Here is a 57,671-nt window from a genome sequence, read left to right as displayed (position 1 = left end):
GGCTGGGTCTGAAGGAAAGCCTCAGCCGCCCGCAGGGTCCGTGGGTAATCGAATGCCAGGGTCAGGGCTTCGCCCCCCTTGACGGTAAAGTCCACCACCAGGGGTTCACCGGCAATCAGATCGGTGTCGCCGGCACTCTTGTAGCTGTTCTCAAAACGCACCACCAACTGGTGCCGACCGGGGGCCAGTGGTAGCTGACGGGCTTCACTGAGCAGTTGTTTCTTCAGTGGCGCGCCATCAAACAGATAAACGACGTAAGGGCGGGGCAAGGTAAAATGAGCCTCTGCGGCTCCCACGCAAAAACAGGCGAACCACCCCAGAATTGGCAGGAGCAGCTTGGTAGATAGACGCATGAAAAATCCTCTTATAGTGGATAAGGCCCCCGAAGGACCGGGGCTATTTTTACAGCTTTATGGCAGGTCAGCAACGACCCTGGCCCCTTAATTCAGGGCTCAATGTGCCGGCGAAAGGGTGGCAGGGCAGCCAGCAGGCCTGGGCCATAGCTTTTGGTCAGCAAGCGTCTGTCCAGCAATACCACCCGTCCGGCATCCTGTTCCTTGCGTATTAGACGGCCACAGGCCTGGATCAGCTTGCGGGATGCCTCGGGAACCGTGATCTGTAAGAAGGGGTTGCCACCACGGGCACTGATCCACTCGGCCAGTGCCGCCTCCACCGGGGAGGTGGGTACGGCAAAGGGCAGCTTGGTGATGATGAGGTTGGTGAGATAGTGTCCTGGCAAGTCCAGTCCTTCGGAAAAACTGCCGGTACCAAACAGTATGCTGGGGGTTTGGTGATCGCAGCGGGTCTGGTGCAGGTGAAGCAGGGCCTCGCGGGAAGCCTCTCCTTGTACCAGCAGGCTGAGGCCATGTTGGGCTCGGAGTCCATCAGCCACCGTTTGCATCTGTTGATAGGAGGAGAACAGCACCAAGCTGGCTTGTTGTTCTTTTAACAAGTCGGGCAATTTTTCGATCAAGGCAGCGGTAAAGTCGGGGCTGCCGGGTTCACAGGGCATGCTGGGCAGATACAATTCCGCCCGTTGGTAATCAAAGGGGGATTGCAGGCGCAAGAATCGTACGCCGGCCTCATCAAACAGCCCGGCCTGATGGCGGAAATAATCGAATTTGCCCAGTGCGGTGAGGGTGGCGGATACCAGAATGGCGCCGGCGCAGCGCGACCAGAGCTGACGTTCGAGCCAAGCGCCCATCTCCAGCGGTGACGCGTGCAGGCTGTGATCCTTTTCCTTTATATGCTGTGCGACCCAGCGTGCCAGTGGCTGGGCTTGACTGGCAGACTTGAACAAGGTCCAAAGTTGAATGGCCTGTTCGACCCGCTGCGAGGCATGGCTGATCTCCACCAATAGCGGCTCCGCACCATGTTGGCGCAACTGCCCATCCTTGAGGCCCTCTGCCGTGATGTTTTTCAGTTTTTCCAGGCTGCGACGGAGTTTTTGACTACTGGCGAGCAGTTCTTCTGATAAATGCACCAGGTGATCCGGCAAGGGACCCAATTCAAAGCGATGAAGCGGGTCATCAGCAAACCAGTTGGCTTGTTGCTGTAACCAGGTCGAGAGCTGCAGTAAGCCCTGCTGCTGGGATTGCACCTCGTCATTAAGCTGCTGACAGAGGCCGATCAGGCTGTCACGTTTGAGTTGCTGGGACACCTTTTCCCCCAAGGTGGGCAGCCGTGCCAACCAACTACGGGTCTGGCGAACCATCAGCTGCGCCGCGCCCTGATCTCGGGCTATGTTGGGCAAGTGATGGGCCTCATCAAAGACATAAAAGCAGTTCTCTGGTTCCGGCAGTATCACGCCGCCGCCCAGGGCCAGATCTGCCAGTAACAGTGCATGATTGACCACCAGGACCTGGCACTGATCCAGCTCGGCCCGAGCCCGCTGAAACGGGCAGAGCCTATGATGAGCGAACATGGGATTACAGCTGTGGCGGTCGGCGGCTATGGCCGCCCAGGCCTCTGGCCGCACTGTTTCCGGCCAACTATCCAGGTCACCTGCCCACTGTCCCCCTGTGTAGGCTTGCCACATGGCTTGGTAGCACTGCTTATCTTGTTGATCCGGCTTGAAGTCCAATAACTCGCCAAAGCTCAGCGTCTGCTGTGCACCGGCGGCCGCCAATTGCTCTAGACGATGTTCGCAGCAGTAGCGCTGGCGGCCCTTGACCAGGGTGTAGCGAAACTGAGATCCCGCATGCTTGGCATAAAACGGTAGATCCTTGTTGATCAGTTGCTCTTGCAGGGAGAGGGTGGCGGTGGAGATCACCAGCGTCTTATTGAGTCCCAGCGCACTGGGTACAGCTGCTTGCAGGTAGGCCAAAGATTTACCAATGCCGGTGCCGGCTTCGGCCACCAGAACACGCCGCGAGGAGTGGTAGTGACCACAGAGCACCTTGGTGATTTCGGCCACCAGATAGTTTTGTTCTTTTCTTGGTACGAAGTTTGCTAGCTCTTGGCTTAGCTGACGGTAGCCACGTTGCACGGCTTCCTTTATTGCGTTTGGCACCATGTTTCTGGCCTGCATAACCGGGGTGGCAACATGATGCCAAAGCAGGGCTGAAATGTCAGAGCTGAAGTGCGGGCTGACCCACAAAAGCGACGTTTTGCATTCGGCTGGCTGAGCGTCAGTAGACGGGATTTTCCACCGTATCTCGTTGAATTTTATTTAGATAAAGCGGCGACAACAGGGGTGGGGAAAAGTTCATTTTTTTCTGTTGCTCGCCTCACATTTTGTGTGATAGGCTCACCGCCATAGTGATGAAAAGTCACTAGACACAGGGAAAAACAAGGACTTAGTGTTTAATTACAGTAGGCATACCAATATGAAAAAGACGATTCTTGCAGTTGTTATTCCGGCTCTGTTTGCCGTTTCCGCCAACGCCGCCGTAGTGTACGACAAGGATGGCACTCAGGCTGAAGTTTACGGCCGCGCCCAATTCGACGTGGCTGATGATGGCGAAGATACCAACGGTGTTGGTTCCGCTCGTCTGGGCGTGAAAGGCAAGGTTGCCATCGCCGATGGCGTGAGCGGTATCGCTCGTGGCGAATGGCAAGTGGCTGCCGAAAACTCTGACAGCAGCAAGTTTAAGGCTCGTCACGTCTACGCCGGTTTCGACTACGCTGACTACGGCACCCTGGTATTCGGTCAAACCGACACCGCCTTCTACCAAGCTGTGGCTGCCACCGATATCTTCAACACCTACGGTTACGAAACTGCCAACATCATCGAAAGCGGTCGTCAAGAAGGCCAGGTAGTATATGCCGGTCAGTTTGGTGGCTTCTATGTGGGCGCTTCCTACGAATTCCGTGACCCCAACTACACCTACACCGTAGGTGGTGCTGATGGTACCGAAGACATTGCCACCGGCGCCTCCTTGGATAACGGCTATGCCGCTACCCTGGGCTACTCCTTCGATTTCGGTCTGTCTGTCTACGGCGGCTTCAACAAGGAAGACGTGCTGAATGGCAACGACAAGAAGAACTACGCCGTTTCCGCTACCTACAGCCTGGACAGCCTGTACCTGGGCGCCCTGTACGCCGAAGCCAAGATGGGCGACGCCAAGCTGAAGGGTTATGACTTTGTTGCCTCCTACGGTGTAACCGATGCCGTTACCCTGTACACCGGCTACGCCACTCAGGAACTGTCTGGTACTGCTTCCAGCGACGGCGATACCGCTGATGCCCTGAAGCTGGGTGCCCAGTACAAGTTCACCAGCAACTTCATGACCTGGGGTGAATACCTGGTTGACGGTATCGACGGTCACGACGACCAGTGGACCGTTGCTCTGCAATACAACTTCTAAGATTGTTGTAGCATGCAACTCAAAGGCGACCTTAGGGTCGCCTTTCGCATTTAGTCACTTACCTTCCTCATGCAGCCGGTATCACGAATACCCCTCTGGTCTTGTCTTTGTCGTTACGCTCATCGAAACATCACATCTGGAGCTGAGTCTTGCACGGTTGCGATGCCATGTTGCTGAATACTCGCAGTCTCTGTCTGATCACGACACCTAACATTGATGTGCACTCCACATTCGCCAGACAGGGTGATAAGTAGTAAAAAACCACCTGCATAGCAGGTGGCTTTGATTTGCCCGCTAGAAGGGGGCTGTTTCACTCAGGCGTAGGTTTATTAGACCTGAGGTATCAACCGACTCTCGCTGTTTGATGCTGATTTGTCCCTGCCGCCTTTCTCCACTATCGCGCTCTTTCTGCCCCCTGCTTGGCGGTGGCGAGCCAAGGGGGACCTTGCTGTCCCCCTTGGCAATCCCTACCCGCTGGCCCTGCGGGTTCCCTCTATCGGGCCGGCTATTCGGTCGTTATCGACGTGTTCCCAACACGGCGATAACTGGCTCGGCATCCCTGCCTCGCACCCGGCCGTCCCGCTCTCCTCGCCAGCGACAAGGGATAGGAACCGCTTAGCCAGCAAGATGAAACCACTGCGACAGCTGGTTTATTCAACATGCCTTTGTTGATGAGAAACACCTGGGCATGGGCGCTCTACGGGCATAGCCCCGATCGAACGTTCACCACCGCCATAGGAGGTGGTTTTAGGATGACAATAAAAAAGAGGAGCCGTTGGCTCCTCTTTTTCTTAGTTAAAACAGGACTGAGAGATTAAACCTTCAGTGCCTCATTGTGCACGTCCATGACGGCGCGACCGGACGGGTCAGCCATCTCCTTGAACTTGGCATCCCATTCCAGCGCAGCCGGGGTGGAGCAGGCCACTGACTTGCCATAGGGCACACAGCGGGCGGCAGACTCCAGCGGGAAGTGATCCTCGAAGATTTCCCGGTAGAAGTAGGCTTCCTTGGTCAGGGGCGTGTTAATGGGGAAGCGGAACTCGGCCGCGGCCATCATCTGGTCGGTGACTTCCTTCTCCACATAGGCCTTGAGGCTGTCGATCCAGGAGTAGCCAACGCCATCGGAGAACTGTTCCTTCTGGCGCCAGGCCACGGCATGCGGCAGGTAGTGCTCGAAGGCTTCTCGGACGATGTGCTTCTCGATCTTGCCGTTGCCGCACATCTTGTCCTGGGGATTGAGGCGCATGGCCACATCCATGAACTCCTTGTCCAGGAAGGGAACGCGACCCTCGATACCCCAGGCGGCCATGGACTTGTTGGCCCGCAGGCAGTCGTACATGTGCAGCTGACTGAGCTTGCGCACGGTTTCCTCATGGAATTCCTTGGCATTGGGGGCCTTGTGGAAATAGAGGTAACCGCCAAACAGCTCGTCGGAGCCTTCGCCGGAGAGCACCATCTTGATGCCCATGGCCTTGATGAAGCGGGCCATCAGATACATGGGGGTGGAGGCACGCACCGTGGTGACGTCATAGGTCTCCAGGTGATAGATGACATCCCGCAGGGCATCCAGACCTTCCTGCACGGTGAAATGGATCTCGTGGTGGATGGTACCCAGATGATCTGCCACCTTCTGAGCCGCTGCCAGATCCGGGGAACCCTGCAGACCCACGGCGAAGGAGTGCAGCTGCGGCCACCAGGCTTCGGATTGATCGTCGTCTTCCACCCGACGGGCGGCAAACTTCTTGGTGATGGCGGAGATCACGGAGGAGTCGAGGCCACCGGAGAGCAAGACGCCATAGGGCACGTCACACATCAGCTGGCGCTTGACCGCCGCTTCCATGGCTTCCCGCAGCTCGTCTACGGAGCTGACGTTGTGCTCGACGGCGGCGTATTCCATCCAGTCACGTTGGTAATACTTGGTCAGCTGACCATCCTTGCTCCACAGGTAGTGCCCGGGGGGGAACTCCTGCACGCTCTTGCACACGGGCACCAGGGCCTTCATCTCGGATGCCACGTAGAAGTTGCCGTGCTCGTCGAAGCCGGTGTAGAGGGGGATGATGCCCATGTGGTCGCGACCAATCAGGTAGGCATCCTGCTCGGCATCGTACAAGATGAAGGCGAAGATGCCGTTCAGGTCATCCAGAAAGGCGGCGCCCTTCTCCTTGTATTTGGCCAGTATGATTTCGCAGTCAGACTTGGTCTGGAACTGGAAGTCCACGGTCAGTTGCTTTTCCAGATCCTTGTGGTTGTAAATCTCGCCGTTGACGGCCAGCACATGGGTTCGCTCGGGATTGTAGAGGGGTTGCGCGCCTGTGCTGGGATCCACGATGGCCAGTCGCTCGTGCACCAGGATGGCGCGCTCGCTACTGTAGATACCGGACCAGTCCGGACCGCGGTGACGCAGGCGCTTGGACATCTCCAGGGCGCTCTTACGCAGCGCCACTGCATCGGACTTGATGTCCAAAATACCAAAAATAGAACACATACTTCCTTTTCCTCGAATCAGCTGGGCCCCACGTTAAGCCCAAATTGTTCTTATCATTCCTCGTCCCCCAATCTGCCAGAGCGGGCAGGGGGCTTCAAGTTTAAATCCTTAAAATTGCCCCTTTGCTACCAATCTTGGGGCAAAAGGGCCAAAGCTGGGCATCAGGGCGTTAAACCAGTTCGATGTCGGCCACCGATTGGTAGATGTGATTGGGGCGAAACGGCACCGTATCGATGTCGCTCATTCGACTGACGCCGGAGAGCACCAGTATGGTTTCAAGACCAGCCTGGAAGCCCGCCAGAATATCGGTCTTGAGGTTGTCACCTATGATCAGGGTGTTATCGGAGTGACTGTTCATGCGGTTTAGCGCCGCCCGTATGATCCAGGCGCTGGGCTTGCCAACATAGAAGGGTTGCCGCCCGGTCATGCGTTCTATGGGGGCACAGAGGGCGCCACAGGCAGGATACATGTTGGGGCCATGGGTGTCGGGGTTGGTGGCGATGAAGCGCGCCCCCTGATCCACAAAACGGGCTGCCTGCTGGATCATGTTCCAGTTGTAATTGCGGGTTTCGCCCACCACCACGATTTCGGGATCCACATCTGTGATGGTGAAGCCGGCCATATAAAGCTCGTGGGTGAGGGCCCCTTCGCCGATGACAAACACCTCCGGCCATCCTGGCGCTTGAGAAAATCCGCGGTCGCCATGGCGGAGGTATAGAAGCAATCCTCCGGTACATGGATGCCGGCTCCCAGAAAGCGATTCTGTAAGTCTTTGGGGGTTTGCCCAGGGTAGTTGGTCAGGAATAACAGACGACGGTTGGCTTCCAGAAGCTGGTGTACAAATTGATCGGCACCGGGCACCAGATGGTTATTATGCAAAATAACCCCATCGATATCGCAGATGATATTTTTCTTCTTCATGACTGTCCTATGTGTGCACCCTAGCCAGTTCTGCCTGGGATAAATGGCTGCCTTAGGCAAAGATGCTATAAAGGTGCTTTGCTGTCAGCTAACTTAATTGGCATCATGGCCCAGAGCGCAACGTATTGAAAGAGAAGCCTATGAAGCAGTTTATTGCCGCACTTCCCAAGGTGGAGTTGCATCTCCACATCGAAGGTACCCTGGAGCCCGAGCTGATGTTTGCCCTGGCCGAACGAAATGGTATCAAACTGCCCTATGCCGATGTGGCCGCCTTGCGTGCCGCCTACGACTTTCACAATCTGCAATCTTTCCTCGACCTCTATTACCAAGGGGCCGCCGTGCTGCAGACGGAGCAGGATTTCTTCGATTTGACCTGGGCCTACCTCAGTCGCTGCCAGGCCCAGCATGTGGTGCACACGGAGCTGTTTTTTGACCCGCAGACCCACCTGTCCCGCGGTATCGAGATGGGTACTGTGATCCGTGGCATCAGCCGTGCCTTGGATCAGGCTCAGACCCAATGGGGGATCAGCAGCTGCCTGATCCTCTGCTTCCTGCGGCATCTTAGCCAGGAGGATGCCCTGGCGACACTGGAAGCGGCCCTGCCTTATCTGGATAAGATCCAGGGGGTCGGCCTGGACTCTTCCGAGCTGGGCAACCCGCCCAGCAAGTTTAGCGAGGTGTTTGCCCGGGCCAGCGCGCTGGGGCTGAAGGCGGTGGCCCATGCGGGCGAGGAGGGGCCGGCCAGCTATATCTGGGAGGCGCTGGATCAACTCAAGGTGTGCCGGATTGATCATGGAGTGCGCTCGGTCGACGATCCGCGCCTGATAGCCCGGTTGGCGGAGGAGCAGATCCCCCTGACGGTCTGCCCCCTGTCCAACACCCGCCTGAAGGTGTTCGACAAGATGGCGGATCACAACCTGTTGCAATTGCTGGATCAGGACGTGTGCGTCACGGTGAACTCGGATGACCCGGCCTATTTCGGTGGCTACCTGCAGGAGAACTTTGAGGCGCTGGCCAGGGATCTCAAGGCCAGTCGGGAGCAGTTGCGCCAGCTGGCTCTCAATGGGGTACAAGCCAGCTGGCTGCCGGTGTCCCGGAAGAAGACCCTGATTGCGGAGATCCTGATGCTGCCCTGAGCGGTGAACGCCGCTCGGGTGATCTTGGGCCGTCTTTTCATTATGATGACGGCCCGTTGTCTTGTTGGGGAGTGTTATGACTCGTTCCGATCCCGTCTTTGACCACAGTTTTCAGTCCCGCTATCTGCATCCCAGGTTTTGGTTGACTTGGTTAAGCCTGGGACTCTTATGCCTGCTGGCCTGGTTGCCGGTACGCTGGCGTGATCGGCTCGCCGCCGCCTTTGCCCCTTTGGTGCTGCGTTTTTCCAAGAAGCAGTGCTACATCGCCCGCACCAATTTGGAATTATGCTTCCCGCAACTCAGCCCGCAGGCTCGTGAAGTCATCTTGCTGGACTCCATCCGGGTTGGATTGCAGTGCTTTTTTGCCTTTGCCGAGCCCAGCTGTTTTTCCGCGCAACGCCTGCTCAAGCGCTATGCGCCCCATGGCTGGGATAAGGTGAAAGCCGCGATGGAAGATGGCGGTCGGCCGGTCATCTTCCTGATCCCCCACGCCTGGGCCATTGATGCCGGCGGCATGTTCTTGGCGGCGCAGGGTTACCCCATGTGCACCATGATGCACAGTGCCAAGAATGCGCTGTATGACTGGTTTATCAACCGCCAGCGTGCGCGCTATGGTGGGCGTGTCTATGAACGCAGTGCCGGTCTCAAGTCGGTGATCAAGAGCATGGGTGAAGGCTGCCACTTCTTTTACCTGCCGGATCAGGACCATGGCGCCGACGCCAGCCTGTTTGTGCCGTTCTTTGGCGTGCCCAAGGCCACCCTGCCGGCCCTGCCCAGGCTCGTCAAACTCACGGGTGCCCGAGTCGTGCCCTTGCTCTCTTGCTACAACGCCGGCACCGGCCAGTATGATTTGCTGTTCGGTGACATCATGACGGAGTACCCGACCGGCGACTTGCTGGCAGATACCGCACGCATGAACCAGGAGATAGAAGCGCTGCTGGCCCCCCGGCCTGAGCAGTACATGTGGTTTCTTAAATATTTCCAGACCCGTCCAGAGGGTGGACGTGAGGGCTTCTATGAGGCCGGAATTCGCCGGGTTCGTGGCCGATAATCTTTGTTATCAATAAGTTATTATTTATTGCTGTGTCTCGAACCACTCAGCCCATTTCGGCTGTGGTGTGATGTGGGTCACGCGCCTGCTGTCTGAAAAGCCTGCCAGGTTTGCAGTTTTATCCGGCTGGAGCGACAACCTGTGACAGATTTTTTGCCGTCCTGCCAACTCATGAGGAGTTGAATATGTCAGCCTCCGCCGGCCCCTTGCAGTCCTGGGTCTATCTGGATACCGAATCTACCCGCCGTCTGGTGCAACTGCCTGTCAGCGCCGAGCAAACTGCTGTGTGGCTGGGTCAGCTACAGCAGTTGCGCCGCCAGGGGGTGGATGCCCTGGTGGTGCCGATCCACTGGCGCTGGATAGCGCCCTTTGCCCCTGAGCAGGCCAATGACATCGGCAGTTGGGCGGGGTATCAACGACTGTTCACCCAGATCCAGAGTCAGGGGCTCAAGATAGTGGCGGAGGTGGCCTTTGTCGCCACAGGGCTCAACCAGCCTAGTGCCCTCACCCTGCTGCCGGATTGGTTATGGGGTCGGTTGCAGCAGGCCCTGCCGGCCCATTTTCCCATCGATAGCCTCAAGTATCTGGATCAGTACGGCCGCGACACCATAGCCGCCTTGTCCCTGTGGGCCAAGGAGGTGACGCTGCCGTTTTACCGCCAGTTTCTGCAAGGCATGGCACTGCACCTGTCATCCCAGGCCGGGGCGGTGCAACAACTGGTGTTCGGCTTGGGGCCTGATGGGGAGTGGCGCTATCCCTGGCTGGGGCGCTACGAGGTGGCGGAGCCGGCGCGGGTGCTGCCCTGCTACAGCGAGCTGGCCCTGGCGGATCTGCATCGCAGCCAGTTGCTGCGGCACGGCAGCGAGCAGGCCTGGTGTCAGCACTGGGGCTATGCGGCGCCCGAGGGCTTAAGCAGCGTCATGGCGCGTCGCCAGTTGCTATTGTGGTTGCAGGAGCAGGGCGACTGCCCGGCCTGGCAGGAGTTCTTCGCCTGGTATCAAGGCTCCCTGCAGGAGTATGGCTGTCAAGTCCTCGCCCTGGCGCGGGAAACCTTCACCCAGCCCTGGCGGGTCAAACTTGGCCTGCGGTTGTGCGGCAATCTGCCCCGGCTCAGTGATGAGGTGCCTCTGCCGCCCGGTCTCATAGCCGGCTTGCAGGGGCCGGGCGGTGCGGCCGATCCGGCCCCCCTGCTGGCCGCCCTCAAGGACAGGTTAGGCGCGGCGGAATTGACCCTGCTGCTCCCTGGCGTGGCGACACCCCATGGCGAGGTGGCGAGCCCCCTGGTGCAACAGTGGATCGCCGCAGCCGATGCCCAGGGGATTGGCCTGATGGCCGAATGCCGGCGGGCCGATGTGTTGCAGGATCATCCGCAATGGGATCGCCTGATCCAGTCGGTGCTGCGTCAAGGACCGTTTCGCGGCTGGCTGCTGGGGGATCTGCCCTGTTTGCTGGCCAGTGCCGAGCAAGGGCAGTCGCGGCTGCGGCAGCTGGCGCGCCTCAAACATGCCCAGGGGCAACTGCCGCAAATGGCTAGCAAACAGTTTCGGGTCATGGGCCCCCTGCACCTGAAAGTGGCCAATCAGCGGCAGATGGTGGAGGAGGAGGATTGGCGAGCCTTTGCCGAGCAACTGCGCCAGTTGCGTCGCCTCGGCGTGACGGCGGTCTCCACGGATCTGTGGTGGGGCCTGGTGGAAGGTCGGCAGCCTGGCCAGTTTGACTGGAGTTATTACGACCGCCTGGTGGCCGTGCTGGCAGAGCAGGAGATGCACTGGGTGCCCATCCTCTCCTTCCACCAGGCCGGCGGCAACGTCAACGACGACTACATGCAGACCATTCCCTTGTGGCTGTGGGGCATTTTGCTGCAGCGCCATCCCGAGCTGGAGTCGGTGCGGGATCTGCAGTATGTGAGCGAAACCGGCGATGCCTCCATGGAGTATGTCTCCTTGTGGGCGGATCCCTATGTCATCCCGTTTTACCTCAACTTCATGACGGCGTTTGCGGCGCACTATGCCGAGCGGGCCGCCATGATAGACGAGATCAATGTCAGCCTGGGGCCGGCGGGTGAGCTGCGCTTTCCCAGCTACAACGCCCACGATTGGGGTAACTATCCCAATCGGGGCACCCTGCAGTGCTATAGCCCGCTGGCCCAGCGGGATTGGCAGGACTATTTGCACCGTAAGTTCGGCAATGTCGCCGCCCTCAACTATGCCTTCGGCAGCCAGTACAAGAGCCTGGACGCGATCCCCATGCCGTCGGCGGATAGCCTGTTCGACAACAAGCAGTATGTCTATTCCGCCTGGGGGAGGGAGTTCCTCAGCTGGTATCAGGGCTCCCTGATCCGCCACGGCCGCCAGATCCTCGACGGCGCCCTGTCCCTGTTTGGTGATTCGGCACTGCGGGCCGTGCCCATCGGCATCAAGATCCCCGGCATTCATTGGGAGATCAGTGATCCCGCCTGCCCGCGGGTGGCGGAGATCACCGCCGGACTCATAGCGCCCCATCCGGCGCTGGGGCCCCATAATCAGCGGGAGTATGTGCGCCTGCTGGAGGGGTTGATCGCCCCCGAGCACCGTGCCCGAGTGGTGGTGCATTTCACCTGCCTTGAGATGATCAACAAGGACTACGAAGGCTATTCACGGGCGGCGGATCTGGTGAGTTGGTTTGCCGATGCCGCCCATGAGGTGGGGGTGTCCCTGATGGGGGAAAATGCCTTGGCGGGGGAACTGTACGGGGAGCAGGGCTGGCAGCAGATCGCCGCCGCATTGGGGCGCAACCCCGGCTACGATGGCATTACGTTTCTGCGCATGCAGAACTTCTTCGATGACAACCGGCTGCCGCGGGAGCGCCTGGCTTGGCTCATCAACCAGTTCCAGTAGATCCCGTCTTTGATGAAGTTGAAAGCGGCGCCCAGGGCGCCGTTTTCATTCACTCGATTGCCGGCCACGCCGGGTCCTGTTGAACCTAAGATTTAACGTAATGTTTGCGGTGGTGCATCAGGAGCGCCGCTTCACTTCCGTTATTTGCAGTTGCAGCAGGGGGTGTGTTTGCCCGGGGGGCAGCGTCAACCAATCGGTGGTAAAGGGCTTCTTGTCGCCTTGACGCAGGTAGGTGTCCGGCATTTGGTAGATGGACTGCCACAGCCGCAGTGGCAGCGCTTGCAATTGTTCGCCCTGCTCGGAGTAGAAGACCACCTGTCCTTCGACCTGTACCACACTGCCGGCCTGCTGATTGTGCACCTGCAGTTCGAGCCTCATGCGATCGCCCTCCTGGATCCGATCCGTCAGGGCTACCGTGACCCCCTGAGCCGTGCTTTGGCTCAGCAAGGCCGGTTCCGCCATGGCCTGTTGGCTCAGGCGCGGTGCCACACCGCTCTGTGCCGGCGTGGTGAGCAGATAGTGCCAGGTAAAGTCATCCTCCAGCACCACCTCACGGCCATCCGGCAGGGTCAGTTGGGTGGCGGCCAGGGCCGGCAGACTCAGGGCAAGCAGACTGGGTAGAAGCAGACGCATGGAAACTCTCTTATGGTCTAGTGGCATGCAGGCAGGGGTGGAGCGAACGCGAGGACGGGTCAGCGCAGATCAGGCGGCGAGACTGAGCTGGGCTGACCATTCCCCGGTCTTGTGCTTGGCGTGGCGGCGATAGCTGCCCTTGCCTTTGCGGTTTTGTTCGATGCGGTTACGAAACAGGGGATCGGTCACCAGAGCGGCCAGGGCGTTATCGGCTATCTCACCGCGCTGATGTTGATGGGGCAGGGGTTGTTTACTCATGCTGGGCTCCTTATTGCCTAAGCGATGCCGGATAAGCCGACATCAGGCCCCTAGGGTAGCCCAGGGGCCCGTTGGCAACAAGTCATCCCACTTAGCAGCACTCCAGCTCGATTTTTTCCAGCAACTGCTGGGCGGCCTCGTCCTCATGTTCCTCAAAGAAGTCCCGCAGCTGATTGAGGTGACTGTGGATCAAGAAGAGATCGTCGGGGGCCGGGCCTGAGGCCGGGCGCCGCTTGTTGAGAAAATAGGTCCAGAACGCATTGCACTTGGCCGGCTCCGCTAGGTGGCGGAGCAGGGACTGCATCAACAGGGCAGCGTTTTGGTCACAATCAATGCCTTCAAAGCTGACGTAGCGATCGGGTTTATTGCACAGACAATCGGACATGACAGACAGCACCTTTGGTTGATTAACCACAAATTGTGAGAATTGGCACCCGGATGTGGTGGAAAAGGCGGGGCCAATGGTGTTCATCCGTTACCGATGGCCAGAAACGTGCCAGCTTGGGGTAAAAAGACAGATCTCACTCACATTCTGCTCGTCACATCCGGCGAAAGGGGGTAAGCTCCCGCCTCTTTGTATGCCCATCGTTGTTGCGGTCGTCCGCAGCCCAAAAAGGTGTTTATGAGTTTTTCCTCCCTCGGACTTTCCCCTGCCTTGCTCCGCGCCGTCAGCGAGCAGGGTTATAGCGAACCTTCTCCCATCCAGGCTCAGGCCATTCCTGCCGTGTTGGCGGGTCGGGACTTGATGGCGGCCGCCCAGACGGGCACCGGCAAGACCGCTGGTTTTACCCTGCCGCTGTTGCAGCGGCTGGCCGGGGGGCCGCGTGTCAAGCCGAACCAGGTGCGCGCCCTGATCCTGGCGCCGACCCGGGAGCTGGCGGCCCAGGTGGAGGAGAGCGTGCGCAACTACGGGAAGTACCTGTCCCTGCGCTCCGGGGTGGTGTTTGGCGGGGTGGGGATCAATCCCCAGATGATGATGCTGCGCAAGGGCCTCGATGTCCTGGTGGCCTGCCCGGGCCGGCTGCTGGATCTGTACCAACAAAATGCCGTGCGCTTCGATCAGCTGGAAGTGCTGGTACTGGATGAAGCCGACCGCATGCTGGACATGGGCTTTATCCACGATATCCGCAAGGTGCTGGCCCTGTTGCCGGCCAAGCGGCAGAACCTGCTGTTCTCCGCCACCTTCGCCGACGAGATCCGCGATCTGGCCACCCGTCTGCTCAAGGACCCGCTCTCCATCGAGGTAGCGCCGCGCAACAGTACCGCCGAGCGCATCGAGCAGCTGGTACACCCGGTGGACAAGAGCCGCAAGCCGGCCCTGCTGTGCGAGCTGATCCGCCGTCATGGCTGGGAGCAGGTGCTGGTGTTTACCCGGACCAAGCACGTCGCCAACCGTCTGGCCGAGAAGCTCTGTCAGGAAGGTATCCAGGCGGCGGCCATCCACGGCAACAAGAGTCAGGGTGCCAGAACCAAGGCGCTGGCGGGCTTCAAGTCCGGCGAGCTGACCGTCATGGTGGCTACCGACATCGCGGCCCGCGGGCTGGACATCGATCAGCTGCCGCAGGTGGTGAACTTCGAGCTGCCCAACGTGGCAGAAGACTATGTGCACCGTATCGGCCGTACCGGTCGTGCCGGGGCCGCGGGTCATGCCATCTCCCTGGTGGCGGCCGATGAGGGCAAGTTGCTGCGCGGTATTGAAAAGCTGATCAAGCAGACGTTGCCCAAGGAGATCATCCCGGGCTTCGAGCCGGACAAGCTGACGCTGGATGCCATCGCCCATGGCCAGGGGCAACCGGAGCGTAAGAGCCCGCCGCCCCGCCGGCCGGGGCAAGGTCAGGGCCGGCGTCCACAAGGCGCATCTGCCGCCAAGCCGCAAGGCCAAGGCCAGGGTCGCCCGGCGCCGGGTAACTCGGCAGACAAGCCTGCCGGCAATCGCCCGCACCGCCGTCGTCGTCCGCAAACCGGCAACTCAGCGGCCTGATCACGGGCTCGCGCGCAATGCAACAGGCCGCCTTAGGGCGGCCTGTTGTTTTTGGCGGGCTAGCAAGCCGCGGTGGGTGCCATCAACGCACGGCCGTTGTGATGCCGGTAGCGCCAGATCCAGGCCAGCGCCAGGGCGCGCAGGGCGAGAAACAGGCTCATGGCGAGCCACAGGGCGTGATTGCCCAACCAGGGCAGACTGGTCAGGGCCAGGGCGAAGCCCAGGCTGGCCAGCAGCAGGCTGTTGCGCATGGCCCGACCATCGGTGGCGGCCACGAAGAGCCCATCCCACAGGTAACTCCAGACACCGATGAGGGGCAGGAGCCAGTGCCAGGGCAGGTAGACTTGCGCCAGGGCGAGCAACTGGGACTGATGGGTGAGCAGGGCCAGGATCTGATCGCCCAGCAGCAGATAGGCTAAGCCGAGCAACCCGGCCACCAGGGCCCCTTGCCGGCAGGCCGCCTGCCAATAGGCCTGCAGTTGATCCAGCCGGCGCGCCCCCAGGGCCTGCCCGCACTTGATCTCCACGCCATAGGCCAAGGCATCCAGCGCAAAGGCACTGACGGTGAGCAGATTCAGCAGCAGGGCATTGGCGGCCAGGTACTCGCTGCCCAGCCGGGCCCCCAGCAGGGTGAGGCTGGCAAAGCAGCCCTGCAGCAACAAGGAGCGGATCAGCAGATCCCGGTTAAGCCGCAACAGTGGCGCCAGATCGCCGCGCACCTGGGGGAGCAAGTCTCGCAACCGGCTCCCCCGGCGATGCAGCTCTTGGCGCACCAGCCATAGGCCGGCGGTCAGGGTCAGGTAGTCAGCCAGCAGGGTGGCCTGAGCCACCCCGGCCACCTGCCGATGCAGCCCCACCACCAGGTACAGATCCAGACCCATGTTGCACAGGTTGCCCAGTACCAGCAGCAGCACCGGGCCTTTGAGGCGCTCCAGCCCCAGCAACCAGCCACAGATGGCCAGGTTCGCCAGGGCGGCGGGGGCGGCCCACCAGCGCCAGTGCAGGTAGAGGGCGGCCTGCTCACGCACCTGGGGTTCGGCCCCGCTGACGCTGAGCAGCGCGGGGATCAGCCAGGGCGCCAGCAGCGCCAGCAGACTGCCCGCCAGCAGGGCTAGGGCCAGGGGCTGGGCTAGGGCCTTGAGGATCGCCTGCGTGTCGCCGGCGCCCAGGGCCTGGGCGGTGCGTCCCGTGGTGGCCATGCGCAAGAACAGCAGCAGCATGAAGACAAAGTTGGTGGCTGTGGTGCCCAGCGCCACACCCGCCAGGTAATGGGGAGCAGCCAGATGGCCCACCACGGCGGTGTCCACCAGACCCAGCAGGGGGACGCTGAGGTTGGACACCAGCATGGGCAGGGCGATGCGCCACAGCTGACGATCCCGGGCGCCGAAGGGCCATCTCACGCCGTGCGCTCCAGGCTTTGCTGCGTCAGATAGAGACGCAAGTCCAGCTCCAGCTGGTGGTAATCCGGCTCCATGTGGCAGCACAGCTGGTAGAAGGCCTTGTCGTGCTCCTTGTGGCGCAGATGGGCCAGTTCGTGTACGGCAATCATGCGTAAGAAGGGCGCCGGGGCCTCGCGGAACAGGCTGGCAATCTGAATGCTGGACTTGCTCTTGAGGCGCCCGCCCTGCACCCGGCTGTGAGTCAGATGCAGACCCAGCGCGTGTTTCACCACGTTGATCTTGCTGTCATAACTGACGCCGCTTAAGGGGGGCGCGCTCTTCATGTGCTGCTGCTTGAGTTCCTGGATGTAGGCAAACAGCGCCTTGTCACTCTGGATCTCGTGCCGCTGGGGCGGGTATTTTTGCGCAAGCCAGGGCCCCAGGCGCTGCTGCGCTATCAGGGTGCGCACCTGAGACAACAGGCTGTCAGGATAGCCGGCAAGAAAGGGTAATGCGGTCATGGGAGCCTCACGTCACAACGCGGGCATTATTGTGCAGGGGGCGGGAGGGGGCAAGCCTTATACCCAGTCGTCCACCGCCAGCAGGCTCAGTGGCCCGCCCAGATAGGCGCCGGTATCCAGCCACAACAGATTGCCGCGCTTCAGCGGTGCCGGCAGCGGGGTGTGGCCCAGGCACACCAGATCCACGCCTTGGATCCTCGGTTGATAATCCGGCTCGGTCAGGGCCCGTTGAACACGCGCCCGCTGCCACAGCAGCTGTTGGCAAAGTGCCGTCGGTGGATCTTGCTGTAAACAGGACCGCAGCGCCGACCAGTCCGATAGCACAGGGTCGGCATGCACCAGGCCGATTCGCTGCCCACTATGCAGTTGGCACTCCAATGCCAGGGGCAGATCGCGCAGACGCGGTAGCCAGGCGGTCAGCCAGAGTCGCTGGGCGCTGGAGAGTCCTCGATACCAGCCTCCGCCATTGTATTGCCACAGCGCCATGGCGGCGGTATCTGCTCCTAGCAGGGCATCCAGCAGCAGGCGTTCATGGTTGCCCATCACGGCATGAAACCAGGGCCGCGTCAGCAGGCGCAGGCAGGCCAGGCTTTGCGGCCCCCGGTCGATAAGATCGCCGACACTCAGCAGCAGATCGCCGCGTCCGGGTGCAAAGTCCACTTGCTGCAGGGCACGGCGCAAGGCGGGCAGACACCCATGCAGGTCACCCATCACGAAGGCGCGCCCTAGACACTGGATCCGGCGAAACATAGTGCCCTCCTGCCCGCCTGTCACTGTGCCTGATGTCACGCCTTGACGGTTCAGGCAGGACAGTGACGCGTTATGCCATATGCTTTTGCTAAGTATGCGGACAAACAGGCCTTCTATGAGTGTTAATCCCAAGCATCCTCTACCCAGCCTGCGCAGTTGGATCCTGTTGGGGGTGGTGTGCAGCGCCTTGCTGCCCTTGATGTTGACCGTGGGGTTGATCGGCGACTTCATGGATAAGCGAGCTCGACAGGGCATATTGGCGGAGCTGCGTCAGCAAGGGGAGTTGTTTGCCGAGGGGGTCAATCTGCGGCTGCTGGAGCGATTGGATGATCTGACGGTGCTGCTGAACCTCATGATTGAGACGGGCGATGTCATGGGGCCGAACAACAACGTCTACGCCTTTTTGCGTCGCAATAATCCCGATCTGCTCTGGATCGTGCGCCTCAACCACCAGGGACGGGTGGTGCGTGCCTCCCATGACTTTTTGCTTGGGCAAACCCTGGCGGATTGGTCTGTACAGACAGTGCCAGCCGTGTTTGGCCCGATGGACGAGTGGTTGGCCGAGCCGGCAAAGCTGGGCAGTGATGACAGTTGGGAGGAGCTGCGGCTGTATCTGCCGACCCCCGAGCTAGCCGCCGGCGGTGGCCTGATGGCGGGTGTGGATCTGGAAGCCCTGAGCTGGGTGGCCAGTGGGCTCCTCAGTCACGGCGCGGTACCCAGTCATACCGAGCTGTTCTTGATTGACGGGCAAGGGAAGATAGTGGTCAGTTCCAGGATCAGCCGGGAAACGCATTTGCCAGCGGGTCTGATCGTTGAATTGCTGGCGGCTCACAACCCTAGCGAACCCATCGTCTGGGACCGGCAGCACGAGCCTTGGTTTACCGAGATACTGCCGATGCCGGCTCACGGCGTCTTGCAGATGCCGGATTGGTATATTGTCGTGCGGCGACCGGCCTCTGTGGCACTGGGTGAATTGACCAAGCTGCGGGACGATATCGTACTGGTGAGTCTGCTGGCCATGGGCCTGCTGATCTGGCTGGCGGTCATCTTGTCCCGTCGTCTTAGCGCGCCCTTGAGCACCCTGGCCGCCGCCATTGACGATCCCAGTACTGCCGCCATTCCCATTGTGAGCGGCTATCACGAGGTCGGGTTGCTCTCCCATGCGCTGCGGCAGATGCGACGCAACGAGCAGGCGCAGCACCAGGCATTGGCGGATCTGAATGCCAGCCTGGAGCAGCAGGTGCTCAGCCGCACCGAAGAGTTGCACTCCATCTTGCAGCATGCCACCAACGCCTACATCAGCCTGAATCCCCAGGGTCAGGTGATCAGCTGGAATCACCGGGCCGAGCAGCTGTTTGGCTGGTCGGCCGAGGAGCGCCTGGGACGGCCCTTGCCCGACGATCTGCTCCCCCCCGAGATGTGGCACTGGATCCAAGGTTGCCTTGTTCAGGACGCCCAGGCCCGGACGGTGGATACGAGCCTCAGCGTCGAGGCCCAGATACGGCCCCGCCAGGGAAACCGGATCTGGATTTATCTGGTGGGCTGGCTCACCCCAGCCGGTGGACTGAATCGCATCAATTTGCTGGTGGCGGATATCAGCGAACAGGTGCGGCAGCGTGAGGCCCTGCTGGCCAGCCAGCAACGGCTGGAGACCATCACCAATAACCTGCCGGCCCTCATCGCCTACATAGATAGGGAACAACGCTATCGCTTCTGCAATGCCACCTATGCCGACTGGTATGGCTGGACAAGCGCCGATATGCAGGACAAGCGGCTCGATGAGCTGTTTGAAGGGGAGGAGTTGGCCGCCATCCTGCCTCACGTGCACAAGGCGCTGGCGGGCGAAGTCCAAAAATTTGAACGTCAGCACCCAGGCCGCGGTGCGGTGCAGCACCTGATCTCTACCTACATTCCCCACCGTGACGAACAGGGGCAGGTGCAGGGCTTTTACCTGCTGACCCTCGACATCAGTGCCCGCAAGCAGCTGGAGGTGGCACTGCAGCAGATGGCGCTGCAGGATGCGTTGACCGGGCTACCTAACCGCCGGGCCATGATGGCGCAGCTGCCTGATGCCATGGCTAGGGCAGATAGGTCGGGCTTGCCCCTGGCGCTGCTGTTCATGGATCTGGACGGCTTCAAGGGGGTCAATGATCGCCTGGGGCATGATGCCGGGGACGAGGTGTTGCGGGAATTTGCCCGCCGAATTCGTCAGCAGGTGCGGGAGGTGGATATCCTCTATCGCCTGGCCGGTGATGAGTTCACCCTGCTGCTGGAGAATCTGCATGCGGCTCCTGATGAGGCTCAGGCGGTCGGCCAGAAGATCTGTCGGGCGATGGCACCGCTGTTTTGTCTGGCGGCCGGGGAGGCCAGGCTCTCCACCAGTATCGGGATTGCGCTGTACTGGCCCCATCAGCCACGGGAGGTAGAGGCGCTGGTGGCCGCCGCGGATCAGGCCATGTATACCGCCAAGCGGGCCGGCAAGAATGGGGTACGGCTGGCACAGGAATAGTCATATAACACAAGGGCCGCGCCTGGTGATGCCAGGCGCGGCCCTTGTTTATGCGGATGGCGATTGTGCCTACTCTTTCTTGCGCCGCAAGGGGGCAAAACCGGCCCTGTCCTCATCGGCCTGTGGCGCACGCAGGGGCCTGGCCGATGGGGGTGTGGCCAGGGGCTTGTCCGCTGCATCGGCTTGCGGCCTGACTTGCTTAGGCGGCTTGCTGCGTTGTTGCTGCGGATGCGGCGCCGGCCGGGGCGGCTTACGGGGTTTGAGCCCGGTGAAGCGCGGCTCGAGCCCGGGCAACTGCAAGAACTCGCAGGCCTGCTGTTCCAGCCCCAGCAACCGCAGCACGGCCTGGAAGCTGGCCCAGTCCTTGGGACCCACCAGGGAGAGGGCATCGCCCTTGGCGCCGGCACGGCCGGTGCGGCCGATGCGGTGTACGTACTCCTGGGGCGCCTTGGGCATGTCGAAGTTGACCACCAGGGAGACATGCAGCAAGTCCAGACCGCGGGAGGCGATGTCGGTGGTGAACAAGATACGGTAATGACCCCGGGCGAAGCCATCCATGATGGCGTTGCGCTCGCTTTGCTTAAGCTCGCCGGAGAGGGCCACCGCCGAGATGCCCAACGCCTGACACCAGAGGGCCAGCCGCTCGGTATCGCTGCGGGTGGCGGTAAAGACGATGGCCTGCTGGTAGTCCTCGGATTGCAACAGCTGCGCCAGCAGGGCCTGCTTGTGATCCAGATGATCCGACAACAAGAAGCGCTGGCGGATGTCGGCGTGCAGCTGTTGCTCCTGGCCCACCGTGATGCGCTTGGGATCTTTAAGCAGGCTCTCGGTCAGGGTCTCAAACTGGGTGTGAGCCAGGGTGGCGGAGAACATCAGGCTCTGCCGCAGACGGTGGTTGGCCGCCTCATTGATCTGGCCTAGCTCCTTGGCAAACCCCAGATCCAGCATGCGGTCCGCTTCATCCAGGATCAGCAGCTCCACCCCGGCCAGATGCAAGGCACCCTGCTCATGGTGGTTGGCGATACGACCCGGGGTGCCCACCAGGATCTGCGGCGCACGGGCCAGCAGTTTGACCTGGTCGTTGTAATTCTCGCCCCCCAGGATCAGTCCCGCCTTGAGATTGCTGCCGGCGACCAGCAGCCGCAGCTGGGCATACACCTGCTTGGCCAGCTCCCGGGTCGGGGTCAGGATCAGCGCACGGGGACCGCGCGGTGTCAGACTGCGTTGGGTCAGCAGGCGGTGGACCATGGGCAACAGGAAGGCCAGCGTCTTGCCCGAGCCGGTACGGGAGGAGGCAGCCACATCCTGGCCGGCCAGGATCAGCGGGATGGCCAGCTGCTGGATCTCGGTGGTCTGGGTAAAGCCCAGGTGCGCTATGGCATCCTGCAGGCGCTTGTGTAGCGTCAGTTCATCAAATCGCAAGGTCATCTCCCGGGCGGTGGTGACGCCCGTGACAAGTAGAGGTAAGGATGGCAAGGGCGCATTGTACGTCATGCCCGCCGCGCTGACGACCCTCAAAGGCCACAGGCTGTCTGGGGATTGGGCGTTGACACCGGATGGAGCTTGCCACTAGATTGTTCAGCTCACTTGTGCCCCCTGCCGCCTGGATGACGGCATTTCACCTCTTCGACGGGAAGTACCACTATGCATTACCAAACCGATGACGTTCGTATCAAAGAGATTAACCAGCTGCTGCCCCCGGTGGCGGTGTTGGAGAAGTACCCGGCCACCGAAACGGCGTCCACTACGGTTTTTGAGTCCCGTCAAGCCATCCACAATATTCTGACTGGGGAAGATGACCGCCTGCTGGTGGTGATCGGCCCTTGCTCCATCCATGATCCTAAGGCCGCCATCGAGTACGGTCAGCGCCTGTTGGCCCTGCGCAATGAACTCAAGGGTGAGCTGGAGATCGTCATGCGGGTCTATTTCGAGAAGCCCCGCACCACAGTGGGCTGGAAGGGGCTGATCAACGATCCCTTCCTGGACGGCAGCTTCCGCATCAACGACGGTCTGCGCATCGGTCGCAAGCTGTTGCTGGATCTCAACGAGCTGGGCATGCCCACCGCCAGCGAATTCCTCGACATGATCACGCCCCAGTACGTGGCGGATCTGATGAGCTGGGGCGCCATCGGCGCCCGGACTACCGAATCCCAGGTGCACCGTGAACTGGCCTCCGGCCTGTCCTGCCCCGTCGGCTTCAAGAATGGTACCGATGGCACCACGCAAGTGGCGGTGGATGCCATCAAGGCCGCCGGTGCCTCTCACTGTTTCCTGTCGGTGACCAAGTACGGCCATTCCGCCATAGTGCGTACCGCCGGCAACCCGGATTGTCACATCATTCTGCGCGGCGGCAAGGCCCCTAACTACAGCGCTGCCGATGTGGCCGCCGTCGCTCAGGATCTGGCCAAGGCTGGTCTGCCGCAACGGGTGATGGTGGACTTCAGCCATGCCAACAGCTCCAAGCAGTACAAGAAGCAGATGGAAGTCTGTGCCGACGTCTGTGGTCAGCTGGCCCAGGGCAGCCAGTCTATCTTCGGTGTCATGGTGGAGAGTCACCTGGAAGAGGGGCGCCAGGATCTGGTGGAAGGGCAGTGCCTGACCTACGGCCAGAGCATCACGGATGCCTGCATCGGTTGGGCCGACACCGAAGCCCTGCTGCGTCAGCTGGCTGATGCCATCCAGGCTCGGCGCGGCTAAGCCAAGCCGCCACGTTAGGCTCACAAAGGCCCCTGCGGGGGCCTTTGTCGTTCTTGCGAAACGTGAGTCGCTTCGCAGGTTTGGCGGTCAGTTGCGCTGAAAGCGCCCGTGACGTCACGCTTGTCGGTGATGCGGTTTGCAAGTGGCAAAAGAAGGTGGACACTGCTCCCATCGACTAGGTCGGCCGAGCAACAACAACAAGCCATCCTTACAAAAATTTAGGCGCCCATCAGGCGCCCATTTTTTATCTAACCTAGCGTCTGTCCAGCAGGCGTTCAGTCAAATTTGACCTCGACCCGCGCCGCCACCTGCTTGGCCAGCGTCACGGCTTGGTTCACATCCACACCCCGGGCCAGCGCCACACCCAACCGACGGCGGCCGGCGATCTCGGGCTTGCCAAACAAGCGCAGCTGAGCGCCCGGCACCAGGGTCAACGCCTCGGCCAGTCCAGCGTAGCGCAGGTTGCAGGAGTGGCCCTCGCGCAACACCACGGCGGAAGCGGCCGGGCCATACTGGGTGATCTGTCCGATGGGCAAACCGAGGATCGCCCGCACGTGCAGAGCAAATTCGGACAGATCCTGAGAGATGAGGGTGACCATGCCGGTATCGTGGGGGCGGGGAGAGACCTCGCTGAAGTAGACCTCCTCTCCCTTGATAAACAGCTCGACACCAAACAGGCCATGGCCGCCCAGGGCGCTCACCACCTTGCCGGCCACCTCACAGGCCTTTTGCCACACTGTGTCGCTCATGGCCTGCGGCTGCCAGGACTCACGGTAGTCACCGTCCTCCTGACGGTGGCCGATGGGGGCACAGAAGTGCAGTCCATCCACCGCCTGGACCGTCAGCAGGGTGATCTCGTAATCAAAGGGCACGAAGCCTTCGATGATGACGCGCCCGCGGCCGGCGCGGCCCCCTTCCTGGGCGTATTGCCAGGCGGCATCAATTTGCTCGGGTTGGCGGATGACGCTTTGCCCCTTGCCGGAGGAGCTCATCACCGGCTTGATGACGCAGGGCAGGCCGATCTCCTGTACCGCTTGCCGGTAGTCGGCCTCCGTGTCGGCGAACCGATAGGGGGAGGTGGGCAGCGCCAGGGTTTCGGCCGCCAGGCGACGGATCCCTTCCCGGTTCATGGTCAGCAGGGTGGCCTTGGCGGTGGGCACCACCTTGTGGCCCTCTGACTCCAACGCCACCAGGGTCTCGGTGGCAATGGCCTCAATTTCCGGAATGATGAAGTGAGGCTGCTCCTGCTGGATCAGGCTGCGCAGGGCCTGGCCATCCAGCATGTTGATGACATGGCTGCGATGAGCCACCTGCATGGCCGGCGCATTGGCATAACGATCCACGGCAATCACTTCCACGCCCAGACGCTGCAGTTCGATGGCGACTTCCTTACCCAGCTCGCCTGAGCCAAGCAGCAGAGCACGGGTGGCAGCGGGGCAGTACGGGGTTCCGAGCATGATCACTTCTCCAATCGGGTTTTGCATCGACAAGATCCGGCAAACGACCGCAAAGCCAGATGATGTGGTGCCAAGGGGTGAAAATCCGGCGCATCATAACGATTTCGCCAGACAGTGCCAAGGCAATCGCAAGCGTTTGCGCCTGGGATAAACCACTGGACAGTTCAATAAAATAGAAAGGTTTACCCTAATTAATGCGCTTACTCTTCGATTGCTGGCCACATATAGTGCTGCTGTGGCCCGGATTGCAGAGGCCTCTATGCATATTAGGAGCAGCAAATGGCTAAAATTCTCGTGGTGAAATCCAGTATTCTCGGGGCCTACTCTCAATCAGCCAAACTGATCGGTGAATTTCTGGCCGAACGCCAGGGCGCGGGTCATCAGGATGAAGTGGTGGAGCGTGACCTTGGCGCAGAACCCTTGCCCGCGTTGGATGGCGTGGTGCTGGGGGCCCTGGCAGGGCAAGGTGAATTGACTGCCGAACAGCAGGGTATCCGCGATCTGTCCCAGCAGCTGATCGATGAGATCCAGGCTGCCGACATGGTGATCATTGGCCTGCCCATGTACAACTTTGGCATGCCCAGCCAGCTCAAGAGCTGGATCGATCTCATCTGTCGCGCCGGCATCACCTTCACCTATACCGAAACTGGCCCCGTGGGGTTGTTGACCGACAAACCTGTGTTGATCGTGACCACCACAGGGGGCGTCCACAAAAACCAGGCGACGGATCTGGCCCTGAGTCACCTCAAGACGGTGCTGGGTTTTGTTGGCCTCCATCAGGTGACGGTCGCCTATGCCCAGGCCCTGAACATGGGCCCGGACGCGCAATCCCAAGGGTTGAGCGAGGCCCGGGCCGTGTTGACCACGCAGGTGGAAGTCATCTGACCTGTTTTGCGCCGTTTACACAAGAGCACCTTCGGGTGCTCTTGTGTTATTTGGCGGCTTGTTCCATCGGATAGTCGTCTGTTTACAAGAGGCTGCCGAGGCCACACTTTTATCCACCGTCTCTGCCAATGCGATATGGCATGGAGTAGCATTTGCGGCTTGATTTGGGTCAACTTAAATAAGAGTCGCGCAATTACATGCATCCAAGACATGCCATCATCCTTGAACTGGTGAATGAAATCGGCCGCATCAGTGTGGTGGATCTGGCCAATCAACTCGATGTCTCTGAGGTCACGGTTCGTCAGGATCTGACGCTGCTGGAAAAAGAGGGCTTTTTGCGGCGCATCCATGGTGCCGCCACCACCATCGACAGTGATGCGCCGGATCACCGGCTCTGGATCCATGGCAAGATAAAACAGCGGCTGGCCCAGCGCGCAGCTCAGATGGTCGAGCCGGGGGAGACTGTGCTGGTGGAGGGCGGCAGTGCCAATGTCATGCTAGCCAAGCTCTTGGGCGAGCGCAGCGATGTGGCCATCATCACCCCCAGCTCCTATATCGCTCATCAACTGCGACAGGCGAAGGCCGAGGTTGTCCTCTTGGGCGGCCAGTATCAGGCTACCAGCGAAAGCCTGGTGGGCCCGCTGACCCGGCTGTGCATCGAACATGTGTTCTTCAACAAGGCCTTTATCGGGGTAGATGGGTTTCGCCCGGATTGCGGCTTTACCAACCGCAACATGATGCGCGCCGATGTGGCCAACTGTATCCTGGCCAAGGGACAGCAGAATATCGTCATCACCGACTCGAGCAAGTTCGGGCGGGTTCATCCCGGTGTCATTGGCCCCTTGAAGCTGATCTCCACCGTATTGACGGATGATCGCATTCCCCAAGAGGCCCAATCTCGCCTTCATCAGGTGGAGATTGAACTCATCACGGTGAGCAGTGCATAAAAAAAGACCAGGTACGAAGTCCGTGTACCTGGTTCAGGGGAATGAGCTCATAACGAGCTCAGATGGAAATTCAGGTGAGTTACATCAACATCTAGAGTGTAGCCACCCTTTGTGACTGTGCCAGTATTTCCCTTTGCTGCACCGCCGCCAGCCGCGGCGGCCAAGCACGATCGTCCCCCGTCATTCCTCTGAGCTACGCTCAATTGTGCAATTGTCTTCGATTTAAGGGATTGCCTCTGAAGTGACCGCCGATTATGGTATGGATTTCTGCCAATCATCATATTAACAGGATAAAAATGTCCGATTTTTACACCAGCCTCTGTGCCCAGGCCCGTGCACTCACCGATGGCGAGCCGGATTTGGTGGCAAACCTCTCCAACATCAGTGCGTTACTCAATCTCTGTCTGCCGGATCTCAACTGGGTTGGCTTCTATCTGCGGCGTACCCCGCAAACGCTGGTGTTGGGGCCGTTTCAAGGCAAACCTGCGTGCTTGCGTATTCCCATGGGGCAGGGGGTCTGTGGGACGGCCGCCGCCAGCGGTCAGGTGCAACGGGTGGCGGATGTACACGCCTTTGAGGGGCACATCGCCTGTGATGCCGCCAGCAATGCTGAAATCGTTTTACCCATCTTTGCCGGTGGCCAGGTGGTGGCGGTGCTGGATATTGACAGCCCATCTTTGAATCGCTTTTCTGCCGAGGATGAAGCTGGCTTAGCCGAGCTGGTCAAATTGTTGGAAAATTTGGACTGGAGTCAGGCAAGCTGCTCGCAATTAGGTGCGCCCTCCTTATAATAGGCGGCTAAGTTATCCTGGGCTGGAGCCCCATTTTCATCATCCAAGGTTATCAATGGACAACAACGAAAAGCTTAAGAGCAGCAAAGAGCTGATCGCCTACCTGGCAGAGCGTTTCCCTGCCTGTTTTATTGCCGACGGCGAGGCCAAGCCTCTGAAGATTGGCATCTTCCAGGATTTGGCTGAACGTCTGGCAGACGATCCCAAGGTTTCCAAGACCATGCTGCGTACCGCGCTGCGTCAATACACCTCTAGCTGGCGCTACCTGCACGGCATCAAGCCCGGCAGTCACCGTGTCGATCTGGATGGCAACCTGGGCGAGGTGTTGACGGAAGAGCATGTGCAACACGCCAAGCAGGCTCTCAAGGAGAGCAAGGACAAGGTGTTTGCCAGCCGCCGCGTCAACACCAAGGAGAAGAAGCCAGCCAAACCCCGTCGTGAGGCACGGCCCAAGCTGGATCCGGCCTCGTTGAAGAACGGTCAGCTGGTCAAAGTGGTGGTGGGTAAGGCCCCGGTTCCGGCCACCATCAAGGAAGTCACCCGTGATGACGTCCAGGTGGAACTTGCCAGTGGCATGCTTGTCAGAGTCAATGTCGAGCGAATCGTCCTTTAACCCTTGGGAGTAAGCCCTTGAGACAGCGTTTGATCCGTGTGTCCCTGTTGGCTGCCGGCCTGTTGTCTTGCGGGATGACACTGGCGGTAACACCTACCATCGAAGCGTCTAAATTGCCCAGTCTGGTACAGGAAGAGCAGCATGCCACCGCCAGCAAACGGATTACTGCGCTGTTTACCCGGAGCCACTACAAGCGCTTTGAACTGAATGATGGCTTTTCCAGCCAGATTTTCGACCTGTATCTCGAATCGCTGGACTATAACCGCAACATCTTTACCCAGGCCGACATTGCCAGCTTCGCGCCTTATCGTACCCGTTTGGACGATGCGCTGAGCAGCGGTGAGCTGGTCGGGGCCTATGACATCTACAACCTCAACCTCAAACGGCGCTATGAGCGTTATGCCTTTGCGCTCTCCTTGCTGGACTCGCCCATGACCTTTGATGGCAACGAGGAGTACCAGTTTGACCGCAGTAAGGAGGCCTGGCCGAAAGATCAGGCTGAGCTGGATCGCCTGTGGCGGGAGAAGGTGAAGGCCGAGGCCTTGAGTCTCAAGCTGAGCGGTAAGGCGTGGCCGGAGATCAAGGAGCTGTTGAGCAAGCGCTACAACAACGCCATCAAGCGGCTGACTCAGAGTGAGAGTGAAGATGTATTCCAGACGCTGATGACCGCCTTCTCCCGCGGCATTGAGCCCCACACCAGCTATCTGTCACCGCGCAATGCCGATCGCTTCAACAGCGAGATGAACCTCTCTTTGGAGGGGATTGGTGCCGTGCTGCAGGCGGATGATGACTTCACCGTGGTTCGCTCCCTGGTGCCTGGCGGTCCGGCCGATTTGTCCAAGCAGATCAAGCCTGAGGACAAGATCACGGGTGTCGGTCAGGAAGCTGGCAAGATGGTAGACATAGTCGGCTGGCGTCTGGATGACGTGGTGGATCTCATCAAGGGGCCCAAGGGCACCAAGGTGCGACTCGAGATCCAGCGAGGCAAGGGCGCCAGCAATCAGACCCAGATCATCGAGCTACAGCGTGACAAGGTGCGGTTGGAGGACAGAGCCGCCAAGTCCAAGGTGATCGAAGCCGAGGGTAAGAAGATAGGTGTCATCGAGGTGCCCAGCTTCTACGTGAACCTGCATCTGGATGTCATCAAGGAGCTGGACAAGCTCAAGGCTCAGGGGATTTCGGCCTTACTGATCGATCTCCGGGGGAATGGCGGCGGTGCGCTGACCGAAGCCACCGACCTGACGGGCCTCTTTATGACCACGGGGCCTGTGGTGCAGATCCGCGATGCCATGGGCCGGATTTCGGTCAACGAAGATGAGGACAATCAGGTTTATTACGATGGTCCCATGACGGTGCTGATTGATCGCTATAGTGCATCGGCTTCCGAGATTTTTGCCGCAGCCCTCAAGGACTATGGTCGCGCCCTGATCCTGGGCGAGAACTCGTTTGGCAAGGGCACAGTGCAGCAGCACAGGGCCTTGGGCAAGGTGTATGACTTCTTCGATCACCCCTTGGGGCACGTGCAGTACACCATCGCCAAGTTCTACCGTATCAATGGTGGCAGCACCCAGAACAAGGGCGTGGTACCGGATATCGCCTTCCCGGCCATCATAGATCCCAAGGAAACCGGTGAGAGTGTTGAACTCAACGCCCTGCCGTGGGACAGCATAGATCCTGCCGGTTACCAGACGCTGGGAGATTTTTCTGCCTGGTTGCCCGAGCTGCAGAAGCGACACGACGCCCGGGTGGCCAAGGATCCTGAGTTCCGCTATGTGGATGAGGATATCCGTTGGTACCAGGAGGAGAAGCAGAAGACCCGCATCTCCCTCAACGAACAGGTACGTCTCAAGGAACGCGACGCCATGGATACCCGGCTGTTGGCGCGCACCAATGAGCGTCTGCAGCGCCTGGGCAAACCGGCGGTCAAGACGCTGGATGACGTGCCGACCGAGGTTGAGTTCCCGGATGGCTTTTTGGATGAAGCCGCCAATATCACGGCCGATTTGGTGAGTCTCAGTCACCACTGATGATGCACCGCGAAAAGGCGACCTGAGGGTCGCCTTTTTTATCGCCATTTCTCGAGATATTTCGCCGTTAGAGCTCGGATGCGCCCTTTGCTATTTGGCAGCACCTGTGATTAATAAGATAATTAACTGATATCACTCATGCCGTCATGCTTCAGCCTTAACAGAGGGAATTCCATGGCCCACTTGTCTGCACCTCAGGAAAAACACCGTCTCGACTATCAGCCACCACATTATTGGATCGACAGCATCGATCTGGATGTGGATCTTCACGACAGTGCCACCCGGGTGGTGGCCATCAGTCAGGTGCGCCGTAACGGTCACCACAACGAACCGCTCATCCTGGATGGCGAGGATCTGCTGCTGAGCAAGGTGGCGGTCAATGGTCAGCCTTGGAGCGCCTATCTGGCCGAGCCAGGCAAGTTGACTCTCAGTCAGTTGCCCAGTGAATTCGTGCTGACCATTGAAACCCAGATAGATCCCGCCGGTAACACGGCACTCGAAGGGCTCTACCAGTCCGGCTCGGCCTTCTGTACCCAATGTGAGGCCGAGGGCTTCCGCCGCATCACCTACTATCTCGACAGACCGGACGTGTTGGCGCGCTTTTCCACCCGCATCAGTGCCGACAAGGCCCGTTTCCCCTTCCTGTTGTCCAACGGCAACCGTACCGGCAGTGGTGAGCTGGCCGACGGCCGGCACTGGGTCAGCTGGCAGGATCCCTTCCCCAAACCCTGTTACCTGTTCGCCTTGGTGGCCGGGGATTTTGATCTGCTGCAGGACAGTTTCACCACCCGCAGTGGCCGGCGGGTCGCCCTGGAGTTGTACGTCGACAAGGGCAACCTGGATCGTGCCGGACATGCCATGGCGAGTTTGAAGAAATCCATGGCCTGGGACGAGACCCGCTTTGGCCTGGAATACGATCTCGACATCTACATGATTGTCGCGGTGGATTTCTTCAACATGGGGGCCATGGAAAACAAGGGGCTCAACATCTTCAACGCTAAGTTTGTGCTGGCCAACCCCCAAACCGCCACCGATACCGATTACTTCGACATAGAGCGGGTGATCGGTCACGAGTATTTTCACAACTGGACCGGCAACCGGGTGACCTGCCGGGATTGGTTCCAGCTCAGTCTCAAGGAGGGGCTGACGGTCTTCCGGGATCAGGAGTTCTCCTCCGATCTGGGTTCACGGGGCGTGAACCGTATCCGCAATGCCCGCCTGGTGCAAGGGCCGCAGTTTGCCGAAGATGCCGGCCCCATGGCCCATCCCATCCGCCCGGATGTGGTGATCGAGATGAATAACTTCTACACCCTGACGGTGTATGAGAAGGGCTCGGAAGTCATTCGCATGCTGCACACCCTGCTGGGTGAAGATGCCTTCCAGGCGGGGATACGGCTCTATCTGGGCCGGCATGATGGTCAGGCGGCCACCTGTGAGGATTTTGTCTGCGCCATGGAAGAGGCCTCCGGACGGGATCTCAAGCAGTTCCGTCGCTGGTACAGCCAGGCCGGTACGCCGGTGCTGACGGTGCGGGATGAGTATGATGCCCACCAGCAGATCTATCGTTTACACGTCAGTCAATCGACACCGGCTACGCCCCGTCAGCCGGAGAAGTTGCCGCTGCATATTCCCCTGAGCCTGGCACTGTATGATGAACAGGGGCGGGTGATCCAGTCTGACGGGGTCGCTGTCGATCGGGTGCTGGATGTCCAAGAACCTCAGCAGACCTTTGAGTTTACCGGCATCGGCGAGAAGCCGGTACCGGCCTTGTTGCAGGAGTTTTCCGCACCGGTCAAGCTGGATTACCCCTTCAGTGAGGCACAGCTGACGCTGCTGCTGGGCCATGCCCAGAACGACTACAGCCGCTGGGATGCCGCACAGCGCCTGGTGCAAAACTGGATCCATCAGGCGGTCGAGCAACTGGCGCGCCAGCAGGCACCGGCAGTCCCAGTGGCTTTGGCCCGAGTGCTGCAGCAGGTGTTGCAGGATAGCCGGCTGGATGCTGCGTTGCGGGCCGAAATTCTCACCCTGCCCAGCGAAAGCAGCCTGCTTGAAACCTTCAACCAGGTGGATGTGGACCTGTTGCACAAGGCTCGGCAGCAGTTGCTGCGGTCCCTGGCGACTGCCATGCAACCGGCGCTGCTGTCGGCCTATCGCAGTTGCCAGCAGGGATGGGAGGGCCTGTCCGCCGAGGCGGTCGGTCAGCGTGCCCTGGCGGGAGTCTGCCTGCAGCTGCTTAGCCTGGCGGATCCGGCGCTGGGCGATGAGCTGGTTGCTTGCCAGTGGCGTGAGCAATCCGGCATGACCTTACGGCTGGCGGCATTGCAGGCCGCCAACCAGGCGCAACTGCCCTGTCGTGATGCCTTGATGGCGGAATTTGAAGCCCAGTGGCACCACGATGGTTTGGTGATGGACAACTGGTTCCGTCTGCAGGCCCAGACCCCGGTTGCGGCCTTGACCAAGGTGCGCGGTCTGCTGAGCCACCCCAGCTTCAGCCTGAGCAATCCTAACCGGACCCGGGCGCTAGTCGGCACCTTCTGCTCGGCCAACCCTGTGGCCTTCCATGCTAAGGATGGCAGTGGTTATGCCTTCTTGGCGGAGATCCTCACCGAGCTCAACCGTACCAATCCTCAGGTGGCCTCTCGCCTGATCACACCGCTCATTCAGTTCCAGCGGCTGGATAACGACCGGCAGCAATTGGCACGGCAGACATTACAACGTTTGGCGGGCCTGCCGGATCTGGCGCGGGATCTGTTTGAGAAGATAGAGCGGGCACTGAGCCAGTAACCAGGAGGCGGGCAGCGCCCGACGACAGCCATGCGCCATTACACCTTTGTGCTGAACCTGACCGCCGAGGAGATACTGCCGTACTATCGCGGCCAGGCCAAGCGTGTGTCGGTGATGAGTGAGCAGGGGTTGCGGTTGGAGTTACCCGCCGATCGGTTGCGGCCCTTTGTGACCAGCGCCGGGATCCGAGGCCGTTTTCGCCTGACCACGGAAGATAATCACAGCTTTCTTGATCTGGAGCGGTTGGCCTGATCTGCTGGATGGATGCAAAGGCGGGTAAATGTCGCTAACATGTGCCCGCTTTTTTATGCCGTCTGCCTGCGCCGGTACAGGGCAAACGTTATGATCCCCACTGTTAAGGAGCCGACATGTTTTACTCACTGGCCCGCCACTGCCTGTTCAAGCTGGATCCGGAAGTGGCCCATGAGCTGACCATCAAACAACTCTCCTGGCTGGCCAATACGCCCCTGGACTGCTTCTTTCGTCAGCGTGTACCCAGTCGCCCCGTGCAGGTCATGGGATTGACCTTCGACAACCCTGTGGGCCTGGCAGCGGGTCTGGATAAGGATGGCGAGTGTATCGATGCTTTCGGTGCCATGGGTTTTGGTTTTATCGAGGTGGGGACAGTCACTCCGCGCCCGCAACCTGGCAATGATAAGCCGCGACTGTTTCGGGTGATCCCGGCGCAAGGGATCATCAACCGCATGGGCTTTAATAACAAGGGTGTGGATCACCTGGTGGAGCAGGTAAAAAAGAGCCGTTATAAAGGGATCCTGGGGATCAACATCGGCAAGAATAAAGACACCCCGATTGAGCAGGGCAAAGACGATTATTTGATCTGCATGGACAAGGTGTATGCCTATGCTGGTTACATTGCGATCAATATTTCCTCACCCAACACACCGGATCTGCGTAAATTGCAGTACGGTGAGGCATTGGATGAATTGCTCAGCGCCCTGAAGATCCGTCAAACTGAACTGGCAGAGAAACATAATAAGTATGTTCCTCTGGCGGTCAAGATAGCCCCGGATCTGACTCACGAAGAAATTGATCAAATAGCCGACTCCTTGATTAAGAATGGCATTGATGGCGTGATTGCCACCAACACCACCCTGGATCGTGCGATGATCTTCGATATGCCCCATGCCATCGAGGCCGGCGGGCTGAGTGGCCGTCCACTGCAGAGTAAGAGTACCGAGGTGATCCGTTATCTGTCCCAGCGCCTTGACGGTAAGCTGCCCATCATTGGGGTAGGGGGGATTGATTCGGCCATGGCCGCCCGGGAAAAAATAGACGCCGGGGCTCAATTGGTCCAAATATATTCCGGTTTTATTTATCGTGGTCCGCCACTGGTAAAAGAATTAGTGGAAAACATTTAAAAAATATGACCAGTCCCGCAGGAATAGTTTGAATCTTGTTTGCTGAATCATTAATCTGATTGGGCACAGAACAAACAACGAGACTGGTCATGATTCTTCTCCCCGACGATCAATGGCGCTGGTGTTATGATGAAGGGCGTGACAAGTTGCTGCTCGACCTGACGGACGAGATGCAATTTGAAACTGCCTACCAGGCCAAACAGCTTTCCCCGTCAGCTCGCCAATCTCATCCTTTTTCACTGGAGGATGCCAGTTACTATTTTCACCTGCTGGAATGCATCGGTGAACTACCCTTTTCAGAACCTGAACGGGTGCAGCTGGTATTGAATGCCATCGCCTTCTGCCGCTTTGGTAAACCCATGATGCCCCAGAGTTGGTATTTCAAAGAGGTTGGCTTGCAACCACAGCCACCGCTGCTCGGCGAAGTCTTCAGCCTGATAGCAGAACAGGGACATGGGGATTTTCTGGTGATTGAACCCGGTGACAAGGCCTCGGTCTGCCTGTTCTTGGGTGATCGGCTGCCTGTGGCAGAGGACAAGTGCCTGCGGCAGTCCTCCGTCATCAAGGTGATGAACAACCGTCTGGTGCCGTTCCACGCCGTCAGCCGCGCCTTAATGCAACTGGCCTGATGCGGGCTCTGTCCCGGTTGGGGCAGGGCATACGCATAAAAAAACGCCGCAAGATGCGGCGTTTCATATTTGGTTGCGGGGGCAGGATTTGAACCTACGACCTTCGGGTTATGAGCCCGACGAGCTACCATGCTGCTCCACCCCGCGTCTGATGGAGGCGCATCTTAGGCATCTTGTTCTCTGCTGGCAACACTTAATTTCAACTTTCCTCTCGACTGCCGATTAATTGAGCGGCCCACTGCGCCAGCGCCAAGCCATTTTTTAGTGAAAGGGAGGGCAGGGCGCCTCGCTTAGGGTATAATGCCCGGCCCACTGCACGTACCTCTAGATGACTGTATATGACTGATTTTTTTGCCTCCTGCCCCAAAGGACTGGAACCTCTGCTCAGTGACGAGCTTACCCGCCTCGGCGCCGAGTCCGTCAAAGACACGGTTGCGGGTGTTCTGTTCACCGGTTCCTTGGAGACGGCCTACCGTGCCTGTCTGTGGAGTCGCTTTGCCAGTCGCATTCAGCTTCGCCTGGCGGAATTTACCGTGCGGGATGACATGGATCTCTACTTGGGGATCAGCGCCCAATCCTGGGAACAGCATTTCGGTCCCACGGCCTCCCTGGCGGTGGACTTCTCCGGCACCAACGATGCCATCCGCAATACCCAGTACGGTGCGGTCAAGGTGAAAGATGCCATCGTCGATCGCTTCAATAAGAAGTTCGGTCGCCGCCCCGAGGTGGACAAGCGTCAGCCGGATGTTCGCATCATGGTGCACCTCAAGCGTGAAATGGCCTCCGTCGGCCTGGATCTCTCCGGCCCGGCGCTGCATCAGCGCGGTTATCGCAGTGGCACCGGTGAGGCGCCCCTCAAGGAAAACCTGGCGGCGGCCATGCTGGCCCGCGGCGGCTGGCAAGGGGAGCCTTTGCTGGATCCCATGTGTGGCTCTGGCACCCTGCTCATCGAGGCCGCCATGCAGGCCACCGACATGGCCCCCGGCCTGTTGCGTCAGCAGTTTGGCTTCGAACGCTGGCTGCAGCACGATGCCGACCTGTGGCACAGCCTCAAGGCCGAGGCCCAGGTGCGGGCCCGCCGTGGCATGAATAAGCTGGCCGGTAGCCTCAAGCTGCAGGGCAACGATCAGGATGCCCGGGTGTTGGCCCGCGCCAAGGAGAACGTCTCCCGCGCCGGCTTTGACGGCGTGATCCAGCTGCAACAGCAGGCCCTGGAGCAACACACCAACCCCTGGCCCAACGAACGGGGCTTCGTCATCAGCAACCCCCCTTATGGCGAGCGTCTGGGTGATATGCCCGAGCTGCTCAAGCTGTATCAGCAGTGGGGCCAGATCTTGCGCCAGGAGTTCAAAGGCTGGCGGGTGAGTGTGCTGAGCGCCTCGCCGGATTTGCTCACCTGTCTGCGGCTGCGCACCGACAAGCAATACCGGCTGTTCAACGGCGCGCTGGAGTGCCAGCTGCGCAATTACCTCATCTCAGAAACCGCGGTGGCCTCCACCAAGCAGGTGGCCGAGGACTTTGCCAACCGGCTGCGCAAGAACATCAAGCAGTTGGAGAAGTGGGCCAAGCAGGAGGGATTGGAAGCCTACCGCCTCTATGATGCGGACTTGCCGGATTACAACGTGGCCATCGACCGCTACCGGGATCATCTGGTGATCCAGGAGTATGCCGCGCCCAAGTCGATCCCTGAGCAGACCGCGCGGCAGCGCTTGCTGGATCTGATGCAGGCGTGCATCGAGGTCACCGGTGTCCCCGGCGCCAATGTGGTGCTCAAGGTGCGGGAGCGGCAAAAGGGCGAGCAGCAATATCAGCGCATGGCTACCCGCAACGAGCGGATGGCCATTCAGGAGTACAACGTCTCCTTGCTGGTCAACCTGCACGATTACCTGGATACCGGGCTGTTTCTGGATCACAGGTACACACGGCGCATGCTGGGCAAGCTGGCCAAGGGCCAGGACTTTCTCAATCTGTTTGCCTATACCGGCAGCGCCACCGTGCATGCGGCCGCCGGTGGCGCCCGTTCCACCACCACGGTGGACATGTCCCGCACCTACCTGGACTGGGCGCGGGACAACATGGCCCACAACGGCTTCGTTGGTCGGCAGCATCGCTACGAGCAGGCCGACTGTCTGCAGTGGCTGGCTCAATGTCGTCAGCAATACGATCTTATCTTCATCGACCCGCCCACCTTCTCCAACTCCAAGCGGATGGAGGAGAGCTTCGATGTGCAGCGGGATCACCTCAAGCTGATGAGTGACTTGAAGCGCCTGCTGCGCCCGGCGGGCACCCTGGTGTTCTCCAACAACAAGCGTCACTTCAAGATGGACCTGGACGGTTTGGCGGCGCTGGGGCTGCAGGCCAAGAACATCAGCGAGCAGAGCCTGTCCAAGGACTTTGCCCGCAACAAGCAGATCCACAACTGCTGGATCATCACCCATCAGGCCAGCCCAACGCCATGAGGCTAGGTCTGAAGACGCACACCGGCGCTGCGGCGCCGACACCCTACTGGCAACGGGGGCTCCTCCGTTGCTGCCCTAACCGTAATGAGCGTTTTTGATGGCCATTTTCTCCCTACAACAAGCCTTTCTCTCCTACGGCACCTCACCCATCCTGGATCATGTCGACCTCAACATAGAGGCGGGTGAACGTCTGTGTCTGGTGGGCCGTAATGGCGCCGGCAAGTCGACCCTGCTCAAGGTCATCGAGGGCACGGTGCAACTGGAGGATGGCCGGCGCAGCCATCTGCAGGATCTGCGCATCGCCCGGCTGGAGCAGGATCCGCCCCAGAGCCTGCCCCATACCGTCTTCGAATACGTCGCCCAGGGGCTCCAGGCACTGGGGCAATTGCTGGCGGACTACCACCAGGCCTCCCAGGCGGTGGCGCAGGATCCCAGCCCGGCCAATCTGGCGCGGCTGGGGCGTCTGCAGGAACAGCTGGACCTGCATGACGGTTGGCAATTCGACACCCGCATCCACCAGGTACTCAGTCGTCTGGGTCTGGATGCCGAGGCCAACCTGACCCAACTCTCCGGTGGTTGGTTGCGCAAGGTGGCCCTGGCCCGCGCCCTGGCCAGCAATCCGGATCTGCTGCTGCTGGACGAGCCTACCAACCACCTGGACATCGGCACCATCGACTGGCTGGAGAATTTCCTCAAGGAATTCGGCGGTGCCATCGTCTTCATCAGCCACGACCGTGAATTCATTCATCGACTGGCCACCCGTATCGTCGACCTGGATCGCGGCCAGCTCACCTCCTGGCCCGGGGATTACGACAGTTACCTGTCGGGCAAGGAAGAGTCACTGCGGGTCGAAGCACTGCAAAATGCCGAGTTTGACAAGAAGCTGGCCCAGGAAGAGGCCTGGATCCGTCAAGGGATCAAGGCCCGGCGCACCCGTAATGAAGGTCGGGTGCGGGCCCTCAAGGATCTGCGGGTGGAGCGCTCGGCCCGTCGCGAGCAGATGGGCAAGGCCAACATCCAGCTGGATGATGCCCTGCGCTCCGGCAAGCTGGTGTTCGAAGGCACCGGTGTGGAGTTCCGCCTGGGCGAGCGGGTGCTGGTGAACCATTTTAGCCCGCTGGTGCAACGGGGCGACAAGATCGCCCTGGTGGGACCCAATGGCTGTGGCAAGACGACCCTCATCAAGCTGCTGTTGGGTGAGCTGCAACCCACCGCCGGTAAGCTGCGTTGCGGCACCAAGCTGGAGGTGGCCTATTTTGACCAGTATCGCCAGCAGCTCGACCCCGACAGGACCGTGATGGACAACCTGGCAGAAGGTCGCCAGGAGGTGGAGATCAACGGCCGCCGCCGCCATGTGCTGGGTTACCTGCAGGACTTCCTGTTTGAGCCCAAGCGCGCGCTGACGCCGGTGCGTGCCTTATCCGGTGGTGAGAAAAATCGACTCCTGCTGGCCCGGCTGTTTCTCAAACCCTGCAACCTGCTGATCCTGGACGAACCCACCAACGATCTGGATATTGAAACCCTGGAGCTGCTTGAAGAGCTGCTGGCGGAATATCAGGGCACCTTGCTGCTGGTCAGTCACGATCGGCGCTTCATCGATAATACCGTCAGCCATTGCTGGGTATTTGAGGGCGATGGAAAAATCAGTGAATATGTGGGCGGTTACAGCGATATTCCCCACGGTGGAACCGGCGGCAGCAGTGAACCGGCTCAGCCCACCAAGAAGGTGGAAGCAGTCGAGGTCACCCCAGCGGCGCGCAAGGGGCGCAAGCTGTCATATAAATTACAGTTAGAGTTAGATTCTTTACCAGCCAAGCTGGAACTATTGGAAAATAGCATTGCCCAATGGCAAGCCAGGATTAATGAGCCTGATTTCTTTAGTAAACCGGCCGAGGAGACGCAGTCTGTGCTAGATGCGTTGAGTCAGGCAGAGGCGGATCTTGAAGCGGCTTTTCTGCGATGGGAAGAGCTTGAAGCGTTGAAGAACGAGGAATGATCAGCAAATGAACAAAAAACAGACACTGGTGGCATTGGCAGTCCTGACCTCTTGTGCCGCACAGGCGCAGGATCCCTTCTTCACCATCGAAGAGGTGGTAAGCGCCAGCGACATCGCCGGTAATTTCGGTCCCTGGGCCAGGGCCATGAGTAAGGAAGACAAGACGGTGGCGGCCTTTGATGTCACCAACGACTGGTTCTCCTTTTTCAACATGGCGCCCATCGGCATGGATCTGGCGCATCGCATGGGCTACGAGCGTTACTGCAGTTCCGTGCTGGCTGACGATGTGTGTAACACCTATTGGAACAAGACAGACAACCGCGCCAAGCAATGGCGGCTGGATACCATCAGCTATGTGGCCCAGACCGAATCACTGGTCGATGGTAGCTCCACCAGCGAACAAGACGGCATCGTCACGACCATGGGCAACACCGCGGACGAGCGTGCCGGTTACACTGTGAGCGACAGCGCTACCAGCAACAACTACCACCCGCGTACCGCCTTCGTGACCCTCCCGGGGCTCGATCAGCTGAGTTTGCCGGCTGCCCATGAGTTCGATGGTGTGGGTGGCTTCTCCTCCGCCTACAGCCTGTTGCCCTTGGATAACGATCGTTACCTGGTGGGCGGCACTGCCAACACCAGCACCAAGGGGCCGGACTCTGCCCTGGCCACCTGCTATGACGGTGATACCGGCCAGTCAGAAGACTATCCGCTGTGTCCTGGCTTTAACACCCAAGCGACCTTCTGGCTGGTTGATGGAGATAACGGGGACTTCACCACGACCCAGGCGACTGCCTACTACAGCACCAACTCCTCCTTGCTGCAAACCGCCTCCGTAATGAGCATGGCCAAGGTGGGGGATGACTACTATGCCGTTGGTTACTCGTCTACCAAGGAGGCAGGCTCGGCCTCGACGTCGGGCCGCAATGTTGCCGTGGTCTGGCCCTTAACCTTGGCAGACGACACCCTGACCATCGGCAGCCTGACCAAGATACCGCTAAGCAAGAATGCACCCGGTGAAGGGGATGAGGTTCTGCGGCATACCTGGGCCGTGGCCATCAATGAGGATGGTTGGGTCATCGGCAACCAGAAGTACTCCTCGGTGAAGGGGCGCAACATCCCCATCGAGATGTTCGTCTATAACGTCACCACTGGGGAAACCGCCGACATTCCGTTTGAAAACAGCCCGAACCGGGGCAGTAATTCAGAGGCAGGCGGCCTGAATAACAATGGCCTGGTGGTGGGCTGGCGCGACGAGCGCAGCGAGACGGCTCCCGTCTATGAAGGCGCGCCGCGGATGCAGGAGGCCTTCTTGTACAACATCAATACGGGCAGCAGCTGGTATCTCAACGATCTGATCTGCGGCACCGACAATGACGGCGCCAATGCCTGTGTACAAAACGGCAAGTATTACTATCTGGCCTATGCCAATGCCATTGCCGATGATGGCACCATCGCCGCCACGGCTTATCGCTACGACAGCGAGACGGACTGGGAGAACCAGAACAATCCTACCACGGTCACGGTGAGGTTGACGCCAAATGAATCGTTCGATACCGACGGGGACGTTCCGGACTCCGCCGTGGTCACCAACCAACTTCCCAGTACCGATCTGGGTGAGAACGATGGGGGTGGTGCCTTGGGATTGGGGCTGCTGGCAGGCTTGCTCGGTGTGGGTCTCATTCGCAGACGCAAAAGCTCAAAATAAATGTCATGGCAAATTAATACGTTAGTCATGATGTATCGATAGGGATCTCAATTCCTGGCCAATGGCCATTGCCTTTGATGACTCACTGGGCTTATTACTAAAGACGGCAGTTGCGCAGACTGTCGTCTTTTTTTTCGGCAACAGAGGGTAATAGTGATGAAGAGACAGAAACGTGATCGTTTGGAAAGAGCTCGCGCACGTGGATATCAAGCAGGTCTCAGTGGTCGCTCGAAAGAGGGATGCCCTTACCAGAGTATGGACGCCAGAGGATACTGGCTCGGTGGCTGGCGAGATGCGGTCGATGATCGCACCGTTGGCCTGATGGCAAAATAAGTCGTATCAACGGATCAAAACAAAAAGCGCCCATCGGGGCGCTTTTTGTATGAGAGAAGGCTTAAAAACTGGTGGTGTCCTGGAACAGGCCCACTTTCAGGTCGGTGGCGCTGTAGATGGGGCGACCATCCACTTCCACCACGCCATCGGCGATCCCCATGATCAGCTTGCGCATGATGACCCGCTTCATGGTGATCTTGTAGGTGACCTTCTTGGCGGTAGGCAGGATCTGGCCGGTGAACTTCACTTCCCCTACACCCAGGGCACGGCCCTTACCGGGGCCACCCTTCCAGCCGAGGAAGAAGCCCACCAGTTGCCACATGGCATCCAGCCCGAGGCAGCCCGGCATCACAGGATCGCCGGGAAAATGGCAATCGAAGAACCAGAGGTCCGGCGTGATATCCAGCTCGGCCAGGATCTCGCCCTTGCCAAACTCGCCGCCGTCATCGGTGATCCGCACGATGCGATCCATCATCAGCATGTTGGGTGCCGGCAGCTGGCTGTTGCCTTCACCAAACAGTTGACCCTGGCTGCAGGCCAGCAGATCGTCGCGTGTGAAATGATTGACACCTCGTTCGCACAACGACGGGTTGGCGGTTACCTTCTGTTGTTCTGACACCTTCATAATCCTTCTCGTTTATCGCTGGCGCTAATTTAGCGTACAGGTGTTCGCTAAACAACTCCGATCACTTCAGCAAGCGGCGCAGCAGACTGCCAAACAAGCCGAGTTGCCCACTCGGCGGGCCACTCAATTCATCCAGTCGCAGCTGGATGCGGCCAAACAGGCTCTGCTCATCGTCCAGGTCACCGGCTACGCATCCGGTGAGCAGCTCCACCGCCTCGGTGACATGCTTAACGGCGTAGATATGAAAGCGCCCCTCGGCAACAGCCTGACGCACCTCGTCGGAGAGTATGAGCTGTAATTGGTTTGATGCCGGGATCAGCACGCCTTGCTCTCCGGTCAAGCCCTGGATGCTGCACACGCGGAAGAAACCCTCGATCTTTTCATTCAACCCACCAACGGGTTGCACATTACCAAACTGATCCACCGCGCCCGTTACCGCATAGCACTGGCGAATGGGCTGTAGCGCCAGGGCGGAAAGCAGCGCGCACAGACCGGTGAGGGCGGCACTGTCGCCATCAATCTCGTGATAAGACTGCTCGAAGACCAGATTCGCCGACAGGGGCGAGGGATTTTCGGCGCCAAACTGGGTGGAGAGGTAGCCGTGAATGATCATCATGGCCTTGGCGTGGATATGCCCGGCTAGTTCGGCCTTGCGTTCGATATCGGCTACGTCACCATCACCCATGTGGACGGTGGCGGTGAGACGCACTGGCTCCCCGAAGTCGTAGGGGTGGCCCATGATTTGAATGACCGACAAGCCATTGATCTGGCCCACCACCTCACCGCGGGTCTGCAACATGATCTGGCCATCGACTATGCCCTGATCCGATTGTTCCACCACATAGTTCAGTCGGTACTCCTGCTCGGTGAGGGCCGTCTGTATGTGGTCTCCGGTCAGGCAGTGAGCCTGTTCTTCTTTGGCAATACAGGCAGCCAGCTGCAACAGACCGGCCAAGGGCGGCTCCTCAATGGAGAGCAGCTGCTGGTGTTCACAGAGGCGACAGGCAAACCGCGCCACCGCCAGCATGGCCGATTGATCCAGATCCGCGATGCCCAATCGATCGCACAAGCCGCGCAGCATGCCTAGGAACAGTGGGAAGTCTTCCTGCACGGACAGTTCGCTCACCAGATCCGTGCGCAGAAATACCCGCTCGGCCATGTCCGGATCCAGGGCGGCAAACTCGGCGATGTGGAGCGTGTTGCCCACCAGGATCAGGCGCAGCTGCAGTGGGGATGCCTCGGGTTGGAACAGCGGTGTCAACCCTTGGCTCTCCTTACTGGGTACCCAATCCAGGAAGCCTGTCTCCAGCGCATTGCGCAATTTGAACCAGAGATCCGGATCTGCCAGCAGCTCCTCCAGGGGCAGTATGAGGAAGCCCCCGTTTGCCTCCCGTACCAGACCCGGCTCCAACAAATGATGGTGACTGAAGACGGAGCCTTGTTCGGTCTGGTAGTTGACGGCGCCGAACAGGCTCTCCCAGCTGAGATCGCGCCCGTAGATCAGCGGGACATTGTCACTGGCATGATGGATGAGCAGGTTGATCAACACGGGATGGGTGAAGGTACCATCCATCGCCACATGGGCCGACAGCAATGACAAGTAATCGGCAATCTTCTCGTCCTGATCCTGTTTGCGCAGGATCCGCTGTACCACCTCTTCGGCATCCAGGTGCAGCTGCAACCGACGCAGCAGATCGGCCACCAGCTCACAAAACTCAATGCCACTACCCGGTTTGAGCTTGAGCCAGATGGGCTTGGCCGGATTACGCAGGTTCTCGGCATAACACAGATCGAAGCAGTGGCGATTGTCTACCGCACTGTCATCGATCAAGTTCATCAGTAACTGTTCATAATCGGCACCGGGGAACCCGCCCAACAGCATGACATTGCACCGTCGATCCAGCTGGGCCAACCGTGCAACAGCCGAAGCCGTTCTGGGCTGCGTATCGGCAAAAGAAAGTGGAGACAGCTCACTTAAACGGTCACAGGGCAGGGGAGGGAAGCTCGGGCTTAGCTGTTCTGGTTTTAATTCAATCACTTGTGAATAATGTCATGACGATGGAAAAGATGTGCGCAGTATAACGCATCTACTCGGCCAGCCCTACGGGACTGTGCAGAAAAGCCACTGAGGTGCAGTCGAGGTTAAAATGTAATGAAATTACATAAACAAACGCCATGGCCTTGTCCCAAGCCATAAAAGCAGCACATTTAATGCGGGTTAGCCCAGGCAATCGGCGCCTAGCGGAACCCTATGAAAATAAAATCCGTAATAGAGTTACAAAACGCTGGACAAATATGTGAGCCAGATCAACAATGGCGTCGTTGTAAGCACTGTGCGAGTGTGAGCAACCGTGAAAGTAGTGCAGGGATTTGCCACGCATGGAGGTGTTTATGAATTGTCATGACCTGAAAGTTCTGGCCCGCCAGCAAAGCCAGCTAGGCAAGGCTGAGCGTCTGTTGCAGCGCGCGTTTGGACGTTGCCATGGGCATTTTCGACATGCCTACTTTGACTGAGCTTTTGTAGTGTTGCGTTCTTCGTTTATTGCGTTCGTAATCTGCGCCGTTGGGTTCACCCCGGGCGGTGCGATTCGTCAGACCTTTTGAATTTGTCAGTTTAGGGTAGCCATTGGCTACCTTTTTTTATGCCTAAACAAACCCTTAGCCCTCTCGCGCCCGCCTGATAAACCGGGTACTGTTACTGTTTTTGTGCGTCTTGCTGTGAATTAGGATGTGATCAATGGAGTTGAGCATCACCACCCTGGGGTTGTTGTCATTGTGTGGCTTGGCCGCCGGGTTTCTCGATGCCATCGCCGGCGGCGGCGGCCTGTTGACCCTGCCGGCCTTGCTGGCTGCCGGGCTACCGCCGGCTCAGGCGCTGGGCACCAATAAGCTGCAAAGCTCCTTCGGTAGCTGTTCCGCCTCCTGGTATTTTGCCCGCCGTGGCTATATCGACTTTCGCCAGATGCGCTTGGCCATTGCCCTGACATTCTGTGGCAGTGCCTGCGGTACCCTGTTGGTACAACAGCTGGATGCCAGCTTCCTCTCCGCCATCATTCCGTTTTTGCTGATTGGTTTTGCCCTTTATTTTATTTTCAGTCCTCGGGTCGGCGACGAGGACAACCAACGCCGCTTAGGTCCTGTCGCCTTTGCGCTGGGGCTGGCCATGCCGGTGGGTTTCTACGATGGTTTTTTTGGCCCGGGTACGGGCTCCTTCTTTGCGGTTGGTTTTATCGCCCTGGCTGGCTTCAACATGGCCAAGGCGACGGCCCACAGCAAACTGCTCAACGCCACCTCCAACCTGGCCGCGCTGCTCTTCTTTGCCTTGGGCGGCAAGCTGGTCTGGCAGGTGGGTTTGTGCATGGCCTTAGGGCAGATGGTGGGCGCCAGGTTGGGCTCGCGGCTGGTGGTGAGACAGGGGGCCCGGCTGATCCGACCGCTGATTGTGCTAACCTCCCTGGTGATGTCCGGAAAATTACTCTGGCAATATTGGGCTGCTTAGCCAAAATTCACTGTTTTGTCATCTTGGCGTGCCAAGCTTGCCTGGCCTCCCGCGTGGGAGACTCAATGAGCAGGAGCACGCCCATGAAACAGAAACGACGCCAACTTCGACATCGCCATCTGTGGTTCAGCCTCTGGCAATACGAAGCACAGCCCGACGCAGAGACCGTCTCTACCCTCAGCAAGATCAGCGCTCGCTAATTCCACTCACGCCGCTGGTGTTCGATCGCGGCATTTGTCAACATGAAAGAAAAGGTTGGCAAAGCCATGTATCTAGAACGTATTGAAATCCGGGGCTTTCGCGGTATCAACCGCCTCTCCCTCCGCCTTGATCAGGTGACCGCCCTCATAGGTGAAAACACCTGGGGTAAGACCAGCCTGATGCGGGCACTCTGGTGTCTGCTTGGGCAGGATGAAGTGCCCTACCAGTTTGTGCCGGAGGACTTTCACCGCCCCGAAGATCCCGAGCTCGCTGCGGCCGTCCATCTGCAGATAGTGTTGAGCTTTCGCGAGCACAGGCCGGAGATGAGCCAGCACTCCAGCCGGTTGGCCCGCTTGGCCGCCGTCTGGGTCAAGCATAAGGATCAACTCCACCGCATTCACTATCGTGCCGCGGCCGATCTGCAAGCCGATGGCAGTGTCCTGTCCGAACATGGTTTCTTGGATGGTAACGGCCAGCCGCTGCAGCCGGATAATCCCTTGCATCTCATTCAGCTGCTGATGCTGATGAACCCGGTCTTGCGCCTGCGCGACAGTCGCAGCAACCGCAGCAATAGCATGCTGGCGGAGGTATGGCAGCAGCGCCTGATGGCGTTGGCCGACTCGCTGGCCGAGGATCCGCAACCCCTGCCGCGCGACGAACTCAGGCAAGGATTCGAATCTGTCTGCCAGCTGATCTCCCACTATTTCAGCAGTGTGCCGCCGATCCGCCCGCGGCCCCGCAGCCAGCGGGAGATCGTCATGCGACCCGCCTCCTTGCAGGGACTGGGTAACCTGACCGACCTGGCGCGTTGCCAGGATAATCAGGTGATGCAGCTGGCCCTCTCCGGCATCGCCGGCGCCATGTTGGCAGCCCGCGGCGACAGACAGATCGAGGTGGGCGCACGGCCCATCCTGATCCTGGAAGACCCCGAGAGTCGTCTGCACCCCACCATGCTGGCACTGGCCTGGGGCTTACTGGAACAGCTACCGGGGCAAAAAATTCTCACCACCAATTCGGGAGATCTGCTCACCAGCCTGCCCTTGAGCCAGATCCGTCGGCTGGTGCGGCAACAGTCGGAAACCCTGTGCTATCAGATACAGGACCATCATTTCAGCGCCGATGATCTGCGCCGGATTGCCTTCCATGTGCGGATCAACCGGCCCATGTCCCTGTTTGCCCGCTGCTGGCTGTTGGTGGAGGGGGAAACCGAGATCTGGCTACTGGCGGAGTTGGCCAGCATCTGCGGTTACAGCCTGCGGGCCGAAGGGGTTCGGATCATCGAATACGCCCAGTGTGGTTATGCACCCTTGATCAAGGTGGCCAATCAGCTGGGCATAGAGTGGCATCTGCTGGCCGATGGGGATGAGGCGGGCGCCAAGTACATCACAGGGGCAAGGTCTCTGCTGCATGGGGACAGGGAGCGGGAGCGGCTGACGGGACTGCATGAGCGGGATATAGAGCATTTCTTGTTTATGAACGGCTTCGAATCGGTATTCCGCCGGGAGGCGAAAATCGGGCCCAGACAGAGCTGCTCACCCCACAAGATCATCGATAAGGCCATTCGTCAGCGCAGCAAGCCCGGCCTGGCCCTGGCGGTGGTCGAGGAGGCGGAGAGTCTGGGGCCGGAGAGCATACCGCCACTGCTACGACAGATGTTCGCCCGTATCGTCGCCCTGGCGCGAGGCCAGGGCTGACAAGTCGACTCATGCTTCAAACGGCAGCTGGCCACAGACAAACAGGCACAGGGAGCGGGCGTCGGCCCGATAGCTCTTGGCCTGCAGGGGCAGGGGGTCGCCCATGGGAATGATATCCATGGGGCTGGGCTGAGCTGTGTCTATGATGCGCTGCCAGTGCCCCTCAATCCCCATGGGCGGCAGGGGCAGGTTGAACAGCAAGGGTTCCCAGTAGGCATTGAAGATGACGTAAATGGCCATCTTGTGCTCCAGGGAGATGGCTGAAAATGCCAGGGCATGGGAGTGTTCTCCCCAGTCCGGGCTATGGGCCTGCACCCCGTGCCAACAGATCTCGGCCCGGTGCAAAATCTCGGCGAGAGACACAGGCAGGGCATCCTGGCGGTCATGGTGGAACAAAAACCTGCGATAGCGGATGAGTTCTGTGGTGTAGCGCAGCATGTCGAAGGAGAGGGGGCCCCACTCCCAGTTCATCCAGCTGATGGGATTGTTTTGGCAGTAGGCATTGTTATTGCCCTGCTGTGTGCGCAGCACCTCATCCCCCATCAGCAACATGGGGGTGCCGATGGAGAGCAGGGTGCAGGTTAGCAGATTCTTGCATTGCCGAAGTCGCAGACCATTTAGGCTTGGATCCTGAGTAGGGCCTTCGGCGCCATGGTTCCAGCTGTAGTTGTCGTTTTGACCATCCCGGTTGTGCTCACCGTTGGCCAGATTGTGCTTCTGGTTGTAACTCACCAGATCCCAGAGGGTGAAGCCGTCATGGCAGGTGACGAAGTTGATGCTCTTTTCCGGATCGGCGTGATTGTACTGGTAGATATCCGGACTGCCGCTGATGCGGTGAGCAAAGTTGCGTACCGTGTTGTTTTCGCCTTTCACAAAGCGCCGCACATCATCGCGAAACTGGCCATTCCACTCCCGCCAACGGGAGCCCGCCAGCGATCCTACCTGATACAGGCCACCGGCATCCCAGGCTTCGGCGATCAGCTTGCAGTTGGCCAGTACGGGATCGGTATCGATGGCCAGCAGGGTCGGGGGGTTGACCTGAGGGTTGCCCGCCTCGTCGCGTGAGAGGATGGAGGCCAGATCGAAGCGAAAGCCGTCCACATGCAGGTGCTCGCGCCAGTAGCGCAGGCTGTCGATGATGAGACGTTTCGTGACCGGATGCGAGCCGTTTAAGGTGTTGCCGCAGCCGGAATAGTTGGTGGAGCGACGATGCAGGGGATCGAGAATGTAATAGGCCTCATGATCGATGCCGCGAAAGCAGATCAGCGGTCCATTGTCGTCCCCTTCGGCGGTGTGGTTGTAGACCACATCCAGTATCACCTCGATACCGGCCTTGTGCAGCGCCTTGACCATGTCACGGAACTCGTTGATGGCTGCCTTGCGCCCGCTGTGACTGGCATAGCCAGTGTGGGGGGCAAAGAAGGAGAGCGGGCTGTAGCCCCAATAGTTGTCCAGCCCATGGGGCGCATCCTGCGGGTCGAACTGGAACACCGGCAGCAGCTCCACGGCGGTGATCCCCAGTTCCTTGAGATAGGGGATCTTGTCGACGACACCGGCATAGGTACCGCGATGGCTTGGGGCGACGCCGGCGCTGGCATCCCGTGTGAAGCCGCCGACGTGCAGTTCATAGATGATGGAGCGGGAGAGGGGGTGTTCGGGGGCCTCGTCATCCTCCCAGTCGTAATCCTCCAGGCTCACCACCACACTCTTGGCACATTGGGCGGTATTGCTGCCCGGTCGACTGGCCGCCCAGCGATCGTATTGATGACCCAGCACCACTTCCCGGCCGTAGGGGTCCAGCAAGACCTTTTCCGGATCAAAGCAGGTGCCCTCATAGGGGCGCCAGGGGCCATTGATCCGCCAGCCATAGATCTGGCCATCACCTATCTCCGCCACATGGATATGCCAGTAGTAGGCGGTCCGATTGATACGGGGATTGAGGGGGATCACCACGGGATTGGCATCATCAGCATGCTTGAACAGCAGCAGCTCCACCTCACTGGCCAAGCGTGCCCAGAGGGCGAAATTGACGCCGTTATTATCCAGGGTGGCTCCCAACTGATTACAGTGGCCGCGCGAACATTTCATTGCACTCTCTCCTTGGCCTGCCGGGCTTATCAGCAAGTGTAGTCGGCACAACGGTGAGAGCCGGCCGCCAAGCCGCTCAGGTGAAAAAAACGCCACATTAGTCAATATTTCGGCAATTAATGCTAAATTGGTGCGATTTTCCAAATAGTTATTGCAATAGAAAGTCAGATGACTAGAATGCACAGCATCAGACGCGGGGTGGAGCAGCATGGTAGCTCGTCGGGCTCATAACCCGAAGGTCGTAGGTTCAAATCCTGCCCCCGCAACCAAATAAGACAAGGCCTCCCATCGGGAGGCCTTGTTGTTTTTGCCGTCCAGACGTCAGGCTGCCGGGCCAAACAACAGCCGAGCCACCTCCTTGTATTGACGGGCAAAGTGGAAGGTCAGCCCTTCCTTGACGTAATCCGGCAGCTCCTCCACGTCACCCCGATTGGCTTCCGGCACTATGATCTGGTGGATACCCTGGCGCTTGGCCGCAATCGCCTTCTCCCGCACACCACCGATGGGCAGCACATGGCCCGTCAGGGTCAGCTCGCCTGTCATGGCAAAGTCCTTGTTGGGTGCCTTGCCCAAGGCCAGCGACAGCAGACTGCTGGCCATGGTGATGCCGGCACTGGGGCCATCCTTGGGGGTGGCCCCTTCCGGCACATGCAGGTGCACGAAGGCCTGCTCGAAGAAACGGCTGTCGGCGCCCAACTCCTTGAGGTTGGCATTGACGAAGCTGTAGGCGATTTCCGCCGACTCCTTCATCACGTCGCCCAGCTGACCGGTGAGCTTGAAGCCGCGACTCTGCTGATGCACCACGCTGGACTCCACCGGCAGGGTGGCGCCGCCTAAGGAGGTCCAGGCCAGGCCGGTGATGATCCCCACACCACTCAAGGCCTTCTCCTTGCGAAACAGGGGCGCGCCCAACAGCTCGGGAATGTCCGCCGCCTTGAGCCTGAGACTGAGGCCTGGTTCGTCCAGCAGGCGGACCACCGACTTGCGGATGAGCTTGGCGATCTGCTTCTCCAGATTGCGCACACCCGCCTCCCGGGCGTAACCCTCGGTCAGCAGGCGCAGCGCCCCTTCACTGATCTTGAGTCGCTCTTTATCGACCCCGGCCCGCTCCAGCTGGCGCGGCCACAGATGATGGCGGGCGATGGCCAGCTTCTCCTGGGCCAGATAACCGGACAGCCGGATCACATCCATGCGATCCAGCAAGGGCGCCGGGATGGAGTCCAGGGTATTGGCGGTACAGATGAACAGGCACTTGGAGAGATCGAGTCGCAGGTCCAGATAATGGTCGAGGAAGTTGACGTTCTGCTCGGGATCCAGCGTCTCCAGCAGGGCCGAAGCCGGATCCCCCTGATGGCTCACCCCCAGCTTGTCGATCTCGTCCAGCATGATGAGGGGGTTCATCACCTTGCACTCCTTCAAGGCATGCACCAGCTTGCCGGGCAGGGCACCGATATAGGTGCGTCTGTGGCCCTTGATCTCAGCTTCGTCCCGCATGCCGCCCACGCTGAAGCGGTAGAAGGGACGCCCCATGGCGGCGGCGATGGATCGACCGATGGAGGTCTTGCCCACCCCCGGGGGGCCGATCAGCAGCATGATGGCGCCGCTGACATCCTTCTTGAAGGCCCCCACCGCCAGAAACTCGATGATCCTGTCCTTCACATCCGCCAGGCCGTCATGGTCCCGATCCAGGATGCGTCTGGCGCGTTTCAGATCGATCTTGTCCTGATGGTACTGGCCCCAAGGTACCTGAGTGACCCATTCCAGATAGTTGCGCGTCACCGCATACTCGGGGGAGCCGCTTTCCAGGATCTTCAGCTTGTTCAGCTCCTCGTTCACCCTGGCGTTCACCTCGTCGGGTACCGTCAGGGCCGCCAGCCGGTTGCGGAACATCTCCATCTCGGCGGTCTTGTCATCCTTTTGCAGTCCCAACTCCTTTTGGATCACCTTGAGTTGCTCGTGCAAGAAGAACTCCCGTTGACGGTCGTTGATGCTGCGATTGACCTCGTCGCGGATCTTGTTCTGCAGCTGGGCCACCTCTATCTCTTTTTTCAGCAGCGCCAGCACCTTGGTCAGCCGTGGCAGCAGGGCAGGGGTATCGAGTATCTCCTGCAGCTCTTCACCCTTGGCCGTGGTGATGGCGGCGCCGCAGTCGGCCAGGGGCGAGGGATCGTTGGGATTGAAGCGGTTGAGATACTGCTTGAGCTCCTCGCTGTAGAGAGGATTGATGGGCAGCAGCTCCTTGATGGCGGTGATCACCGCCATGGCATAGGCCTTCACCTCGGTCTCACTTCCCGCCGGAACCTCGGACTCCAGATAGTCCACCTCCACCAGATACGGTGGCTTCTTGCTGAGCCAGTTGCGAATGGCCACCCGCTGTATTCCCTCGGCGACAAACTGGATCTGATCGCCATCTGTGCTGGCCTGCAGGATGCGCACCACACAGCCGGTGCGCGGCATGATGTCATACAGGGGATGTTGGGCATCCGCCTCCTCGTCCACCCGGAACAGGGCCACCATCTTGTGGGCGGTCTTCGCCACCCGCTCCAGGGTCTTGGCCCAGGGATCGGCTTGTATCTGGACCGGCAAAATTTGCGCCGGCAGGAAGGGCCGCCCATAGACGGGAATGATATGTAGCTGGCTGGGACGCTCCTGTCCCGGCAAAATCAGACCTGTGACTTCACCCTCTACCGGGGTGCTTTCATCATGTGGATCACGCATCAGGGTACCCCCATAAAGCTGTCGACAATTTATGAAAAGGACATTGAAATAGATGGGGATAGGCGCGGGCCAATACAAGGCGTTTCATATCGGCAGCTTGATGATGACCCAGGCTATCGCTGCCCTTAAAGCTTAAGTCACCCCAGGTTTATGAGGCCAACTTTATGAATACTCGACGTTATTTTTTGATGACTCTGGCAACGCTGAGCCTGGGGGCCCAGGCTGCCGAGGGCTTTGGGGGCAAGGAATATCTGCTGTGGCAGGATCCGCCGTTTGTCAGCTCGCTGCCGGCACGCTGTGACGGGCTGGGGCAAAGCGCCGATGGCCGAAGCCTGACCATGGTGCCGGTGCACTTTGCGGTGGACCGAAGCGAGTTGGATGCGGCGGCCAGAGCGACTCTGGACTGCGTGGCCCAGGCGGCCATCGGCCAGGACTACCGGCTACAGATCACGGGGCACACCGACAGCAGCGCCTCGGAAGGCTACAACCTGAGACTGGGCGGCACTCGAGCCCAGGCGGTGGCCTATTACCTGATTGGCAAGGGAGTGGATCCCGGCAGCCTCACGCTGGAGTCCGCCGGGGAGACCCAACCGGCCGCCAACAACAACAGTACCTATGGTCGCCAACTCAACCGCCGGGTGGCGCTGATCACCCTCAGCCAGTAATCTCGGCCGGCGGCTGCAGGGCCGCCACAAACAGCGCCTCCAGCAGGGAGACCCCCTTGACCATGGCCGTTTCGTCAAAGTCGAAGCCATGATGATGGTGCCCGGCTGCCAGATCGGCACCGATCACCAGATACGCCGCTTCCCCACCGCGTTTTTGTACCCGCTCCAGCATGTAGCCGGCATCGTCACTGGCGCCAAAGGGGCGGCTGTGGATGACATGAAAACCCAGCCGGTCGGCGCTGAGGGTGACACTGTGCACCAGCCGCGGGCTGTTCTCGATGGAGATGGCTTCGCCTTGCTTACGAATGCGAAAGTCCACCCCGTAACTGCGGGCGCAGCCATCGACGATCTGCTGTACCCGGCTGAACATGTAGTCGTTGAGTTCGGCGCTGGCGCCGCGGGTTTCGCCTTCCAGCAGAGCGAAGCTGGGGATGACATTGCGCTCGGCGCCGGCGTTCAGGGTGCCGATGTTGAGCCGTGTCAGGCCATCCCGGTGGCGGGGGATCCCCAGCATCTGACTCACCGCCTGGCAGGCGGCCGCCAGGGCATTGGCGCCGGCATTGGGTTCCAGCCCGGCATGGGCCGGGGTGCCGTGAAACTCCACATCAAACTTGGTAGAGCTCAAAAAGCCGGTGGGGGAGACCACTAGCTCGCCGCTGGCGGCGTGGATCCCCAGGTGGATGGCATAGAGGATATCCACATCATCCACCTGGCCGCCCTGGGCCATGGCCTTGCCGCCCCGGCAGCCTTCCTCGGCCGGTTGGAAGAACAGCTTGATCTTGCCGCACAGTCGCTCGTGTTGCTGTGCCAGCAACTGCCCCAGCACCAGCCCCATGGCGGCATGGCCGTCATGGCCACAGGCGTGCATGCACTGAGCGTTGACCGAGGCAAAGCCCTGCTGATCCGGCTGGTGTTGTGCCCCCTGGCTCTCCTGCACCTTGACCGCATCCAGATCCACCCGCAGCGCCACGCAAGGTCCCGGCCGGCCGGTATCCAGCACGGCCATGAGACCGGTCAGGCTGGAGGCCTCCAGCCAGGCTTGCGGTGCCCCCTGGGCGGCGGCGCGGGCCTTCTCCTTGGGCTCATCGATTTGCCGGCCCATGACGGCAGCGGCGGAGAGCACCTGATCCCCCAGCAAGATCTGGTAACCACAGGCCGACAGCTCGGCAGCAATCAGGCTGGTGGTGCGGTATTCGCACCAGCCGGGTTCGGGGTATTGATGAAAATCGCGACGCCAGCGGCGCAGTTGCTCAAGCATGGTGGATTCCTTGTGGGCGGCCATCTCAGGCCATCAACTGTGCCCGACAGTCTAAGAGCTGCCAGGGTGCAAGACAAGTCACACCCAGGCGTCGTATCTACATAAATTACTGATAAAACAGAAGGTTAATTGCAACTGGCCCGGCCAGTTACAACCCCTTGTGACGGGCGCTCTCATAGCGCTCGGTACGGGAGGCCGTGATGTAGCGGGAGGTGATGCCAATATCCTGGTGCCCGGCATCGGCCATCACATGATGCAGCGCCCGGCCTTTCTCCAGATCGGCACTGATCCCGGTGTGGCGCAGAGAATGCACCGTCATGGTTCGCAACTCGTCGGCATCCTGGGTACGACCGTCCTGCATCAGGCGCTCCGCCGTGGCCTGATAGACCCGCTCCACCTCCTCGCGAATGGCATTGATGCCGAGGTTGGCATTGAGATTCTGGCTATCTCGACCGTGCTGGGCGGGTTTGTGGCGCACCAGCAGCGGGATCTGCTCATTGGGGGATGGCAGCTCGGGCAGGCCAAGAAATCGACGATAACGGGTCAGGGCGGCCAGCAAGGCGTCACTGACCGCCACGGTTCTGGCCTTGCCGTTCTTGGATTGTGGAATGAAGAAGCCCCAGGTCTCGTTGTGTTTGTCGCGCCGGATCTGTGACATCACAGGCGCATAGCCAGGGCGCGCCGAGATCTCCGAGATACGCGCATAGGTGGAGAACAGCAGTATCACCAGAAAGCGGGTGCGCTCGTGACGGGCGGGATCGGCCGCGGCCAGCTCGTCCAGGGTGGACAGCAGATAGCTCAGCTGCAGCGGGCTCAGGGCCTTGATCGCCTCATCCTGCTCGCCATGCAGCGGGTTCTCCTTGAGGCGCCCGCGGCGCATGGCCAGGGCCGCCGGATTGCGATCGCAATACTCTTCATCGTTGAGGAACTGGTAATAGGAGGAGAGCACCGCCAGCTGGTTCTTGGTGGCCGAGGCCTTGCGTTGATAGGCCTGGGCGCCGGCCGGCAGCTGACTTTGCTTGGGGGAACGATTGACGAAAGGGCGCCACAAGGGATTGGGCACCCGCAACCCGAGCCCCTTGTCGGTGAGAAAATGCGGCCGCTGGGCGTTGCCGATGAGGGGCAGGGGAGGTTGATGGCACCACTGAATGAATTGATTCATATGCCGGCGGGTCACATCCGCCAGGCGCAGCCCCTGCAGATCCCAGCACCAGATGAGGAAGGTGGTGATCTCCGAGCGGGCGGTCTTGAAGTTGTTGGCATTGCTCTGCAACTCGCACAGGTAATCCAGGGTCAGTTCATAGAGCAGGGCGGCATCGTCCACCCGGGTGGCGGTGAGGTGGCTGACATGGGCGTTGATAAAGCTGTTGGCCTCATGCAGCAAGTTCAGTGACTCGAAGTACGGCAAATAGGGTGGCAGAGAAATATCGTTGTTATTCATGAAGATAAAAAAATGATTGCCGGTGCGGCATCTTAGGCCGGCCCAAGTACAGCTTCAAGTCCGACTTTCCTATAAGTCGGAGTTGGCAATGGGCTGCCCGCCGCCTTGCAGGGCACCTTAATTTTCGCCTTGCCGACACCGCTCATTTTCGACCAAATCAACCAGATACCGCATGACCATTGCGGTCGGCTAATAGCACCTTGGCCGCCATCTATCTCCAGACCCAGCGCTAAGCCGCCTGGCTAATCACCTTAAACCCGCCAGATGGCGCACGATATTAGCGCACTGCGTCAGCCAGGCCGAGCGCACGGCACAAGGTGCGTCAGCACGCCAATCCCGAACAACGGCAGCAATCAGCAAGATGCCCAGCGGCTGCGTTGCTGGACGAGTCGGCGTGTTTGAATTGGCCGCATGGGTAAGCGTGGATGTGCACATGCCATGCGTGATGTCGTAAAACACGCGCAATGCACAAACGCACAAACGCACAAACGCACAAACGAAGATAACCCAGCCGCCGGCTCAAGCCAGCGCCACCTGGGGTATACTCGGTTGCTTGTTGTATTGTCTCAGCTCGCATAATGCGAGATTAGGTTAAATCCCAACCGAGTAAAGACTCAGATTAAGCTCCCGCTCTTTGCGGGAGTTTATCTATGGACAGAAGCAAAGTGACCGAAAACTACATTTTCCGTTGGTTTCGGTGCGGTTTGAGTCTCGAAAAAACTTGCGAATTATGTGACGTAAGTCAAAAAACAGTAGAAGGCTGGGACAAGGGAAAACCGATACCCGGACACCACCGCCGGTTAATGGCGTTATACGGTGGCCAGGAACTGGGGCACCATCACCGCGATTGGAACGGTTGGAAGATCCGGGGGAACTGGTTAATCACGCCCTACGGAGAACGAGTAACACCGCAACAGATCATGTGGCTGGCCGCCGGCTATGCCCATGCAGTGATACGACTCGACCGGCCGCACAGACGACACAAGAAGAAAGGGGCCTAGGCCCCTTTTGTTGAATAACACAACACTAATCAAAAGAAGGAGGCGATAATTCAGGCTGGTATGCCCACGCAAACATACCAAACTCATAAGGCCCTAAGCACAAAAGCGACTTCAGATACCAATCAGAGTTGATATAAAAACGGCAATAAGGATCTCCATCTTTGAAACGACACCAAACGACCAGTTGACGACCAACATCAGGCAAGAAAGATGTAGGGTGCCAATCCAAAGCAAAACCAAACGAAGATTGGGCAGGAAGAACGCCAGTACGATAAGCTGAAATGAAATCCCTAACAGCATCCAAACAGCCTACAGGAACCCGAACAGCCACCGTTTCCTCAGCCTTTGGCCGACCTGCACCAACTCGAGCACCACCACGCATAAGCCTCCCCTTTGATTTGCGTTAACTGATTTCAAATTAGCACCCGGATTGAAATCTGTAAACATAAATCAAAGGGGCCTAAGCCCCTTAATCGCATACCTGCAACATCCGCTCTTTGACCTTCTGATCTCCCGTCTGGGAGAACTGCAAGACCAAGTTACTGCACTCACGCTCCCGCTTCACATCCGGAGGCGTGGCCGACGGCGCTATGGTGGCCACCGGCTTTTGCTGGGCCTGCTGCAAGCGATATTGGAGATTGTCACGCTGCTGACGCAGCTGGTTAAGCTCCAGCTGCAAAGCCGACTGATCCAACGACTTCCCCAACCGATAATCCTGATACTGAACCCACGCTTGGAAAGCCAACCAGGACACAAGCAAAAAGACCGGGGTAAAACCAAGAGCAAACCAAAAACCACGAGACACAAAATCTATCCCTGACTCGAACGCAACACCTTTTGACCGCATAGTCACCTCCTTGTCCCGAGACAGTACCACAGGAGTCCCAGCCGGGCAGCTGTGAATTTCACCCCGTATTACTATACGGGGTGGAGGCGGCCACCTCGAACGCCGCTCTTCTGGCAATACGACCCACAGAGCCCTGCAGGATGACGCCAAGAGCCGTTTATAGGAGGGGGGAGGGTGGCGGCATAGGTAATGGAGAGGTGCGGGCCAGGAACGCCCTAGAACTAGCAGAAATGGTGATTGGCCCTAGTAACGGCCCGGACGAGGGCGCCGGGCCTTCAATGTGGGGCAAAGCCCCACATCAAGCTCACGCAGCTGATTGACTTGCGACCGGCGTCTCAGCCCCGCCAGTGTCGCCTGCGGCTGCCTCTGGCGTGTCTGTGCCGCCTGTCGCTGTGTAATCATGGCCATCGGCAGGATTTGGGTTGTATTCCAATGGTTCCCAACTGACCTGGGTGGTGTTGCCCTTAGGGTCTACCAACACGGCCAAGTCGTTGTTAGGCAAGTTGACCCGGTAACCTAGCACTTCCAGATCCTCAGCATGCAAAAACACCCAGCGGCCTGACATCAGTGACTTGAAAATCACCACACCGCTAAAGCGGCCCTTATCATCACGCTGG

At 59.4% G+C, this 57,671-nt stretch carries 44 protein-coding genes, 2 tRNA genes and 1 pseudogene (2 of these 47 cut by a window edge); 25 read left to right on the top strand and 22 right to left on the bottom strand.

Going from position 1 to position 57,671, the window contains the following annotated elements; genetic code table 11:
• Both ABD847_RS01300 and dinG read right to left on the bottom strand, forming a co-directional pair.
• On the bottom strand, positions 1-353 hold the 5' portion of the coding sequence (locus ABD847_RS01300) for a YccT family protein (RefSeq protein ID WP_345009265.1). It extends 310 nt beyond the left edge of the window; only the first 353 of its 663 coding nucleotides appear in the window; the start codon lies at positions 351-353; its stop codon lies off the left edge, out of view.
• Between the two features lie 92 nt (positions 354-445).
• Positions 446-2,515, bottom strand: coding sequence for an ATP-dependent DNA helicase DinG (gene dinG / locus ABD847_RS01295; RefSeq protein ID WP_345009263.1), 2,070 nt, complete (start codon positions 2,513-2,515; stop codon positions 446-448).
• A 313-nt stretch (positions 2,516-2,828) separates the two neighbouring features.
• Between dinG and ABD847_RS01290 the strand changes: the two genes are divergently transcribed.
• Positions 2,829-3,809 carry a porin gene (locus tag ABD847_RS01290; RefSeq protein ID WP_345009261.1) on the top strand — a complete coding sequence of 327 codons (981 nt, stop codon included), beginning with the start codon at positions 2,829-2,831 and terminating at the stop codon, positions 3,807-3,809.
• A gap of 814 nt (positions 3,810-4,623) precedes the next feature.
• Here the strand turns inward: ABD847_RS01290 and asnB are convergent.
• Both asnB and ABD847_RS01280 read right to left on the bottom strand, forming a co-directional pair.
• Positions 4,624-6,294, bottom strand: a complete 1,671-nt coding sequence (gene asnB, locus ABD847_RS01285) for an asparagine synthase B (protein ID WP_345009259.1) — start codon at positions 6,292-6,294, stop codon at positions 4,624-4,626.
• Positions 6,295-6,463: 169 nt separating this feature from the next.
• Positions 6,464-7,215 (bottom strand): annotated as a pseudogene (locus ABD847_RS01280) (HAD-IIA family hydrolase).
• A gap of 140 nt (positions 7,216-7,355) precedes the next feature.
• Between ABD847_RS01280 and ABD847_RS01275 the strand changes: the two are divergent.
• From ABD847_RS01275 to ABD847_RS01265, 3 genes are all read left to right on the top strand, one after another.
• Positions 7,356-8,351, top strand: coding sequence for an adenosine deaminase (locus tag ABD847_RS01275; protein ID WP_345009257.1), 996 nt, complete (start codon positions 7,356-7,358; stop codon positions 8,349-8,351).
• Positions 8,352-8,427: 76 nt separating this feature from the next.
• Complete coding sequence (lpxM, locus tag ABD847_RS01270; protein ID WP_345009255.1) at positions 8,428-9,402, top strand: lauroyl-Kdo(2)-lipid IV(A) myristoyltransferase; 975 nt, start codon at positions 8,428-8,430, stop codon at positions 9,400-9,402.
• Between the two features lie 185 nt (positions 9,403-9,587).
• Positions 9,588-12,278, top strand: a complete 2,691-nt coding sequence (locus ABD847_RS01265) for a family 14 glycosylhydrolase (protein ID WP_345009253.1) — start codon at positions 9,588-9,590, stop codon at positions 12,276-12,278.
• Positions 12,279-12,395: 117 nt separating this feature from the next.
• Here ABD847_RS01265 and ABD847_RS01260 read toward each other — a convergent pair whose 3' ends face one another.
• The 3 genes from ABD847_RS01260 to cowN all read right to left on the bottom strand — a co-directional run bounded on the left by ABD847_RS01260 (position 12,396) and on the right by cowN (position 13,554).
• The gene (locus tag ABD847_RS01260) at positions 12,396-12,911 is read right to left on the bottom strand and encodes a DUF3157 family protein (RefSeq protein ID WP_345009251.1); all 516 of its coding nucleotides are present in this window, start codon (positions 12,909-12,911) and stop codon (positions 12,396-12,398) included.
• Positions 12,912-12,980: 69 nt separating this feature from the next.
• Positions 12,981-13,169, bottom strand: a complete 189-nt coding sequence (locus ABD847_RS01255) for an alternative ribosome-rescue factor A (RefSeq protein ID WP_345009249.1) — start codon at positions 13,167-13,169, stop codon at positions 12,981-12,983.
• 91 nt (positions 13,170-13,260) lie between these two features.
• Positions 13,261-13,554: a N(2)-fixation sustaining protein CowN gene (gene cowN / locus ABD847_RS01250; RefSeq protein ID WP_345009247.1), complete on the bottom strand. Its 294-nt coding sequence runs from the start codon at positions 13,552-13,554 to the stop codon at positions 13,261-13,263.
• Positions 13,555-13,791: 237 nt separating this feature from the next.
• On the opposite strand from cowN, the gene ABD847_RS01245 reads away from it, so the two are divergent.
• A complete protein-coding gene (locus ABD847_RS01245; RefSeq protein WP_345009246.1) occupies positions 13,792-15,150 on the top strand; it encodes a DEAD/DEAH box helicase in 1,359 nt (452 codons plus the stop codon).
• 59 nt (positions 15,151-15,209) lie between these two features.
• Here ABD847_RS01245 and dinF read toward each other — a convergent pair whose 3' ends face one another.
• Genes dinF through ABD847_RS01230 form a run of 3 tightly spaced genes read right to left on the bottom strand, consistent with a single transcriptional unit; the run spans position 15,210 to position 17,800 of the window.
• On the bottom strand, positions 15,210-16,550 hold the full coding sequence (dinF, locus tag ABD847_RS01240; protein ID WP_345009245.1) for an MATE family efflux transporter DinF: 1,341 nt from the start codon (positions 16,548-16,550) through the stop codon (positions 15,210-15,212).
• Positions 16,547-17,050: a M48 metallopeptidase family protein gene (locus ABD847_RS01235; protein WP_345009243.1), complete on the bottom strand. Its 504-nt coding sequence runs from the start codon at positions 17,048-17,050 to the stop codon at positions 16,547-16,549. Before ABD847_RS01235 ends, dinF begins: the two co-directional genes overlap by 4 nt.
• Positions 17,051-17,107: 57 nt before the next feature.
• A complete protein-coding gene (locus ABD847_RS01230; RefSeq protein ID WP_345009241.1) occupies positions 17,108-17,800 on the bottom strand; it encodes a metallophosphoesterase in 693 nt (230 codons plus the stop codon).
• Between the two features lie 115 nt (positions 17,801-17,915).
• Between ABD847_RS01230 and ABD847_RS01225 the strand changes: the two genes are divergently transcribed.
• A complete protein-coding gene (locus tag ABD847_RS01225) occupies positions 17,916-20,309 on the top strand; it encodes a diguanylate cyclase domain-containing protein (protein WP_345009239.1) in 2,394 nt (797 codons plus the stop codon).
• Positions 20,310-20,378: 69 nt separating this feature from the next.
• Here the strand turns inward: ABD847_RS01225 and ABD847_RS01220 are convergent, their stop codons facing one another.
• On the bottom strand, positions 20,379-21,731 hold the full coding sequence (locus ABD847_RS01220) for a DEAD/DEAH box helicase (protein WP_345009237.1): 1,353 nt from the start codon (positions 21,729-21,731) through the stop codon (positions 20,379-20,381).
• Positions 21,732-21,953: 222 nt separating this feature from the next.
• On the opposite strand from ABD847_RS01220, the gene aroG reads away from it, so the two are divergent.
• On the top strand, positions 21,954-23,006 hold the full coding sequence (gene aroG / locus ABD847_RS01215; RefSeq protein ID WP_345009235.1) for a 3-deoxy-7-phosphoheptulonate synthase AroG: 1,053 nt from the start codon (positions 21,954-21,956) through the stop codon (positions 23,004-23,006).
• Positions 23,007-23,281: 275 nt separating this feature from the next.
• On the opposite strand, the gene purT is transcribed toward aroG, so the two are convergent.
• Positions 23,282-24,463, bottom strand: a complete 1,182-nt coding sequence (gene purT, locus ABD847_RS01210) for a formate-dependent phosphoribosylglycinamide formyltransferase (protein ID WP_345009233.1) — start codon at positions 24,461-24,463, stop codon at positions 23,282-23,284.
• Between the two features lie 279 nt (positions 24,464-24,742).
• Here purT and ABD847_RS01205 point away from each other — a divergent pair, with 279 nt between their 5' ends.
• The 9 genes from ABD847_RS01205 to ABD847_RS01165 all read left to right on the top strand — a co-directional run bounded on the left by ABD847_RS01205 (position 24,743) and on the right by ABD847_RS01165 (position 34,521).
• Entirely contained in the window at positions 24,743-25,348 is a 606-nt protein-coding gene (locus ABD847_RS01205) for an FMN-dependent NADH-azoreductase (protein ID WP_345009231.1), read from the top strand.
• A 197-nt stretch (positions 25,349-25,545) separates the two neighbouring features.
• Positions 25,546-26,295 carry a DeoR family transcriptional regulator gene (locus ABD847_RS01200; protein WP_345009229.1) on the top strand — a complete coding sequence of 250 codons (750 nt, stop codon included), beginning with the start codon at positions 25,546-25,548 and terminating at the stop codon, positions 26,293-26,295.
• A 296-nt stretch (positions 26,296-26,591) separates the two neighbouring features.
• Positions 26,592-27,086, top strand: a complete 495-nt coding sequence (locus ABD847_RS01195; protein WP_345009227.1) for a GAF domain-containing protein — start codon at positions 26,592-26,594, stop codon at positions 27,084-27,086.
• Between the two features lie 55 nt (positions 27,087-27,141).
• Positions 27,142-27,699: an RNA chaperone ProQ gene (gene proQ / locus ABD847_RS01190; protein WP_345009225.1), complete on the top strand. Its 558-nt coding sequence runs from the start codon at positions 27,142-27,144 to the stop codon at positions 27,697-27,699.
• Positions 27,700-27,716: 17 nt separating this feature from the next.
• Positions 27,717-29,726 carry a carboxy terminal-processing peptidase gene (prc, locus tag ABD847_RS01185; RefSeq protein WP_345009223.1) on the top strand — a complete coding sequence of 670 codons (2,010 nt, stop codon included), beginning with the start codon at positions 27,717-27,719 and terminating at the stop codon, positions 29,724-29,726.
• Between the two features lie 174 nt (positions 29,727-29,900).
• The gene (pepN, locus tag ABD847_RS01180; RefSeq protein ID WP_345009221.1) at positions 29,901-32,513 is read left to right on the top strand and encodes an aminopeptidase N; all 2,613 of its coding nucleotides are present in this window, start codon (positions 29,901-29,903) and stop codon (positions 32,511-32,513) included.
• Between the two features lie 30 nt (positions 32,514-32,543).
• Positions 32,544-32,765 (top strand): DUF2835 domain-containing protein, encoded by a 222-nt coding sequence (locus ABD847_RS01175; protein WP_345009219.1) that lies wholly within the window; start codon positions 32,544-32,546, stop codon positions 32,763-32,765.
• 116 nt (positions 32,766-32,881) lie between these two features.
• Positions 32,882-33,892: a quinone-dependent dihydroorotate dehydrogenase gene (pyrD, locus tag ABD847_RS01170; RefSeq protein WP_345009217.1), complete on the top strand. Its 1,011-nt coding sequence runs from the start codon at positions 32,882-32,884 to the stop codon at positions 33,890-33,892.
• An 89-nt stretch (positions 33,893-33,981) separates the two neighbouring features.
• Positions 33,982-34,521 carry a cell division protein ZapC gene (locus tag ABD847_RS01165; RefSeq protein WP_345009215.1) on the top strand — a complete coding sequence of 180 codons (540 nt, stop codon included), beginning with the start codon at positions 33,982-33,984 and terminating at the stop codon, positions 34,519-34,521.
• 70 nt (positions 34,522-34,591) lie between these two features.
• Here ABD847_RS01165 and ABD847_RS01160 read toward each other — a convergent pair.
• A tRNA-Met gene (locus ABD847_RS01160) sits at positions 34,592-34,668 on the bottom strand.
• 191 nt (positions 34,669-34,859) lie between these two features.
• Here ABD847_RS01160 and rlmKL point away from each other — a divergent pair.
• The 4 genes from rlmKL (at position 34,860) to rmf (ending at position 41,017) form a co-directional block, all read left to right on the top strand.
• The gene (rlmKL, locus tag ABD847_RS01155) at positions 34,860-36,980 is read left to right on the top strand and encodes a bifunctional 23S rRNA (guanine(2069)-N(7))-methyltransferase RlmK/23S rRNA (guanine(2445)-N(2))-methyltransferase RlmL (RefSeq protein WP_345009213.1); all 2,121 of its coding nucleotides are present in this window, start codon (positions 34,860-34,862) and stop codon (positions 36,978-36,980) included.
• A 97-nt stretch (positions 36,981-37,077) separates the two neighbouring features.
• Positions 37,078-38,976 (top strand): ABC transporter ATP-binding protein, encoded by a 1,899-nt coding sequence (locus tag ABD847_RS01150; protein WP_345009211.1) that lies wholly within the window; start codon positions 37,078-37,080, stop codon positions 38,974-38,976.
• A gap of 7 nt (positions 38,977-38,983) precedes the next feature.
• A complete protein-coding gene (locus tag ABD847_RS01145; RefSeq protein ID WP_345009209.1) occupies positions 38,984-40,684 on the top strand; it encodes a DUF3466 family protein in 1,701 nt (566 codons plus the stop codon).
• A gap of 153 nt (positions 40,685-40,837) precedes the next feature.
• Positions 40,838-41,017, top strand: coding sequence for a ribosome modulation factor (gene rmf, locus ABD847_RS01140; RefSeq protein WP_425568349.1), 180 nt, complete (start codon positions 40,838-40,840; stop codon positions 41,015-41,017).
• 61 nt (positions 41,018-41,078) lie between these two features.
• Here rmf and fabA read toward each other — a convergent pair whose 3' ends face one another.
• Together fabA and ABD847_RS01130 are read right to left on the bottom strand one after the other, a co-directional pair.
• Complete coding sequence (gene fabA / locus ABD847_RS01135) at positions 41,079-41,636, bottom strand: 3-hydroxyacyl-[acyl-carrier-protein] dehydratase FabA (protein WP_425568348.1); 558 nt, start codon at positions 41,634-41,636, stop codon at positions 41,079-41,081.
• A 67-nt stretch (positions 41,637-41,703) separates the two neighbouring features.
• The gene (locus tag ABD847_RS01130; RefSeq protein ID WP_425568347.1) at positions 41,704-43,680 is read right to left on the bottom strand and encodes an AAA family ATPase; all 1,977 of its coding nucleotides are present in this window, start codon (positions 43,678-43,680) and stop codon (positions 41,704-41,706) included.
• A gap of 699 nt (positions 43,681-44,379) precedes the next feature.
• On the opposite strand from ABD847_RS01130, the gene ABD847_RS01125 reads away from it, so the two are divergent.
• Positions 44,380-45,141 (top strand): TSUP family transporter, encoded by a 762-nt coding sequence (locus ABD847_RS01125; RefSeq protein ID WP_345009204.1) that lies wholly within the window; start codon positions 44,380-44,382, stop codon positions 45,139-45,141.
• Between the two features lie 266 nt (positions 45,142-45,407).
• Positions 45,408-47,036 carry a DUF2813 domain-containing protein gene (locus ABD847_RS01120; protein ID WP_345009203.1) on the top strand — a complete coding sequence of 543 codons (1,629 nt, stop codon included), beginning with the start codon at positions 45,408-45,410 and terminating at the stop codon, positions 47,034-47,036.
• Between the two features lie 9 nt (positions 47,037-47,045).
• Here ABD847_RS01120 and glgX read toward each other — a convergent pair whose 3' ends face one another.
• Positions 47,046-49,124 (bottom strand): glycogen debranching protein GlgX, encoded by a 2,079-nt coding sequence (gene glgX / locus ABD847_RS01115; RefSeq protein WP_345009202.1) that lies wholly within the window; start codon positions 49,122-49,124, stop codon positions 47,046-47,048.
• A 192-nt stretch (positions 49,125-49,316) separates the two neighbouring features.
• On the opposite strand from glgX, the gene ABD847_RS01110 reads away from it, so the two are divergent.
• Positions 49,317-49,393: transfer RNA gene (locus ABD847_RS01110), tRNA-Met, on the top strand.
• Positions 49,394-49,445: 52 nt separating this feature from the next.
• On the opposite strand, the gene lon is transcribed toward ABD847_RS01110, so the two are convergent.
• Positions 49,446-51,842 (bottom strand): endopeptidase La, encoded by a 2,397-nt coding sequence (gene lon / locus ABD847_RS01105; protein ID WP_345009201.1) that lies wholly within the window; start codon positions 51,840-51,842, stop codon positions 49,446-49,448.
• 164 nt (positions 51,843-52,006) lie between these two features.
• Here lon and ABD847_RS01100 point away from each other — a divergent pair, with 164 nt between their 5' ends.
• Entirely contained in the window at positions 52,007-52,507 is a 501-nt protein-coding gene (locus ABD847_RS01100) for an OmpA family protein (protein WP_345009199.1), read from the top strand.
• On the opposite strand, the gene ABD847_RS01095 is transcribed toward ABD847_RS01100, so the two are convergent.
• Entirely contained in the window at positions 52,497-53,765 is a 1,269-nt protein-coding gene (locus ABD847_RS01095; RefSeq protein WP_345009197.1) for an amidohydrolase, read from the bottom strand. The two genes, ABD847_RS01100 and ABD847_RS01095, sit on opposite strands and share 11 nt — an antisense overlap.
• Positions 53,766-53,913: 148 nt before the next feature.
• Positions 53,914-55,206 carry a tyrosine-type recombinase/integrase gene (locus ABD847_RS01090; protein ID WP_345009195.1) on the bottom strand — a complete coding sequence of 431 codons (1,293 nt, stop codon included), beginning with the start codon at positions 55,204-55,206 and terminating at the stop codon, positions 53,914-53,916.
• A gap of 650 nt (positions 55,207-55,856) precedes the next feature.
• Here ABD847_RS01090 and ABD847_RS01085 point away from each other — a divergent pair.
• Entirely contained in the window at positions 55,857-56,207 is a 351-nt protein-coding gene (locus tag ABD847_RS01085; RefSeq protein ID WP_345009193.1) for a DUF3653 domain-containing protein, read from the top strand.
• 25 nt (positions 56,208-56,232) lie between these two features.
• On the opposite strand, the gene ABD847_RS01080 is transcribed toward ABD847_RS01085, so the two are convergent.
• The 3 genes from ABD847_RS01080 to ABD847_RS01070 all read right to left on the bottom strand — a co-directional run.
• Entirely contained in the window at positions 56,233-56,589 is a 357-nt protein-coding gene (locus ABD847_RS01080) for a hypothetical protein (RefSeq protein ID WP_345009191.1), read from the bottom strand.
• A gap of 87 nt (positions 56,590-56,676) precedes the next feature.
• Positions 56,677-56,913 carry a hypothetical protein gene (locus ABD847_RS01075; RefSeq protein ID WP_345009189.1) on the bottom strand — a complete coding sequence of 79 codons (237 nt, stop codon included), beginning with the start codon at positions 56,911-56,913 and terminating at the stop codon, positions 56,677-56,679.
• A gap of 445 nt (positions 56,914-57,358) precedes the next feature.
• Positions 57,359-57,671: the end of a zonular occludens toxin domain-containing protein gene (locus ABD847_RS01070; RefSeq protein ID WP_345009187.1), read on the bottom strand. The gene runs 788 nt beyond the window's last position; the window shows 313 of its 1,101 coding nt (coding positions 789-1,101); its start codon lies beyond the right edge, outside the window — the gene reads right to left on this strand; the stop codon is at positions 57,359-57,361.

Origin of the sequence: Pseudaeromonas paramecii (assembly GCF_039540575.1) — a bacterium.
Classification (GTDB): Bacteria; Pseudomonadota; Gammaproteobacteria; order Enterobacterales; family Aeromonadaceae; genus Pseudaeromonas; species Pseudaeromonas paramecii.
This window is presented reverse-complemented; position numbering and strand designations above follow the sequence as displayed.

Coding starts and splice junctions, on each gene's coding strand:
- ABD847_RS01150 (WP_345009211.1), top strand. CDS start 37,078: ATGGCCATTTTCTCCCTACAACAAGCCTTTCTCTCCTACGGCACCTCA.
- ABD847_RS01100 (WP_345009199.1), top strand. CDS start 52,007: ATGAATACTCGACGTTATTTTTTGATGACTCTGGCAACGCTGAGCCTG.
- purT (WP_345009233.1), bottom strand. CDS start 24,463: ATGCTCGGAACCCCGTACTGCCCCGCTGCCACCCGTGCTCTGCTGCTT.
- ABD847_RS01120 (WP_345009203.1), top strand. CDS start 45,408: ATGTATCTAGAACGTATTGAAATCCGGGGCTTTCGCGGTATCAACCGC.
- ABD847_RS01085 (WP_345009193.1), top strand. CDS start 55,857: ATGGACAGAAGCAAAGTGACCGAAAACTACATTTTCCGTTGGTTTCGG.
- proQ (WP_345009225.1), top strand. CDS start 27,142: ATGGACAACAACGAAAAGCTTAAGAGCAGCAAAGAGCTGATCGCCTAC.
- ABD847_RS01255 (WP_345009249.1), bottom strand. CDS start 13,169: ATGAGTAAACAACCCCTGCCCCATCAACATCAGCGCGGTGAGATAGCC.
- ABD847_RS01230 (WP_345009241.1), bottom strand. CDS start 17,800: ATGTTTCGCCGGATCCAGTGTCTAGGGCGCGCCTTCGTGATGGGTGAC.
- rlmKL (WP_345009213.1), top strand. CDS start 34,860: ATGACTGATTTTTTTGCCTCCTGCCCCAAAGGACTGGAACCTCTGCTC.
- ABD847_RS01245 (WP_345009246.1), top strand. CDS start 13,792: ATGAGTTTTTCCTCCCTCGGACTTTCCCCTGCCTTGCTCCGCGCCGTC.
- ABD847_RS01165 (WP_345009215.1), top strand. CDS start 33,982: ATGATTCTTCTCCCCGACGATCAATGGCGCTGGTGTTATGATGAAGGG.
- ABD847_RS01175 (WP_345009219.1), top strand. CDS start 32,544: ATGCGCCATTACACCTTTGTGCTGAACCTGACCGCCGAGGAGATACTG.
- ABD847_RS01225 (WP_345009239.1), top strand. CDS start 17,916: ATGAGTGTTAATCCCAAGCATCCTCTACCCAGCCTGCGCAGTTGGATC.
- ABD847_RS01265 (WP_345009253.1), top strand. CDS start 9,588: ATGTCAGCCTCCGCCGGCCCCTTGCAGTCCTGGGTCTATCTGGATACC.
- ABD847_RS01090 (WP_345009195.1), bottom strand. CDS start 55,206: ATGAATAACAACGATATTTCTCTGCCACCCTATTTGCCGTACTTCGAG.
- glgX (WP_345009202.1), bottom strand. CDS start 49,124: ATGAAATGTTCGCGCGGCCACTGTAATCAGTTGGGAGCCACCCTGGAT.
- ABD847_RS01125 (WP_345009204.1), top strand. CDS start 44,380: ATGGAGTTGAGCATCACCACCCTGGGGTTGTTGTCATTGTGTGGCTTG.
- ABD847_RS01080 (WP_345009191.1), bottom strand. CDS start 56,589: ATGCGTGGTGGTGCTCGAGTTGGTGCAGGTCGGCCAAAGGCTGAGGAA.
- ABD847_RS01195 (WP_345009227.1), top strand. CDS start 26,592: ATGTCCGATTTTTACACCAGCCTCTGTGCCCAGGCCCGTGCACTCACC.
- ABD847_RS01260 (WP_345009251.1), bottom strand. CDS start 12,911: ATGCGTCTGCTTCTACCCAGTCTGCTTGCCCTGAGTCTGCCGGCCCTG.
- cowN (WP_345009247.1), bottom strand. CDS start 13,554: ATGTCCGATTGTCTGTGCAATAAACCCGATCGCTACGTCAGCTTTGAA.
- pyrD (WP_345009217.1), top strand. CDS start 32,882: ATGTTTTACTCACTGGCCCGCCACTGCCTGTTCAAGCTGGATCCGGAA.
- ABD847_RS01235 (WP_345009243.1), bottom strand. CDS start 17,050: ATGACCGCATTACCCTTTCTTGCCGGCTATCCTGACAGCCTGTTGTCT.
- pepN (WP_345009221.1), top strand. CDS start 29,901: ATGGCCCACTTGTCTGCACCTCAGGAAAAACACCGTCTCGACTATCAG.
- lon (WP_345009201.1), bottom strand. CDS start 51,842: ATGCGTGATCCACATGATGAAAGCACCCCGGTAGAGGGTGAAGTCACA.
- ABD847_RS01095 (WP_345009197.1), bottom strand. CDS start 53,765: ATGCTTGAGCAACTGCGCCGCTGGCGTCGCGATTTTCATCAATACCCC.
- dinG (WP_345009263.1), bottom strand. CDS start 2,515: ATGGTGCCAAACGCAATAAAGGAAGCCGTGCAACGTGGCTACCGTCAG.
- ABD847_RS01275 (WP_345009257.1), top strand. CDS start 7,356: ATGAAGCAGTTTATTGCCGCACTTCCCAAGGTGGAGTTGCATCTCCAC.
- ABD847_RS01205 (WP_345009231.1), top strand. CDS start 24,743: ATGGCTAAAATTCTCGTGGTGAAATCCAGTATTCTCGGGGCCTACTCT.
- ABD847_RS01200 (WP_345009229.1), top strand. CDS start 25,546: ATGCATCCAAGACATGCCATCATCCTTGAACTGGTGAATGAAATCGGC.
- ABD847_RS01290 (WP_345009261.1), top strand. CDS start 2,829: ATGAAAAAGACGATTCTTGCAGTTGTTATTCCGGCTCTGTTTGCCGTT.
- asnB (WP_345009259.1), bottom strand. CDS start 6,294: ATGTGTTCTATTTTTGGTATTTTGGACATCAAGTCCGATGCAGTGGCG.
- aroG (WP_345009235.1), top strand. CDS start 21,954: ATGCATTACCAAACCGATGACGTTCGTATCAAAGAGATTAACCAGCTG.
- lpxM (WP_345009255.1), top strand. CDS start 8,428: ATGACTCGTTCCGATCCCGTCTTTGACCACAGTTTTCAGTCCCGCTAT.
- ABD847_RS01145 (WP_345009209.1), top strand. CDS start 38,984: ATGAACAAAAAACAGACACTGGTGGCATTGGCAGTCCTGACCTCTTGT.